Origin of the sequence: Streptomyces yatensis (assembly GCF_018069625.1) — a bacterium.
In the GTDB taxonomy this organism is placed as follows: Bacteria; Actinomycetota; Actinomycetes; order Streptomycetales; family Streptomycetaceae; genus Streptomyces; species Streptomyces yatensis.
Genome location: NZ_CP072941.1, coordinates 3211293 through 3268963, shown reverse-complemented (window position 1 = coordinate 3268963; position 57671 = coordinate 3211293). Strand labels below are relative to the sequence as shown.

The window sequence follows — 57671 nt, the reverse complement described above, 5'->3', positions numbered from 1 at the left end:
CGGTCGATCCCGCACTACTGCCGCGCGCTCGCCTCCGCCGGTACGCCCCTGGCCGCGTTCCCGCCCCGGGCCGCGTCCGCGCACGCGTACAGCGCGCTCGGCCGCACCCCGGACAGCGCGGCGGCGAGATGGCCGTCCGGCCGCACCAGCAGCACGGTGTGCGCCGGGGCCCCCGGATACGCCTCGGCGACCAGCAGCTCGGTGCGCAGGGGCAGCGCCGCGACGGCCGCCGCCAGCCGCGGCATCAGCCCCGCACGCATCCAGTGGCGGCGGTCCCACACCCCGGTGCCGGGCGCGACCAGCACCACCAGCAGCTCCCGGCCGAGCCGCTCCCGCAGCCGTACGACCGAGCCGTCCGGCGCGGTCACCGGCACATCGGCGACCGGCGCCCCGGGAGCCGTACCCACCGTGATCGAGCCATCCGGCGGCGCTGCCGGGGCCAGCGGCGAACGGTCGTAGACCGGCGGCGCGCCCAGCGGCCCCTGTCCGAGGTGGCCGTCGGTGAGCAGCGCGTCGTGCCCGCGCGCCCCGCCGGGCCGCACGGTGCGCCGCACCGCGTGCCAGCCGCCGGCCGCCCGCACCAGCGGCAGCGCCTGGTCCGCCGCGCGCAGCCGGGCCCCCACGGCTCCGCGCCGCTCCGCCTGATAGCTGTCCAGCAGCGCCTCCGAGGCCCCGTGGTGCCAGGCCAGGGACAGTTTCCAGGCGAGGTTGTCCACGTCCCGCAGCCCCTCTTCGAGCCCCTGGGTGCCGAGCGCACCCAGCAGATGGGCGGCGTCCCCGGCCAGGAAGGCGCGCCCCACTCGCCAGCGCAGCGCGAGCCGGTGGTGCACGGTGTGCACGCCGGTGTCCAGGAGCTCATAGGGGGGCTCGGAATCCCCGCACCACCCCGTGAGGGTGTCGCGCACCCGCACCAGCAGGGCATCGGGGGTGACGAGGTCGCGGCCGGGCGGCAGCAGCCAGTCGACCCGCCACAGGCTGTGCGGCAACGGCCGCGCGGTCACCTCGGCGTCGATGCTGCGCCAGGGCGGGGAGCGGTGCAGCACGGCCTCGCCGGGCCAGGGGAGTTCGGCCCGCAGCGCCGCGACGGCGTGCCGCTCCACCGCCGTACGGCCCGGGAAGCGCACGCCCAGGAGCTTGCGGACGGTGGACCGGGGCCCGTCGCAGCCCACCAGATAGCTGCCCCGCCACCAGGTGGCCTGGGCGCCCCGGGTGCGCACCCCGACCCCGTGGTCGTCCTGCTCCAGGCTGTCGATCCGGCTTCCGGAGACGATGCGGACGAGGTCCTCGTCGCCGATGGCGGCCAGCGAGCCCCGCAGCGCCCGGGTGAGCTCATGCTGGGGCAGATGCACTGGTGAGGCCGTCGGCGCCGGTGCCGCCTCGTCCTCCGGCCCGTCGTCGCCGGGGGAGTCCATGGCCTCCGTAAGGCCGCCGTCCCAGCCGCCGGCGCCGCGCTGTCCGCCGAAGAGACCGCCGGCGCCGCGCTCGCCCCCGAAGAGGCTGCCGGGCGTGAGGGGCACCTGCCGTACCAGCTGCCGACGCCGCATCGTGCGCCATCCGGTCCACGGCCGCGTCCGGGCGGTGACCCGGCAGCCCAGCCGCTCCAGCAGGGCGGCCGCGTCCGGGCGCAACACGACGGTGCGGGCCAGCCGGCTCTCCTCACCGCCCGTGGACTCGTCCAGCAGGATGACGGGCACCTCGAGGCGCGCCAGGGCCAGGGCCAGGGTGAGGCCGACCGGGCCCGCCCCGGCGACGATCACCGGGTCCACGGTGCGGTTCCTGTGGCCCTGCGGGTCGTACATGACGTACGGAAATTGGCAGTTGAAACCCGGTGAGCGATCACAGAAAGCATGCAACCCACTGCCGCTGCCCGCGTCAAGCGACGAAGGGCGGTGGCGCGTGCGCCACCGCCCTGGTAAGGGTTTCGCTCATCCGCCCGGCCCTCCGGTCGGACCTCCGGCCGGTCGCCCGGTCGGACCTCCGCCCGGTCGCCCGGTCGCTCGTCCTCCCGGTCGCCCGGACGGCTCCTCAGTTCGTCTTGCCGGTGGGCGCGTCGGGGGCGGAGACCGCGGAGTGGTCGACGACGTCGAGCGCGTCGGCGGCCGCCAGCGGCTGGCCCGCGTCCGCGACCCGGATGCCGGTCTTGGCGCGCCGGCCGCGCCGCTCGATCCAGGTGGCGAGGGCGGAGAGGGCCAGACACATCGCGATGTAGATGGCGCCGCCGACGATGATCACCGGAACGTAGGGGTTGTCGTCGTTGACGACGATGTTGCCGGCCAGCTGCTGAAGCTGGAACAGCAGCTCCTGGTAGGTGATGACATAGCCGAGGGAGGTGTCCTTCAGCGTCACCACCAGCTGGCTGATGATGGTCGGCAGCATCGCCCGTACGGCCTGCGGCACCAGGACCGTCATCATGACCTGGGTCTTGCGCATGCCCAGGGCGTAGGCGGCCTCGCTCTGGCCCCTGGGCACCGAGTTGATGCCCGCCCGCAACACCTCGGCCTGGACCGAGCCGTTGTAGACGGTCAGGCCGATGACCAGGGCCCAGAAGCCGGTGTTGTCACCGCTGAGGCCCAGGTCCGACCGGTAGGTCAGGAAGAGCACCCACAGCACGTAGATGGTGATGAGCAGCGGGACGGCCCGGAACAGCTCGATGAATCCGGTCGCGAACCAGCGGACGGCCTTGTGGTCCGAGAGCCGGCCGACGGCGAGCAGGACACCGAGGACCAGCGAGAGGACCGCGGCGACCGCGAACACCTTCAAGGTGGTGACCACGCCGTCGCGGATGCTGGTCCGCACGCCCGCGTAGTTGAAGATGTCCCACATCTCGGGCGCGAACTGGCCCTTGTCGTTCAGCCGCACCACGGCGAAGACGATCAGCCCGAGGACGGCCAGGCCGCCGACGACGGAGTAGATGCGGTTCCGGATGCGGGCCTTGGGGCCGGGGGCGTCGTACAGGACGCTCGAGCTCATCGGGCCACCTCCAGGCGGCTCTCCAGCAGTCGGAAGAGACCGCTGATGGCGAAGGTGATGACCAGGTAGCACAGCGCGATCCACAGGAAGATCCAGCCGATCGCGAAGCCCTTGTCGCTCAGCAGCTTCGAGACGTTGAACAGTTCGGTGTTGCTGAACGCCCCGGCGATGGCCGAGTTCTTGGTGAGCGCGATGAAGATGCTGCTCATGGGGGGAATCACGGACCGGGTGGCCTGGGGGAGCACGATCAGCCGGAGGGTCTGGAAGAAGGTCATCCCCAGGCTGCGGGCGGCCTCCGCCTGGCCGAGCGGCACGGTGTTGATACCGGACCGCACGGCCTCGCAGACGAAGGACGACGTGTAGCAGCCCAGCGCCCCCATGGCGAGAACGAACGGGCTCGTTCCGGGGAAGAAGATCTGCGGGATCACGAAGAACGCGATCAGGAACAGCAGGGTCAGCGGGGTGTTGCGCAGCAGGGTGACCCACGCCGTCCCGAAGGCCCGCAGCGGCGGTATGGGCGACACCCGGAAGCCGGCTATGACAATGCCCAGGACGAGAGCCAGCGCCGCACTGGCCGCCGTGATGGAAAGGGTTCCCAGGAACCCCTCACGGAACTGGGGCAAATGATCGAGGAGTACGTTCATCGATTCTCCGCGGTAGCGGTCAGGTCAGCGGCGTGCGGAGCGCACCGGCTTCCAGGCGAACGGGGAATCCTGCTCAGTAGCGGGGCAGGGGGGTCTTCGGGGCGACGTAGGAGGAGCCGGACTTGCCGAGCGTGCCTTCGTACGCCTTCTTGTAGTCGCCGTTCTTGATGTGCTTCTCGAGCGAGTCGCTGATCGCGTCGCGGAGCGCCTTGTCGTTCTTGTTCATGCCGATGCCGTACGGCTCCTCGGTGAACGGCTTGCCGACCACGTGCAGCTTGGTGGAGCGCTGGGCGGCGTAACCCTTGAGGATCGCGTCGTCGGTGGTGACCGCGTCGACCTGGCCGTCGAGCAGCTGCTTGACGCAGAGCGAGTACTTGCTCAGCTCGGTGGTCTTGGCTCCGTACTTCGGCTTCTTGATCTCCTGGAGCGGGGTGGAGCCGACGATCGAGCAGACCTTCTTGCCCTTGATGCTGTCCGGGCCGGTGATCTTGCCCTTGTCCTCCATGCGGACGAGGAGGTCGGCACCGGCCTGGTAGTACGGGCCCGCGAAGCCGACCTGCTTCTTGCGCTCGTCGTTGATGGTGTAGGTGCCGACGTAGTAGTCGACCTGGCCCTTGGAGATCGAGGTCTCGCGGACGTTGGAGTCCACCGTCTTGAAGGTGATCTTGTCCGCGGAGAAGCCGAGGTCGGCGGCGACCATCTTGGCGATCTCGATGTCGAAGCCGGAGCGCTTGCCCTCGGTGTCCTGGAACCCGAGGAAGGGCTGGTCGGCCTTGGCGCCGATGACGATCTTGCCGCGCTTCTGCGCCGCCTTCAGGGTCGGCGAGTCGATCTTCACGTCCTTCGCGACCGTGTAGTCGCCGCTGAAGACCTCGCCGCCCTTCGGCTTGTCGCCGGCGGTGCCCTTCTCGCCGCCACAGGCGGTCGCCGTCGCGGCCAGCGCGAGAACCACCGTGGCCGCCGCGGCCGTCTTACGAATCCTCATGGTGCCCATCCCTCTGTGTTCAGTACGTGGTCCAGTGGTCCAGATACGCAGTGGCGAACGTGCCGGCGGTCTGCCGGGCCGGCGTGGACTCAGTGGTGAAGGATCTTCGACAGGAAGTCCTTGGCCCGGTCGCTGCGCGGGTTGCTGAAGAACTGCTCCGGCTCGGCCTCTTCGACGATCCGGCCGTCGGCCATGAAGACCACCCGGTTCGCGGCGGAGCGGGCGAAGCCCATCTCGTGGGTGACGACGACCATGGTCATGCCGTCCCGGGCGAGCTGCTGCATGACCTCCAGCACCTCGTTGATCATCTCCGGGTCCAGCGCCGAGGTCGGCTCGTCGAAGAGCATCACCTTCGGGTCCATGGCCAGGGCGCGCGCGATCGCCACGCGCTGCTGCTGGCCACCGGAGAGCTGCGCGGGGTACTTGTCCGCCTGGGCGCCGACGCCCACCCGGTCGAGCAGCGTGCGGGCCTTCTCCTCGGCGGCCTTCTTGTCCGTCTTACGGACCTTGACCTGGCCCAGCATCACGTTCTCGAGCACCGTCTTGTGCGCGAAGAGGTTGAAGGACTGGAAGACCATGCCGACGTCGGCGCGCAGCCGGGCGAGCTCCTTGCCCTCCTGGGGCAGCGGCTTGCCGTCGATCGTGATGGAACCGGCGTCGATCGTCTCCAGCCGGTTGACCGTGCGGCACAGCGTCGACTTCCCGGACCCGGACGGCCCGATGACGACGACCACTTCGCCCCGGCTGATGGTCAGGTCGATGTCCTGGAGCACATGCAGCGCGCCGAAGTGCTTGTTGACTCCTGACAGCGCAACCAACGCGTTCGCCACTGGTGCGGCGTCCTTGGTCACCGATACTTCGCTCATCGGCGTCTCGCTCCGTCCTCCTCGGTTGGGAGGACAGTAATGACCTGCCGCGACCAGCGTCATTACATCTGAGCTGAAATTGAGGATAACGATCTGGCTGCGGCGTGACACGCTGTGTGAACGAAGGGACGCGCGCCGTACCGGCTGCATAACGGAAACCGGTGTGTGACCGAATGCGTCTTGACGGGTGCCCCTCGATCGGGGTGGATGCCCTGTGGCCATGTTCGTGGCCGCATTCGAAGCCATGGTGACGGGGGCGCGTACGGGACGCGTCTCCGCCGGTACGGGAAGGTGGCGGAGGGGCTGGTGAGACTGCTGCTCGTCGAGGACGACAACCACGTCGCCGCGGCCCTGTCCGCCATCCTCTCCAAGCATGGTTTCGAGGTCACCCACGCCCGCAGCGGCGAGGAGGCGCTCCAGGCGCTGCTGCCCGACACCGGCGCCCCCTTCGGCGTCGTACTCCTCGACCTCGGCCTGCCCGACCAGGACGGTTTCGAGGTGTGCGGCAAGATCCGCAAGCGCACCGCCACCCCCGTGATCATGGTGACCGCGCGTGCCGATGTGCGCTCACGCATACACGGGCTCAACCTCGGCGCCGACGACTATGTGGTCAAGCCGTACGACACCATGGAGCTGCTCGCCCGCATCCACGCCGTCAGCCGCCGCACCGCAGTCCAGGACACGGGCCATGGCGCCGACGAGGGCCCGCACGGCCCCCACCCGCCGCTGCGGCTGGGCCCGGTGACCATCGAGCTGCCCACCCGCCAGGTCTCCGTCAACGGCACGACCGTCTCGCTCACCCGCAAGGAGTTCGATCTGCTCGCCCTGCTCGCCCAGCGCCCCGGTGTCGTCTTCCGCCGGGAGCAGATCATCAGCGAGGTCTGGCGCACCAGTTGGGAGGGGACGGGGCGCACCCTGGAGGTCCATGTCGCCTCCCTGCGCTCCAAACTGCGGATGCCCGCCCTGATCGAGACGGTGCGCGGGGTGGGCTACCGCCTCGTCGCCCCGGCCCACTGAGCGACCGGAACGCCTCAGGTGCGCACCCGACTCCTCCCGCTTCTCATCGTCCTCATGGCGGGCGTGCTGCTCGCGCTCGGCTTCCCGCTCGCCGGGAGCGTGGCCGCCCGGGAGCAGCAGCGGGTGGTCGTCGACCGGATCGACGACACCGCACGCTTCGCCGCGCTCGCCCAGTTCGTCACCGCCGGGCCGACGGGTGAGGTCGGCGCCGAGGGGGACGAGCGGCTGGACACCCTGCGTGCGGAGCTCAAGCGCTACCACGATCTGTACGGCATCCGGGCCGGGGTCTTCTACCGGGACCAGGACGCGCCGCCCATGGCCGAGGCGCCCGGCAGCTGGCGGCTGCCGGACACGGGCGAGAGCGCCCGGGCGTTCGACGAGGCCCTCGCCGGGCGCCGCAGCCACGATCCGCCCCAGGTGTGGCCCTGGCAGCGGGGCAGGCTCACCGTCGCCTCCCCCGTAGTCCGCGACGGGGACGTGGTGGCCGTCGTCGTCACCGACTCGCCCACCGGCCAGATGCGGTCGCGGACCCTGCACGGCTGGCTGGTCATCGGCGCCGGCGAGGGCGCCGCGATGCTGCTGGCCGTGGGGGCCGCCTTCCGGCTGACCGGATGGGTGCTGCGGCCCGTGCGCGTCCTGGACACCGCGACCCACGACATCGCGACCGGGCGGATGCAGTCACGTGTCGCGGCCGCGTCGGGTCCCCCGGAACTGCGGCGGCTCGCCCGCTCGTTCAACGAGATGGCCGACAACGTCGAACAAGTCCTGGAGCAGCAGCGGGCGTTCGTCGCCGACGCCTCCCACCAGCTGCGCAATCCCCTCTCCGCGCTGTTGCTGCGCATCGAGCTGCTGGCGCTGGAGCTGCCGGACGGCCATGAGGAGATCGCCTCGGTGCGCGCGGAGGGCAAGCGCCTGGCCAGCGTCCTGGACGATCTGCTCGACCTCGCCCTGGCCGAGCACTCCGCCGCCGATCTGCGGCTCACCGATATCGCGGAGCTGGCGACCGACCGGGTGGATGCCTGGCTTCTGGTGGCCGAACGGGAGGAGGTCGGTCTCGCCTACACCGGCCCCGCCGCCATCACCGGCTGGGCCGACCCGGTGGCCCTGTCCAGCGCGCTGGACGCCGTCGTCGACAACGCCCTGAAGTTCACGCCCGAGGGGGCGCATGTGGAGGTCTCGGCGCGCACCGACGGCGACACCGTCGCGATCGTCGTCGCGGACGGCGGACCGGGCCTCACCGAGGACGAACTCGCCCGGGTCGGCGACCGCTTCTGGCGCAGCAGCCGCCACCAGAACATCTCGGGTTCGGGCCTGGGCCTGTCCATCACCCGCGCCCTGCTCGCGGCGGGAGGGGGCACGATCCACTACGCCCCCAACGAGCCCCGCGGGCTGCGCGTGACGATCACCGTCCCGCGCACCGGACCGGGTGAGCAGGTGAAGGGACCGGGCCCGATGAGAACGTGAAGACCGTAAGGACGTGCGGAAGACCTTAAGGACGGGCGGGGGAGCGGGCCACGAGCCGCTCAGGCCCGCGGCTTGCGCCAGACGATGCTGTAGCGCCACAGGAGATGGCGGCGGTACAGCGAGCCGGGCAGGATCTCGGCGGCCATCGCCCGCATCTCCGGGTACGTCACCGGCGGCGGCCACACGATGGGCGACGGGTGGTGCCACAGCCCTTTCCTTGCGCGGTGGACGGCACCGACGGCCACACCGGCGAGGACGTGCGGCAGGTCGGCGGTTTCGGCCGACCTCGGGCGTAGTACCGGCTACGGCTTGACCGAGCGGTAATAGCGCGCCGCGCCCTGGTGGAGGGCGAGCGGATCGGTGAAGACGGCGGTCCGCAGGTCCACCTTCTGTGCGGCGTGCACCTTCGCCCCGATGCGGTCCCGGTTCTCTATCACCGTGCGGGTGACGCCCTCCGCCAGATCGGGGTCCACCCGGTCCGTGGTGACCAGAAGGTTCGGTACGGCGATCGTCTTGACCGGCTCCGGCCTGCGTATCTCCTCGTAGGCGTCGGCGGGCACGGTGGCCGCCCGGTAGTAGCGCGTCACCCCGCCCTGCCGGTGCAGCGGGCCGGTGAGGTCGCCGAGCTGGACGAGCCGGATCGGGTAGGCGTGGGCCAGGGTGCGCACCGCGGTGGTCGGCAGTCCGCCCGACCAGAAGAAGGCGTCGAGCTTGCCCTGCCGCAGCAGCCTCGGCATGGCGTCGATGCCGACCCGCTCGGCCCGGATGTCCCGGTTGAAGTCGAGCCCGGCGGCCTTGATCAGCGCCCGGGTGATCAGCTGCACGCCCGAGCCGTCGTCGCCCACGCCCACCCGCAAATTCTTCAGGTCGCGGGCCGATCGCACGGAGGAGCCCCTCGGCACGACCAGCTGCATGTAGTCGTCGTACAGCCGGGCGCAGGCCCGCAGCCGCCCCGCGCCCTCGCCCTGGTAGGCGGCGACGGCGTCGGTGGCGGCGATGGCGAAGGTGGCCTTGCCCCGGGCCAGCCGTTGGACGTTGTCCGGGGATCCCCTGGTCTGTTCCAGCCGCACATCGACATCCGGGAGGTCCCGGGCGAGGTCCCGTTCGAGCATCCGGCCATAGGTGTCGTAAACCCCGGTGGAGACCCCGGTCGCGAAGGTCGCCCGGCCGCTGGGCGAGGGGCCGCCGCCCACGGTCAGCAGCCACCACAGCAGCAGCCCCAGGGCGACGAGGCCCGCGGCGGCGGACTGCAGGGCACGGCGCCGGTCCAGGCGCGGAAGGGTGACGGCCATGGCGAGGATCCTGCCAGCCCCGCTCCCGGGAGGGGAGGGGCGAGCCGCGGATCCCGCCGGGCACCCGGTCACGTGCCGGACCGCAGGGCCCTGGACAGCCCCAGGGCGGCGGTCCGGACGGCCGGGGCCAGCTGCGCGGGCCGGAAGCGGCCGCGGGGTACGGCCACCGACAGCGCCGCCACCGCCGTCGGTCCGTCGAAGACGGGAGCGGCGATGCAGCTGACCCCCGAAGCCGCCTCTTCCTCCTCATAGGCCAGACCCGCGACCTGAGCCTGCTCGATGGCCGTGCGCAGCCGGTCCGGGTCGACGATCGAATGGGGGGTGAGACGGGGCAGGGACGCGGCCAGGACCTCCTCGACCAGCTCGGAGCCCGAGAACGCCAGAAGCGCCTTACCGACGCCCGTGCAGGTCAGGGGCAGCCGACCGCCGATGCGGGACGGCAGCCGAAGGGCGTCGTGGCCGTGGATGCGCTCGACATAGACCACCTCGCGGCCCTCGCGCACCCCGAGGTGCACGGTCTCGTGAGTGGCCTCGAAGAGGTCCTGCAGAAACGGCAGCGCGGCCTCCCGCAGATCGCGTCGGCGCGGGACGAGCGAGCCCAGCTCGAACAGGGCGCCACCGAGCCGGTAGGTCTCGGCGTCCCGTTCGAGCAGGCCGAGACGGACCAGATCGGCGCAGAGCCGGAACACGGTGGTCTTGGCCAGCCCCGTACGTGCGGACAGTTCTGTGAGACGGAACGCGCCGCCGTCGGGCCGGAAGCAGTCGAGGACCGCCACTGCCTTGTCGAGCATATTGCCCTGGGAACTGTTCCGTGTCATGGAACGTAGTGTGCCGAGGGGCGCCCGGACCACCGCCAGGCAGGGGGGCTTCTATGAGCGCCTACCCTTGATGCGTGACCATCAGCAGCGACCGGAGCCCGGCAGTGGACGTTCAAGCACCCAAGAGCTACGAGATCCGCACCTACGGGTGCCAGATGAATGTCCACGACTCCGAGCGGCTCTCGGGCCTGCTGGAGGAGGCGGGCTTCGTCCGCGCTCCCGAGGGCACCGGCGAGGGCGAAGCCGACATCGTCGTCTTCAATACCTGCGCGGTGCGGGAGAACGCCGACAACCGCCTCTACGGCAACCTCGGCCGGCTCGCACCGATGAAGGCGCGGCGGCCGGGCATGCAGATCGCCGTCGGCGGCTGTCTGGCCCAGAAGGACCGCGACACCATCGTCAAGAAGGCCCCCTGGGTCGATGTGGTCTTCGGCACCCACAACATCGGCAGTCTGCCGGTGCTGCTGGAGCGCGCCCGCGTCCAGGAGGAGGCCCAGGTCGAGATCGCCGAGTCCCTGGAAGCCTTCCCCTCAACCCTTCCGACGCGGCGCGAGTCCGCGTACGCCGCATGGGTCTCGATCTCGGTGGGCTGCAACAACACCTGCACCTTCTGCATCGTCCCGGCGCTGCGCGGCAAGGAGAAGGACCGCCGCCCCGGCGACATCCTCGCCGAAGTGGAGACCCTGGTCGCCGAGGGCGTCACCGAGATCACCCTGCTCGGCCAGAACGTGAACGCGTACGGCTCCGACATCGGCGACCGCGAGGCGTTCAGCAAGCTGCTGCGCGCCTGCGGGAAGGTCGAGGGCCTGGAGCGGGTCCGGTTCACCTCGCCGCATCCGCGCGACTTCACCGACGACGTGATCTCCGCCATGGCGGAGACGGAGAACGTGATGCCGCAGCTGCACATGCCGCTGCAGTCCGGCTCGGACACCGTGCTCAAGGCGATGCGCCGCTCGTACCGGCAGGAGCGCTACCTCGGCATCATCGAGAAGGTGCGCGCCGCGATGCCGGACGCCGCCATCTCGACCGACATCATCGTCGGCTTCCCCGGTGAGACGGAGGAGGACTTCGAGCAGACGCTGCACGTGGTGCGCGAGGCGCGCTTCGCGCAGGCGTTCACCTTCCAGTACTCCAAGCGACCCGGGACGCCCGCCGCCGAGATGGACGGCCAGGTGCCCAAGGCGGTCGTCCAGGAGCGCTATGAGCGGCTGGTCGCCCTCCAGGAGGAGATCTCCTGGGAGGAGAACAAGAAGCAGGTCGGCCGCACGCTGGAGGTGCTGGTCGCCGAGGGCGAAGGCCGTAAGGACGACGCCACGCGGCGGCTGTCCGGCCGCGCCGCCGACAACCGCCTGGTGCACTTCGCGCGCCCCGAGGAGCCGGTGCGCCCCGGCGACGTCGTCACCGTCGACATCACCTACGCCGCCCCGCACCATCTGCTCGCCGAGGGCCCGGCCCGCGGCGTGCGGCGCACCCGCGCCGGAGACGCCTGGGAGCGGCGGAACGCACCCGGGGAGAAGAAGCCCGCGGGCGTGATGCTGGGCCTGCCGACGGTGGGCGCCCCGCCGTCGCTGCCGGCCGCGCCCGCCGCGGGCTGCGGCTGCGACTGAGCGCCCGGCTAGGCTGACGATCATGCTGATCGCCGCCGCCGTCTGCCCGTGTCCGCCACTGCTGGTGCCCGAGGTCGCCGCCGGAGCCGCTCCCGAGCTGGACGGGCTGCGCGCGGCATGCGCCGAGGCCGTCCGCGCCCTCGCGGCGGCGCGTCCGGAGCGCCTGATCGTGGTGGGACCCGCCGAGCGTGATGGGCGCGGACCGCATGCGCAGGGCGCGGCCGGATCGTTCCGCGGCTTCGGTGTCGAGGTGGATGTACGGCTGGCCGCGCCGGCGGGGGACGGGGCGGCCGGCGGCGACGATGCCGCGGGGCAGGACCCCTCGCCCTCGCTGCCGCCGTCGCTGCCACTGTCGCTGGCGGTCGCCGCCTGGTTGCTGGAGCACGCGGGGTGGGACCCGGCGGTGCCCGTCGAGGGGCTGGGTGTGGGGGAACCTCTCGCGGCCGAGCGGTGTATTGAAGTTGGAAGGGAGCTCGCCGGGCGGGCGGAGCGGATGGCGTTGCTGGTGATGGGCGACGGCACCGCATGCCGCACGCTGAAGGCGCCGGGCTATCTCGACGAACGGGCGGCCCCGTTCGACGCCGAGGTGGCGCGGGCGCTGGCGGCCGCCGACACCGGGGCGCTGGCCGCGCTCGACGAGGAGTTGGCGTACGAACTCAAGGCGGCGGGCCGCGCGCCGCTGCAGGTGCTCGCGGGGGCGGCCGAGGGGGCGCCCCTGAAGGGGGAGTTGCGGTATGACGAAGCGCCGTACGGCGTGGGGTATTTCGTGGCGAGCTGGTCGTCCTAGCCCGCTCGCGGCCGTGGAGCATCCGCTCCACGGCCGCGTACCGGCGGGGCCGGCCGGTCTGGGCCCGGCGTCGCCCGCCCCCGACTTGGGCGCCGTCCTGGCCTGGCCGGCCTTATTCGTCGCGCTTGCGCTTGGGCTTGTCCTCTTCCATGTGCGAAAGGCGGTTGAGAGCGCCCTTCGCCTTGCCCCTGCCAGTCTCGATCTTGGCGCTGTACTTGCCCTTGGTCCTGGTGTCGACCGTCTTGGCCGCCTTCTCCAGGCCGCGCTCGATCCTGGCCTCGTGCTGCTGCGCAAGGCTGCCGGCCTTGCCCTTCATCTGACCGGCCTTGGCCTTGAGATTGTCCATCAGGCCCATGTGCCACCTACCCTCGTCGGCTGCCTATGTGCGGGCGCTCTCACCGGTCTCGCCGACGGCCGCCTCGGCCGCGGACTGCTGACTGGGGATCCCGGCGCCTTCACCCGCCGGGCTCTCCTTCCCGCTCCGCGCGGTTTCAGCCCCGTCGCCGGTCCCGGACGCGGCCTCCGCCGTCATGGCGTCGGCCGTGACCTGGGGGTCCTGTGCGGACGGTGCCTTCTCGGACGAGCGGCTCGCCTCCTTCGGCACATGACGATCGCGACGAAACCTGGAAAATACGCCCATACCTACTCCATACCTTACTCGTGCGGGCGAAATCCCGTCCCGCTCGGAGCGTTCCCTCGCGCCGCGCGCGGAGGCCGATGAGCCGAACGGGCCCCTGGAACCACGGCAAGCGGGCAACGAACCCTTCGGTGTCCCGTCACGTCGCTCATTCGAGGAGGCCCCCGGCGTTTGCGAGACTGGCCCGGTGAATACTGCAGGCCATCCGCCGCGAGTCATCGCCGTCGTCGGCCCCACCGCGGCCGGAAAGTCCGATCTGGGCGTCGCGCTCGCCAGACATCTCGACGGCGAGATCGTCAACGCCGACTCCATGCAGCTGTACCGGGGCATGGACATCGGCACCGCCAAGCTGACGGAGGACGAGCGACAGGGGGTGCCACACCGGCTGCTGGACATCTGGGACGTCACCCAGACCGCGAGCGTCGCCGAGTACCAGCGGCTGGCCCGGGCCGAGATGGACCGCCTGCTCGACGAGGGCCGCACCCCCATCCTGGTCGGCGGATCCGGCCTCTACATCCGCGGGGCCATCGACGCGCTGGAGTTCCCGGGCACCGACCCCGCGGTCCGGGCCCGGCTCGAGGCCGAGCTGGAGGAGCGGGGCTCCGGGGTCCTGCACGCCCGGCTCGCCGCCGCCGACCCCGAGGCGGCGCGCGCCATCCTGCCCAGCAACGGCCGCAGGGTGGTCCGGGCGCTGGAGGTCATCGAGATCACCGGCCGCCCCTTCACCGCCAATCTGCCCGGACACGAGGCGGTCTACGACACGCTCCAGATCGGCGTCGACGTCGAGCGGCCCGAGCTGGACGAACGGATCGCCCTGCGGGTGGACCGGATGTGGGACGCCGGGCTGGTCGAGGAGGTCCGTCTGCTGGAGGCCGCCGGGCTGCGCTCCGGCCGCACCGCCTCCCGCGCCCTCGGCTATCAGCAAGTGCTCGCCGCGCTTGCGGAGGAGTGCACCGAGGAGGAGGCGAGGGCCGAAACCGTGCGCGCCACCAAGCGGTTCGCGCGCCGCCAGGATTCCTGGTTCCGCCGCGATCCCCGCGTCCACTGGCTCAGCGGAGCCGCCGACCGCAGAGGGGAACTCCTGGCGAGCGCGCTCGCGTTGGTTGAACGGGCGGTCACAGCCTGATCACGTCATGGCATCGGGACGCTCAGCTCGTCATTCGGGCCCCGGCGGGCATGCCATCATCAAGCTCCGATCGTGCCGTGGTGTCTGGAGTTGGGAGGGCGTGTGGCGATGGAGGCCGGCCCTCGCGACGCATCGCAGCAATCGCCAGACGGAGACGCGGGGTCGCTGACCCCCGACGGCCCCGATGAGGCCGGAGGAGCGCTCCACGACACCGGCGCACCGGTCCTCGAGGACGGCTCCGAGGACCCGGACGGCGCGGGAGCCGTCTCCGGGGAGTCCTTCCGGGAGCTGCGCCCACCGCGCCGGCTGCGGATCTGGCAGATCGCGCCGATCGTCGGCCTCGCCATCCTCGGCTCGCTGATGTTCGCCTTCCCGCTCGCCTTCGAGTTCGGCGACGGAGGGGCGGTCGTGGCCATGCTCGGCCTGCTGCTGAGCTGCTGCGCGGCGGGCTGGGGCCTGATGGCCGCCCGCCGGGTGGGCTACACCTGGCCGGGCCTTCCTCCCAGAGGCTCCGGACGCCGCCCGGACTGGCGCTTCGTCGTCCTCTACGTGGCGATCGTGGCCCTGCTGGCGGCCCTCACTTTCTGGCGGGTGGCCCGCCTCCGCTAGGCCCCCTCCGGCGCATCCTCGCGGCCTCACGGCGCCCACGGTGCCCGACACGGATCCTCGCGGCCCACGGCGCCCGTCTCGGCGCCTCGTGGTGGTGCGCTCGTCGCGGCTCTGCGGCCCGCCCGGCGCGGACGGGCCGGGCACGGCGGGACGGCGCACGCGGTCCCCCGTAGGATCGAGGGATGAGCACCGCACCACGGCTGTCCTTCCTCAAGGGTCACGGCACCGAGAACGACTTCGTCATCGTCCCCGACCTGGACGGCAGCCTGGAGCTGTCCGCGGCGGCCGTCGCCCGGATCTGCGACCGGCGCGCCGGTATCGGCGGTGACGGGCTGATCCGCGTCGTGCGGTCCTCGGCCCACCCCGAGGCGCGGGCCATGGCCGATCAGGCCGAGTGGTTCATGGACTACCGCAACAGCGACGGCAGCATCGCCGAGATGTGCGGCAACGGGGTCCGCGTCTTCGCCCGGTATCTGCAGCGGGCCGGTCTCGCCGAGGCGGGCGATCTCGCGGTCGCCACCCGGGCCGGGGTGCGCCGGGTCCACATCGCCAAGGACGCCGGTGACGCCGCGCGGCCGGGCGACGCCACGGCCGGGGCCGACGGCCCGATCACCGTGGTGATGGGCGAGGCCACGCTGCCCGGGCCCGGCCCCGAGGCGGAGATCACGGTCACGGTGGGTGAGCGCAGCTGGCCCGCGCGCAATGTGAACATGGGCAACCCGCACGCGGTCGCCTTCGTCGACGATCTCGCCCAGGCCGGTGATCTGCTCGCGGCCCCCGCCGTGCGCCCCGCCTCCGCGTACCCCCACGGCACCAATGTCGAGTTCGTCGTCGACCGCGGCCCGCGTCATGTCGCGATGCGCGTGCACGAGCGCGGCTCCGGTGAGACCCGCTCCTGCGGCACCGGCGCCTGCGCCGTGATGGTGGCCGCGGCGCGCCGTGACGGGGCCGACCCGGCGGTCACAGGCCACCCCGTCACCTACACCGTGGACGTCCCCGGAGGGCGCCTTGTGATCAGTGAACGGCCGGACGGTACGGTGGAGATGACCGGCCCTGCCGTGATCGTGGCCGAGGGGGAACTGGATCCCGTTTGGCTGGGCACGGACCTCGGCTGACAGTTCCCTCGAATGGGTGATCCGTTTCACTCTGGGCGAGAGCCGGTCGGCCGTGCGTGATGGGCTCGATAGCATCAAGCACCGGCCCCGGGGGAGTACCCACGCCGGTTGACGCTCGACGCCGCCGGAGGTTGCCCATGAGCGCAGAGGCCACCGACCAGGCCCCGTTCGGCCGCAGGCGCGGCCTCCCCCGCATCGACCTGCGCAATCTCCGCAGGTTCAGCCGGGCGGCCCTGCTGGGACCGGCCTCCCGCGGCCGGCTGCCGGACGCGATCGAGCATGTGGCCAAGGTCCATCGCGCACACCATCCCGGAGCCGATCTGGACGTACTCCGCAAGGCGTATGTCCTGGCCGAGTCCTCCCACCGCGGCCAGATGCGCAAGAGCGGTGAGCCGTACATCACCCATCCGCTGGCCGTCACGCTGATCCTCGCCGAACTGGGCGCCGAGACCACCACGTTGACCGCCTCGCTGCTCCACGACACCGTCGAGGACACCGAGGTGACCCTCGATCAGGTGGGGGAGGAGTTCGGCGAGGAGGTCCGCTATCTCGTCGACGGCGTCACCAAGTTGGAGAAGGTCGACTACGGCGCGGCGGCCGAGCCCGAGACCTTCCGCAAGATGCTCGTCGCCACGGGCAACGACGTCCGGGTGATGTCGATCAAACTGGCCGACCGGCTGCACAACATGCGCACCCTCGGCGTGATGCGCCCCGAGAAACAGGTGCGCATCGCCAAGGTCACCCGCGATGTGCTGATCCCGCTCGCCGAGCGGCTCGGGGTGCAGGCGCTCAAGACCGAGCTGGAGGACCTGGTCTTCGCCATCCTCCACCCCGAGGAGTACGCGCACACCCGCGAGCTCCTCCAGGCCCACGCCGGGCGCCCCGACCCGCTGGCCCGCGCCGCCGAGGACGTCCGGGGCGTGCTGCACGAGGCGGGCATCACCGCCGAAGTCCTGGTCCGGCCACGGCACTTCGTCTCCGTCCACCGGGTCGGGATCAAGCGCGGCGAGCTGACCGGCACCGATCTCGGCCGCCTCCTCGTCCTCGTCTCCGACGACGCGGACTGCTACGCGGTCCTGGGCGAACTGCACACCTGCTTCACCCCGGTGATCTCGGAGTTCAAGGACTTCATCGCGGTCCCCAAGTTCAACCTCTACCAGTCGCTGCACACGGCCGTGGCCGGGCACGACGGCGAGGTCACCGAGGTCCTCATCCGCACCCACCAGATGCACCGGGTCGCGGAGGCCGGAGTGATCGCCCTCGGCAATCCGTACACCCCGACGGAGGGCGCCGACGCTCCCGAGGGCGAGCGGGCCGACCCGACCCGACCCGGCTGGCTGTCCCGGCTGCTCGACTGGCAGAGCGCCACCCCGGACCCCGACCTCTTCTGGACCTCGCTCCGCGACGACCTCGCCCAGGACCGGGAGATCACGGTCTTCCGCTCCGACGGCGGAACGCTCGGCCTGCCCGCGGGCGCCAGCTGTGTGGACGCCGCGTACGCCCTGTACGGCGAGGACGCCCACTCCTGTATCGGCGCCCGGGTCAACGGCCGGATCGCGACCCTGAGCACGGTGCTGCGCGACGGCGACACCCTGCAGCTGCTGATGGCCGGCGACAGCCGGGACGCCGCCTCACACGGCCCCTCGCCGGAGTGGCTCGACCACGCCCGCACCCCGGCCGCCCGCATCGCCATCAACCGCTGGCTGGCCGCCCACCCGGCGCCGCAGCCCGCGCAGCACGAGTCCCCGGAGCCGGAGGCGGACTCCGCCTCCGCCCTCTCCGGCCAGGACGCGCAGGGCTCGCAGGGCGGCGAGACCGCCATCCCCGCGGCCGGGACGGTCCGCCCCGCGGCGGGCATCGTCGTCGACCGGCCCGGCGCGACCGTACGGCTCGCCCGCTGCTGCACCCCCGTGCCGCCCGACGCGGTCACCGGCTTCGCGGTCCGCGGCGGGGCCGTCACCGTGCACCGCGAGCGGTGCCCCGGGGTGGCGCGGATGATCGCGGCCGGGCGCACGGCCGTCGGGGTGCGCTGGGCGGACGAGGACGACGGGGACGGGGGCGGCGACTATCGCGTGACCCTCTTCGCGGAGGCGTTCAGCAGACCGCATCTGCTCGCGGATCTCACCGAGGCCATCGCCGCCGAGGGCGCGGAGGTGGTCGCGGCCGCCGTCGAACCACCCCGTGAGCAGCGGGTCCGGCACACCTACACGCTCCAGCTGCCCGACGCGGGCAGGCTGCCGACGCTGATGCGGGCCATGCGGAACGTCCCCGGGGTCTACGACGTGACACGCGAGGGCCGCAGCATGGCCGCGGCGCGCTCCTGAGCGCCGTCGGGCCGTCTGAACTCCTTCGGGTGGATCAAAGCCGGGAGCGACTGCGCCGGGGTCGGGGCGCTGGTAGCCGTAGGGCATGACGTTTTCTTCGGGGCGCCGCCCCTGGCCGCCGCGCACCGGACGCCGCAGGACCGCGCTGGTGGCCGCGGCCATGGCCGCCGTCTTCCTCGCGGTCGGGCCCTCCTCCGCCGCGGGGCCGGTATCGTCCACGCACCCCGGGCCGCTGGGCATCGGCGACCCCCTCTTCCCGGAGCTCGGCAACCCCGGGTACGACGTCACGGCGTACGACATCGCGTTCGACTACCGCCGCCAGGACCGGCCGCTCGACGCCGTCACCACCATCGACGCCCACACCACCGCCCCCCTGCGCACCGTCAACCTCGACTTCGCCCAGGGCGTCGTGGACTCGGTGCGGGTCGACGGAGCGCGGGCCCGGTTCGTGACGGCTGGTGAGGACCTGGTGGTCACGCCGTCCGCCCCGCTCCGTAAGGGCGCCGCCTTCCGGGTCACCGTCCACCACACCAGCGATCCGCGGGGCGACACCAGCGGCGGCTGGGTCCGCACCGGCGACGGGCTGGTCATGGCCAACCAGGCCAACGCCGCCCACCGGGTCTTCCCCTGCAACGACCACCCCGCCGACAAGGCCCGCTTCACCTTCCGGATCACCGCTCCGAAGAGCCTTACGGTCGTCGCGGGCGGTCTTCCCGGACTGCGCGTCCGCAAGGGATCGCGGACCATCTGGACGTACCACCTCGCCCATCCCATGGCCACCGAGCTGGCGCAGATCTCCATCGGCCGCTCCGCCGTGCCGCGCCGCACCGGGCCCCATGGGCTGCCGGTGCGCGACGTCGTACCCGCGGCGGACCGCGCACGGCTGGAGAAATGGCTCGCGCGCACTCCCGGACAGCTGGCCTGGATGGAGAAGAAGGCCGGGCGCTACCCCTTCGAGAACTACGGCGTCCTGATCGCCCACGCCACCACCGGCTTCGAGCTGGAGACCCAGACGCTCTCCCTCTTCGAGCGCGATCTGTTCACCAGCGAGGAGCTGCCGCGGTGGTACATCGAATCGATCATGGTGCACGAGCTGGCGCACCAGTGGTTCGGCGACAGCGTCAGCCCGCGCCGCTGGTCCGATCTCTGGCTCAACGAGGGCCACGCCACCTGGTACGAGGCGCTGTACGCCGATGAGCGCGGTAAGGCGAGCCTGGAGCGGCGGATGCGCAAGGCGTACGAGCAGTCCGACGCCTGGCGGGCCGAGGGCGGGCCGCCCGCGGCCCCCAAACCGGCCGACTCCGGTCAGCAGATCGGCATCTTCCGCCCGGTCGTCTACGACGGCAGCGCGCTGGTGCTGTACGCACTGCGGCAGCGGATCGGCCGGGCCGCCTTCGACCGGCTGGAGCGGGAATGGGTGCTCCGCCACCGCGACGGAGTGGCCTCGACCGCCGACTTCATCCGGCTGGCCTCCCAGGTGGCGGGGCGTGACCTGAGCGGATTCCTCCGTCCCTGGCTGTACGGCGAGAAGACGCCGCCGATGCCGGGACACGCCGACTGGCGGCCGACGGCGAAGGAGAGCACGAAGGGCGCTGCCCTGCCGGGCGCCCGGGCGGGGCGGCACGCGGTGCGTTACGCGGTGCCATGGGCCGTGAAACCAGGGTGACGGCCCGGCCGCCGCGTGCGACCATCAAGGGGTCGGCGTCGCGGCCGGCCCCGGCGGGGAATCCCGCGGGCCCGCCACGCGTTGTCGACAGTGACGGTATTCCACGACGTAAGGATTCCTTTGACCCACTCCTCTTCCCTTCCGCAGGACCGGCAGCGACCCGCCGAGAGCCTTCGGGCCGACGCCCTGATGGAAGAGGACGTCGCCTGGAGTCACGAGATCGACGAGGAGCGTGACGGCGACCAGTACGACCGCTCCGACCGTGCCGCGCTGCGGCGCGTGGTGGGCCTGTCCACCGAGCTCGAGGACATCACCGAGGTCGAGTACCGGCAGCTGCGCCTGGAGCGCGTGGTGCTGGTCGGCGTATGGACCTCCGGCACGGCGCAGGACGCGGAGAACTCCCTGGCGGAGCTGGCCGCGCTCGCCGAGACCGCCGGCGCCCTGGTGCTCGACGGCGTGATCCAGCGGCGCAACAAGCCGGACCCCGCCACCTACATCGGCTCCGGCAAGGCCGAGGAACTGCGCGACATCGTGGTCGAGTCCGGTGCCGACACCGTGGTCTGCGACGGTGAGCTGAGCCCCGGCCAGCTGATCCACCTCGAGGACGTCGTCAAGGTCAAGGTGGTCGACCGGACCGCCCTGATCCTCGACATCTTCGCCCAGCACGCCAAGTCCCGAGAGGGCAAGGCGCAGGTCTCCCTCGCCCAGATGCAGTACATGCTGCCGCGGCTGCGAGGCTGGGGTCAGTCGCTGTCCCGGCAGATGGGTGGCGGTGGCTCCGGATCCTCGGGCGGCGGTATGGCCACCCGTGGTCCCGGTGAGACCAAGATCGAGACGGACCGGCGCCGCATCCGCGAGAAGATGGCGAAGATGCGCCGCGAGATCGCCGAGATGAAGACCGGCCGCGACATCAAGCGGCAGGAGCGCCGGCGCCACAAGGTCCCCTCCGTCGCCATCGCCGGATACACCAACGCGGGCAAGTCCTCGCTGCTCAACCGGCTCACCGGCGCGGGCGTCCTGGTGGAGAACGCACTGTTCGCCACCCTCGACCCGACCGTGCGCCGGGCCGAGACCCCCAGCGGGCGGCTCTACACACTGGCGGACACCGTCGGGTTCGTCCGGCACCTGCCGCACCACCTGGTGGAGGCGTTCCGCTCCACGATGGAGGAGGTCGGCGACGCCGATCTGATCGTCCATGTGGTGGACGGCTCGCATCCGGCGCCGGAGGAGCAGCTGGCCGCCGTGCGCGAGGTGATCCGCGATGTGGGCGCGGTCGACGTGCCCGAGATCGTCGTGATCAACAAGGCGGATCTGGCCGATCCGCTGGTGGTGCAGCGGCTGCTGCGCCTGGAGCGGCGCGCCATGGCGGTGTCGGCCCGCAGCGGGCAGGGCATCGACGAGCTGCTCGCGGTGATCGACGAGGAGCTGCCCCGGCCCCAGGTCGAGATCGAGGTCCTGCTGCCGTACACCGACGGCAAGCTGGTCGCGCGCACCCATGCCGAGGGTGAGGTTCTCTCCGAGGAGCACACCCCCGAGGGCACGCTGCTCAAGGCGCGGGTGCACGAGGAGCTCGCGGCGGAGCTGCGGCGTTTCGTACCGGCCGCGGCCGCCGGACAGCACTAGCCACGACCGGCACACACGGCGAAGGCACGACAGGCATACGACGCAGGGCCCGCCCCCGGACTTCCGGGGGCGGGCCCTGCGTCGTGTGGTGCCGGACGGCTACCGGCTCAGCCGGTCACTGGCTCGCGAACTTCTTGCTGACCGCGTTGTAGACGCCCTTCGCCTCGGGGCCCAGGTGCGGGCCCGCCAGCCAGGTCGCGTTGGACGGGCCGATCGAGGTGTTGGACACCAGCGAGGGCTTGCCGTCCGAGCCCTCGGCGACCCAGCCACCGCCGGAGGAACCCGCGGTCATGGTGCAGCCGATGCGGTACATCGTGGGCTGCTTGGCGTCCAGGGAGAGCCGGCCCGGCTTGTCCGCGCACTGGTTCATCTTCTGGCCGTCGAACGGCGGGGCGGCCGGGTAGCCAGTGGCCGTGATCTCGTCGATGGACTTCACCGCCGGGGCGTTGAAGTCGACCGGCAGCGCGCCGCCCACCATCTCCTCGAGCGACTTGCCGCCGCTGACCTCCGGCTTCACATGCATCACCGCGAAGTCGTACGGAGCACCCTTGCCGCCCACCGCCGCGCCCCGGTCGATCCACTGCGAGGAGGTCTGCGCCCAGTCGGCCCACCAGACGCCCTTGGGAGCCAGCTCCTCCTTGGTGGCGTTCTCCAGCTCCGCCTGCGACTTGCCCGCGTCGTTGTAGGAGGGGACGAACATCAGGTTCTTGTACCAGCCGCCGCCCTTGCCCGCGTGGACGCAGTGGCCCGCGGTCCACACCAGGTTGGACTTGCCGGGGTGCGCCGGGTCCTCGACCACGGTCGCGGAGCAGACCATCGAACCCTCGGGGCCGTCGAAGAACACCTTGCCCGCGTAGGGGACCTTGGAGCTGTACGGGCTGGTGACCTCCTTGGCCGGGACAGGCTGCGGATCGGGGTCGGTCACACCCTGGTCGTCCGCGATGTCGCTGTCGTCGACCGGCTTGTCGGGCTCCTGCGCGTCGCGCATCCGGTCCGGCTTCCACAGCCCCTTGATGATCGGGTTGATGAAGTCACCGGCCTCGCGGAGCCAGTCGTCCCGGTCCCACTTGTTCCAGGCACCGTTCTTCCACTGGTCCAGATCGATGCCGAGGTTCTTCAACTTGTCGTTGAGGTTGTCGGGCAGCTTGATGTCGTCCACGCCCTGTTCCGACGCGGTCGGCCGGGCGTCGGTGTTGTCGTCCGAGGAATCGCACGCGGTGGCGGTGAGCGCCAGAACCGAGGCTATGGCGGCCACGGCCAGTGCGGGTCGGCGTGAGGATGGCATGGGCGGAACTCCCCCTGAGGTACTGATCTGCTCTACGGCCTATGTGGAATTGTCATGCACCGCCCCGGCAATGGGGTGGAATCCCACTATGCCGGTGCCGCCTACGACGGCTGCGAGCGGGTCCTTGGTTCCCGGCCGTAAGGATCTTCGCCCCCGGCCGCAAGGATCTTGGCCCCCCGGCCGCAAGGATCTTCGCCAAGCCCGTGATCCAGAGCCCCACGCGTCGTTGGTACGTACGGGGGACAGCCGGAGGGTGTTCAGCAGCAGGAGGACCGAGACTCGTGGCCGTGACCCAGCTCCCGCCGATGGCCCTGTCCGCCGTCTCCGACGACGGCGGCGCCACCCAGGGGATTCTGCGGCGCCAGGCGCTGCGTGAGTCGGCTGCCCGCACCTATGCCCGGGCGCTGCCCATCGTCCCCGTGCGCGCCCGGGGAATGACGATCGAAGGGGCCGACGGCCGCCGCTATCTCGACTGCCTCTCCGGGGCCGGGGCGCTGGCCCTGGGGCACAACCACCCGGTGGTGCTGGAAGCGATCCGGGCCGTTCTGGACTCGGAAGCGCCGCTGCAGGTCCTGGACTTGGCCACCCCGGTCAAGGACGCCTTCACGGACGAGCTGTTCGCCACCCTGCCGCCCGGACTCGCCGCCGGCGCGCGGGTGCAGTTCTGCGGACCGGCGGGCACGGACGCGGTCGAGGCCGCTCTCAAGCTGGTGCGGATCGCCACGGGGCGCGACGGCCTGCTCGCCTTCACCGGGGCCTATCACGGCATGACGGCCGGTGCGCTGGCCGCCTCCGGCGGCGCCCCCGCGGCTAGTGTGACCCGGCTGCCCTTTCCGTATGACTACCGCTGCCCGTTCGGGGCCGGCGGGGAGCGCGGTGCCGAACTCTCCGCGCGCTGGGCCGAGAACCTGCTCGACGACCCGAAGGGCGGGGTGCCCGACCCGGCCGGGATGATCCTCGAACCCGTGCAGGGCGAGGGCGGCGTGATCCCGGCACCGGACGGCTGGCTGCTCCGGATGCGCGAGATCACCGCGGCCCGCTCCATCCCGCTCATCGCGGACGAGGTACAGACCGGCGTCGGGCGCACCGGGGCCTTCTGGGCGGTCGACCACAGCGGAGTGGTGCCCGATGTGATGGTGCTGTCGAAGGCCATCGGCGGGGGCCTGCCGTTGGCCGTCGTCGTCTACCGGGAGGAGCTGGACGCCTGGCCCCCCGGCGCCCACGCGGGCACCTTCCGCGGCAACCAGCTGGCGATGGCCGCGGGCACGGCCACCCTCGCGTATGTCCGGGAGAACCACCTCGCCCAGCGGGCGGCGGTCGTCGGCCGGCGAATGCTGGAGCGGCTGCGCCGATTTGCCGCCGGACGCCCGCAGATCGGCGAGGTACGCGGCCGCGGCCTCATGATCGGCCTGGAACTGGTCGCCCCGGAGGCTGGACCCACCGCGAAGGCGGGAGGCATCGCCGAGACGGGGGCCGTGACGGAAGCCAGAACCATGGCGGAGGCCGGGACCATGGCGGAGGCCGGGCAGGCCGGATCTCCAGCTCGGGTCGGGCCCGCAGCGCGAGTTGGGCCCGTCGCCGACGCCGACTGGGAGGGGACCTCGGGCGGCACAACCCCGTACGGAGCATCCCGGAGGGCGGTGGCTCCGGGCGAAGTGCCCCCGTGTGAAGGGGCCTGGCTGACGGGCGCCGAGGGCGAGGGCACGCGCGGAGCCCTGAGCGGGGATGCGCGCCAAGTCCTGGGCGGGGGAGTGTCGTACGCCGGTGTCACGCGTACGACGGCTCCGTCGGCCGATCCCGCGCTCGCGGCGGCGGTACAGCAGGAGTGCCTACGGCGCGGGCTCATCGTCGAACTCGGCGGACGCCACGACGCGGTGATCCGCCTCCTCCCTCCGCTCACCATCACCGACGAGCAGACAGAGGCCGTTCTGGACCGGCTCGCCGACGCCCTGGACGCGGCGATCCGCACCTCCGGAACCCGCTCCCGCTCCGGTGAAGTCCCGCCCGCCGCCGACCCATTCGCCCCACCGTTCACCGGAAACCGCCACTGACGTGCCCCGCACCGTACGACCGCACCGCCATCGCACCACCGAAGGAGGCAGGCGCCGGGCCCAGGACGTGAACGCCGTGATGCCCGCGCCGCACCCATCATGCCGCACACCCCCGGGGGAGCCCCCGTGTCTCCCCGACCGCAGCCCGTGCCCGGCGCCCTGACCGACTCCAGCGACTCCGCCCACCCCGGCCCCCCGCCGCTGCCCCTCCCGCATCCGCCTCACACAGCGCCTCCCCCGGCCGGGACGACCAGACCACCCGCTCCGCCCGCCCCACCCGCGGCGGTCTCGACGGTCAGGGCACCGTCCACCGCCATGACGGCCGCCGGAGACCAGGCGGAGCCCCCAGCACCGCCGCCACCCCCAGCACCGTCACCACCGCTCGCTGCGGTACCGCTCCCCCTGGCGGCAGTACCAGCACCCTCGGCGGCAGCGCCACCCCCGGCGGCGGAGCCATCACCCCCGATGGCAGGGCCACTTCCCCCGGCGGCGGTGCCGCCATCACAGGCGCCGCAGCTGCCACCCCTCGCCCCGGTGCTGCCACCCCTCGCGGAGGAGCCGCCACCCCTCGCGGAGGAGCCACTGCCCCTGGCGGTGGCGCCCGCCAGGGCTCCGCTCGTCGGCGGGACGGAAGCGAGCGCGGGAGCGAGAGCACCCCAGCCCTCCGTCCCAGGGCCCGCGGAGGAGCTGCCCATGCCGCAACTGCCCGCCCAGGGGCCGCCCTTCCCCTCGACGGTCGTTCCCCGGCAGGACCGCGACAGCCATGACGCGCCCGCCGACCGTGCCCCTGTGCTCGGTGTGGATCCGCTCGACGACCCCGACCCGCAGATCGCGGCCGACGGCGCGGGAGTCGAGAACCTGCTGCGCTGCTGGGTACGCGAGAGCGGCCTCGCGCGCCCCGACGGGGACACCCTGCGCATCCCCCTCGCTGCCAGCGGAACCGTCCTCCTCGTCCCCGTGCGCTATTGGTCCCCCACCGGCTTGCACCGCTTCGGCCCGCCGCTGCTGGAACACGGCCCCCATGACGCGCCCGCCGTCGGGGCGGTCACCCTCGCGGCCCTGCTCACCCGCGAGGCGGCGTACAGCGCACGGCGGGACGACCCCGACGCGGACGCCACCGAACTCGTCGGCCGTGTCGCGGACTCCGTGCGACGCACCGCCCTCTTCCTCGCCCACCGCCGGGCGGCGCCCGGCGATCCCGGCACGAGCACCCCGTTTCTCAATGCGGAACAGTCCCTCCTCTTCGGTCACCCCCTGCATCCCACGCCGAAGAGCCGCGAGGGGCTCTCCGACAGCGAATCCACCGTCTGCTCACCGGAATCGCGTGGCTCCTTCCCTCTTCACTGGATCGCGGTCGCCCGGTCCGTGCTGGCCTGCGAGTCGGCCTGGACGGAGCGCGGCCGGACCGTGCCCGCCGAGCGGCTCGCCCTCTCCCTGGCGGGCAACGGCCTCCAACTGCCCGACGGGACCGTGCCCTTGCCGCTGCATCCCTGGCAGGCCCGCGAGATCCGGCACCGTCCGGACGCCGCCGCGCTTTTCGACTCCGGCCTGTTGCACGACCTCGGGCCGTCCGGCGGACACTGGCACCCCACCTCCTCGGTCCGCACCGTCTACCGGCCCGGCGCTCCTGCCATGCTGAAACTCTCCCTCGCTCTGCGGATCACCAACTCCCGTCGTGAGAACCTCCGTAAGGAACTCCGCCGCGGTGTCGAGGTGCACCGGCTGCTCCGCAGCGGACTGGCCGAGCAGTGGCGGGCGGCCTTCCCCGGATTCCCGGGCTTCGACATCGTCCGGGACCCGGCCTGGCTCGCCGTCGACGGACCGGATGGCGAACCCGTGACCGGCCTCGACGTCGTCATCCGGCACAACCCGTTCGGTCCCGGCGACGACGCCGTCTGCGTCGCCGGACTCCTCGCGCTGCGCCCCTGGCGCGGACAGCCGGTGATGCGTTCCCGGCTGGCCCACCTCGTCGCCCGGCTCGCCGCTCGCACCGGCCGTTCCACCGCGGCCGTCGGCGCGGAGTGGTTCCTGCGCTATCTGCACACGGTCGTACGCCCCGTGCTCTGGCTGGACGGAGAAGCCGGCATCGCGCTCGAGGCGCATCAGCAGAACACCCTGGTGCTGCTGGATCCCGACGGCTGGCCGATCGGCGGCCGCTACCGGGACAACCAGGGCTACTACTTCCGCGCGTCCCGGCACGCCGAACTCCAGCACCGGCTGCCCGGTATCGGCGGCCGCAGCGACACCTTCGTCCCCGATGAGGTCACCGACGAGCGGTTCGCCTACTACCTGGGTGTCAACAACGTCCTCGGAATGATCGGCGCCTTCGGGTCCCAGCGACTCGTCGACGAGCGCGTCCTGCTGGCCGCGTTCCGCCGCTTTCTCACCGAGGCCGCGTCCGGCCCCGGCAGAACCCGCTCACCGCTTCCCGCCCGGCTCCTGGAGACGCCCACCCTGCGCTGCAAGGCCAATCTGCTCACGCGGCTGCGCGGCCTGGACGAACTCGTGGGACCGGTGGACACCCAGTCCGTCTATGTGACCATCGCCAACCCCCTCATCACGTCCGTCTCTCCTTCCGGCATGCCAGCTGTCACCCCCATGGCCTGACTCCGCGACCCGCGATCACGCCCCTCACCCTCACGTCCCTCACGACGTGCCGAGACCCCCGAGAGGAGAGCGTCGCCGTGCCGCACACCGACTCCAGTACGAGCTCCAGCACCGACGACACCATCGACATGCGGCTGCGCCAGGAAGAGGACATCGCACGACTCATCGATCTGGACGCCACCGGACGGGAGGCCGACAGCCGGGCGGATCTGCTCGACCACATCGTCGAATGGCGACCGACCAGCACCCCGCTGGGCACCTTCCAGCTCGTCCCGGTCCGCATCGGGCGCGATCTGCGACTCATCGCCCAATGGATGAACGACCCCTCCGTCGCCGCCTTCTGGGAGCTCGACGGCCCCGACGAGACCACCGCGAGCCACCTCGGGGACCAGCTCGACGGCGACGGCCGCAGCGTGCCCTGTCTGGGCGTCCTGGACGGCGCCCCGATGAGCTATTGGGAGGTGTACCGCGCCGATCTGGACCCGCTCGCGCGGTACTACCCGGCCCGGCCGCACGACACGGGTATCCACCTGCTCATCGGCCGGGTCGGCGATCGTGGCCGTGGCCTGGGGACGATCCTGCTCCGCGCGGCCGCCGATCTGGTCCTCGAGCACCGTCCGTCCTGCACCCGGGTCGTGGCCGAACCGGATCTTCGCAACACCCCCTCCGTCGCCGCCTTCCTCGGCGCCGGATTCCGCTTCTCCGCCGAAGTCGAACTCCCCGGCAAACGCGCCGCGCTGATGCTGCGCGACCGTGCTCTGCGGCACGTCCTGTGAATCTCCGCGACCATCCGTGCCCCCCGGTGATGTGCCTGCTTCGATGCGAGCTTTCACTGTTGATACACCGCTCGCCCGGTCCCGGTTCCCATCAAGCGAGGACGGCCGTCCCACGAAGGCGGGGGCGTCCGTCCCAGGAAGCGGGGAATTGCCCGAGCCGCGCGCTTGCCGAAACCGTCCGTCACCGACCACACCGACGGGAGTGATGTCGGTGCCGCCCCGTAGGCTGGCAGCCCTATGACTGAATCGTCCTCGCCTCCACTCGCCGATCTGCTGCACGCCGCCGTCACCACCGTCGGCGGCACCGAGCGCCCTGGTCAGACCGCCATGGCCCAAGCCGTGGCGGAGGCGATCGACGACAGCTCCCACCTGCTGGTTCAGGCCGGCACCGGCACCGGGAAGTCCCTCGGCTATCTGGTGCCCGCCCTCGCGCACGGCGAGCGCGTCGTCGTCGCCACGGCGACCCTCGCCCTGCAGCGGCAGCTCGTCGAGCGAGACCTGCCCCGCACCGTGGAGGCCCTGCACCCGCTGCTGCGCCGCCGCCCCGAGTTCGCCATGCTCAAGGGCCGCTCCAACTATCTGTGTCTGCACCGGCTCCACGAGGGCGTTCCGCAGGAGGACGCCGATGAAGCCGGCCTCTTCGACCCGTTCGAGGCCGCCACGCCCACCAGCAAGCTCGGCAAGGACCTGCTGCGGTTGCGCGACTGGTCGGACGAGACCGAGACGGGCGATCGGGACAATCTGAGCCCCGGTGTCTCGGACCGCGCCTGGTCCCAGGTGTCGGTCACCTCCCGGGAGTGCCTCGGCGCGTCCAAATGCGCCTACGGCGCGGAGTGCTTCGCCGAGGCCGCCCGTGAGCGGGCCAAGCTCGCCGATGTCGTCGTCACCAATCACGCGCTGCTCGCCATCGACGCCATCGAGGGCGCCCCGGTGCTGCCCAGCCATGAGGTGCTGATCGTCGACGAGGCCCATGAGCTGGTCTCCCGGGTCACCGGCGTCGCCAGCGGGGAGCTCACCCCCGGCCAGGTCAACCGGGCCGTGCGGCGCGCCGCGAAGCTGGTCAACGAGCAGGCGGCGGACGCCCTCCAGACCGCCTCGGAGGGCTTCGAGCGGCTGATGGAGCTCGCCCTGCCCGGCCGTCTCGAGAAGATCCCCGAGGACCTCGGCTATGTGCTGATGGCGCTGCGCGACGCGGCCCGCACGGTGATCTCGGCGCTGGGCGCCACGCGGGACGCCTCGGTCAAGGACGAGGACGCGATCCGTAAGCAGGCGCTGGGCTCCGTGGAGAACATCCACCAGGTGGCCGAGCGGATCGTCGAGGGCTCCGAATACGACGTGGTCTGGTACGAGCGGCACGACCGCTTCGGCGCCTCGCTGCGGGTCGCCCCGCTCTCCGTGTCGGGGCTGCTGCGCGAGAAGCTGTTCGACGACCGGTCCGTCGTTCTCACCTCCGCCACGCTCAAGCTGGGCGGGGATTTCAACGGGGTGGCGGCCTCACTCGGTCTCGCCCCCGAGAGCCCGCAGGATCCGGAGGGCGGCGAGGAGACGGCGCCGCGCTGGCAGGGCCTCGATGTCGGCTCACCCTTCGACTACTCGAAGCAGGGGATCCTCTACGTCGCCAAGCATCTCGCCCAGCCCGGCCGTGAGGGCAGCCGCGCCGATATGCTCGATGAGCTCGCCGAGCTGGTCGAGGCCGCGGGCGGTCGCACGCTCGGGCTGTTCTCGTCCATGCGCGCCGCCCAGGCGGCCGCGGAGGAGCTGCGCGGGCGTCTCGACGCGCCCATCCTCCTCCAGGGCGAGGAGACGCTGGGCGAGCTGATCCGTGCCTTCGCCGCCGACGCCAGGACCTGCCTGTTCGGCACGCTGTCCCTCTGGCAGGGCGTCGATGTGCCGGGGCCCAGCTGTCAGTTGGTGGTGATGGACCGGGTGCCCTTCCCCCGCCCCGACGACCCGCTGATGAGTGCCCGCCAGAAGGCGGTGGAGGAGGCCGGGGGCAATGGCTTCATGGCCGTGGCCGCGACCCATGCCGCGCTGCTGATGGCCCAGGGCGCTGGCCGGCTCGTGCGTGCTTCGGACGACCGCGGCATTGTCGCCGTCCTGGATCCGCGGGTCGAGCGGGCCCGCTACGGCTCGTTCCTCCGCAAGTCCATGCCGGATTTCTGGTACACGACCGACCGCAACCAGGTGCGCCGCTCGCTGGCCGCCATCGATGCGGCGGCCAAGGCCCAGGGGGCCTAGCGGGCCAAGGATCGGGCGGCCTGGCGGGGCGTCGCGCCCCAAGGCCGCCATGGTCACCGCATACGACGGGGCCCCGATGCCGGCCACATACAGCAGGGCCCCGGAACCGGCGCAGTGGTCCCGGGGCCCGGTCGTGGGGCACGCTCAGGGCGCGCCTCGATCCGGTGCGCTCAGACGCGCCGCAGCACCGCGACCACCTTGCCCAGGATGGTGGCCTCGTCGCCGGGAATCGGCTGGTAGGCCGCGTTGTGCGGGAGCAGCCACACATGGCCGTCCTCACGCTTGAAGCGCTTCACCGTGGCCTCGCCGTCGAGCATCGCGGCGACGATGTCACCGTTCTCGGCGACGGGCTGACGGCGCACCGTCACCCAGTCCCCGTCGCAGATGGCGGCCTCGATCATGGAGTCGCCGACCACCTTCAGCACGAAGAGCTCACCGTCGCCGACCAGCTGCCGGGGGAGCGGGAAAACATCCTCGACCGACTCCTCGGCGAGGATCGGCCCACCGGCCGCGATCCGGCCGACCAGCGGCACATAGGAGGCGGCGGGCTTGCCGGCGGTGTCCGTGGGCTGGGCGCTGGGCTGGTCGGAGCCGCGGACCTCGTAGGCCCGGGGCCGGTGGGGGTCGCGTCGCAGAAAGCCCTTCCGCTCCAGAGCCATCAGCTGATGGGCGACGGACGAGGTGCTGGAGAGGCCCACCGCCTGGCCGATCTCCCGCATGGACGGCGGGTAGCCACGCCGCTGCACAGAGTCGCGAATGACCTCGATGACGCGCCGCTGCCGGTCGGTCAGCCCTGAGCTGTCCGCCCGGATGCCTGGAGGTCGCCCTGGTAGCGAGCGCGTGGGCTTCTGTCCTTCCGGGTTCGTGGCGTCGTCGTTCATCGGGTGGGTCTGGTTCATCGCGTGTGTCTGTTCGAGTCGGCTCTGGGAGCGCTCCTGGGCGGTAACGGTGGCGCTCTCTGCGGTGGTGGTCACGACGGCCCCTCTCGAGATGTTCTCCCTAGTTGGACAACGGTAGTTGCTTTCGAAAGGTTGCGCCAAACACACGTTCGAGTGAAATTTCGCAGATGGGCTGACGTGATCACAGGGTTAGGTGTATGGACCGTTTGATCCGGTCGCCGTGGGGGCGGCCCCAGTCTTGCATCCCGACCCCCGCGAATCCGGGACGCGTGGGACTCGCGTAGTCTCGTGCCTGCTCCCCAGCCGTGACACGCCATCCGGCTCGGTTGAGTGCCAGCCACCAGATCTAGTGGTTTGATGGATGCAAGCCACCCACAAGTTGTGGTCCCTGGTGGATTCGCTGCCAAGGTTTTCGCCTATGCTTGTGGCCGTTCCGGCGGGCCTCCCGGCCCGGTCGGGGCTAGTCAGGCATGTTCAGGCATGCGCCGTTCTTGAGGGTGAGGGAGGGTTCGGAGTCATGCACTGCCCCTTCTGCAGGCACCCCGACAGCCGTGTCGTCGACAGCCGCACCACCGACGACGGCTGCTCGATCCGCAGGCGCCGCCAGTGCCCCGACTGCTCGCGTCGCTTCACGACCGTGGAGACCGCGTCACTGATGGTGATCAAGCGCAGCGGGGTCACCGAGCCCTTCAGTCGCGACAAGGTCATCTCCGGGGTGCGCAAGGCGTGCCAGGGTCGTCCGGTCACCGAGGACGCCCTCGCCAAGCTCGGTCAGCAGGTGGAGGAGGCGGTCCGGGCCACCGGCAGCGCCGAGCTGTCCACCCATGACGTCGGGCTCGCCATACTCGGCCCGCTCCAGAAGCTCGACCTCGTCGCCTACCTCCGCTTCGCCTCCGTCTACCGCGCCTTCGACTCCCTCGAGGACTTCGAGGCGGCCGTGGCGGAGCTGCGTGACCAGCAACGGCCTCCCGCGCACGACCGCGGGTCCGGCGCCGAAGGGGCCGCGGAGGCCCCCGCGCCGGCCGTCGCCGCCGACTGACCGGCGACCCACACACCTACCCGGGGCGCTTGCCGCATCCGGGTGAAAGACAGATACGTGCCTGGGGAAGAAATAGGCACATCAGGGCGTTTTCGCCCGTACCAGGGAGGCGGAATGACAGAGACGACGAGCGGCCCGGCACGAGGCTCCCGCTCCAAGGGAAGCAAGGCGAACAAGGGTCTGCGCATCGAGCGCATCCACACCACCCCCGGCGTGCATCCGTACGACGAGGTGGTCTGGGAGCGTCGTGACGTCGTCATGACCAACTGGCGCGACGGTTCGGTCAACTTCGAGCAGCGCGGCGTGGAGTTCCCCGACTTCTGGTCGGTGAACGCGGTCAACATCGTCACGAGCAAGTACTTCCGTGGTGCGGTGGGTTCCCCGGAGCGGGAGGCGAGCCTCAAGCAGCTCATCGACCGCGTGGTGCGCACCTACCGCAAGTCCGGTGAGGACAACGGCTACTTCGCCTCGCCCGCGGACGCCGAGATCTTCGACCACGAGCTCACCTACGCGCTGCTGCACCAGGTCTTCAGCTTCAACTCGCCTGTCTGGTTCAACGTCGGCACCAAGCAGCCGCAGCAGGTCAGCGCCTGCTTCATCCTCTCCGTGGACGACTCCATGGAGTCGATTCTGGACTGGTACAAGGAAGAGGGGATGATCTTCAAGGGCGGCTCCGGAGCCGGCCTGAACCTCTCCCGCATCCGCTCCTCCAAGGAGCTCCTCTCCTCGGGCGGCAACGCCTCCGGCCCCGTCTCCTTCATGCGCGGAGCCGACGCCTCCGCCGGAACGATCAAGTCGGGCGGCGCCACCCGCCGGGCCGCCAAGATGGTCGTGCTCGACGTCGATCACCCGGATGTCGAGGCGTTCATCGAGACCAAGGTCAAGGAGGAGGAGAAGATCCGCGCCCTGCGCGACGCGGGCTTCGACATGGACCTGGGCGGGGACGACATCACGTCCGTCCAGTACCAGAACGCCAACAACTCCGTCCGCGTGAACGACACGTTCATGAAGGCGGTGGAGTCCGGCTCCTCGTTCGGGCTGCGCAGCCGGCTGACCGGTGAGCCCATCGAAGAGGTCGACGCCAAGTCCCTCTTCCGCAAGATGGCCGAGGCTGCCTGGGCCTGCGCCGACCCGGGCATCCAGTACGACGACACCATCAACCACTGGCACACCTCGCCGGAATCGGGCCGGATCACCGCCTCCAACCCGTGCAGCGAGTACATGCACCTGGACAACTCCTCGTGCAACCTTGCCTCGCTCAACCTGATGAAGTTCCTCCAGGACGACGACGCGGGCAACCAGCGCTTCGACGCCGAGCGCTTCGCCAAGGTCGTCGAGCTGGTCATCACCGCGATGGACATCTCCATCTGCTTCGCGGACTTCCCGACCGAGAAGATCGGCGAGACCACCCGCGCCTTCCGCCAGCTGGGCATCGGCTACGCCAACCTCGGCGCCCTGCTGATGGCCACCGGCCACGCCTACGACAGCGACGGCGGCCGGGCCCTGGCCGGAGCCATCACGTCCCTGATGACCGGCACCTCGTACAAGCGCTCCGCCGAGCTCGCCGCCGTGGTCGGCCCGTACGACGGCTACGCCCGTAACGCGGACGCCCACAAGCGCGTCATGAAGCAGCACTCGGACGCCAACGCCATCGCCCAGCGCATGGACGACCTGGACACCCCGGTCTGGGCCGCGGCCACCGAGGCATGGCAGGACGTGCTGCGCCTCGGCGAGAAGAGCGGCTTCCGCAACGCCCAGGCGTCGGTGCTCGCGCCGACCGGCACCATCGGCCTGATGATGGACTGCGACACCACGGGCGTCGAACCGGACCTGGCCCTGGTCAAGTTCAAGAAGCTGGTCGGCGGCGGCTCCATGCAGATCGTGAACAACACGGTCCCCAAGGCGCTCAAGCGGCTCGGCTACCAGGAGGAGCAGGTCGAGGCGATCGTCGCCCACATCGCCGACCACGGCAACGTCATCGACGCGCCGGGGCTCAAGCCCGAGCACTACGAGGTCTTCGACTGCGCGATGGGCGAGCGCTCCATCTCGCCGATGGGCCATGTGCGGATGATGGCGGCCGCCCAGCCGTTCCTGTCCGGCGCGATCTCCAAGACGGTCAACATGCCGGAGTCGGCCACCGTCGAGGAGATCGAGGAGATCTACTTCGAGGGCTGGAAGCTCGGCATCAAGGCCCTGGCGATCTACCGCGACAACTGCAAGGTCGGCCAGCCGCTCTCCGCCAAGAAGAAGGAGGAGAAGGCCCAGGTCGAGCCCGAGGTCGAGAAGGTCGTCGAGTACCGCCCGGTCCGCAAGCGGCTCCCCAAGGGCCGTCCCGGCATCACAACCTCCTTCACGGTGGGCGGCGCCGAGGGCTACATGACCGCCAATTCGTACCCGGACGACGGTCTCGGTGAGGTCTTCCTGAAGATGTCCAAGCAGGGCTCGACCCTGGCGGGCATGATGGACGCCTTCTCGATCGCCGTGTCGGTCGGTCTGCAGTATGGCGTGCCGCTGGAGACCTACGTCTCGAAGTTCACCAACATGCGCTTCGAGCCGGCCGGTATGACGGACGACCCGGACCTGCGGATGGCGCAGTCGATCGTCGACTACATCTTCCGTCGGCTGGCGCTGGACTTCCTGCCCTTCGAGACCCGCTCGGCGCTCGGCATCCACTCCGCCGAGGAGCGTCAGCGGCACCTGGAGACGGGGTCCTACGAGCCCAGCGACGACGAGATGGACGTCGAGGGCCTGGCCCAGTCGGCGCCACGCCATGTGGAGGCCCCGAAGAGCAGCACGTCCCAGCCGCGGACCACGTCCGAGCCGGCGAGGGAGGCCCACAGCTCGACCGAACTGGTCGAGATCCAGCTGGGGATGAACGCGGACGCGCCGCTCTGCTTCTCCTGCGGCACCAAGATGCGCCGCGCGGGCAGCTGCTACCTGTGCGAGGGCTGCGGTTCGACGAGCGGCTGCAGCTGATCGCAGCTCCTTACGGATGACATCCGCGGCGGGGCGCGGGCCTTCGGGCTCGCGCCCCGCCGCCGTCGTCTCCGGGCCTCGTATGGTGCGATGCCGAACCGGGGGCGGACTCTCCGGTATGTGATGGGGGCCACCGCACGGCCGTAGGATGGCGCGGTGCTGGTCAAGTGGATTCGCTGCACCGTGGTGGACCGCCCGGGTTTCGAGCGGGGGCAGCGGAAGTGGGCGGGGTTGCCCGGCGAACCGGGATTCCGGGGGCAGGGCGGTGGCTGGAGCCGGGGGCGTCCGGATGTGGCGCATGTCTTCGCGTTCTGGGAGAGCCGGGCGTTCTACGACTCCTTCATGGCGCGTTCGCACGACCGGCTGGCGGCCGCGCAGTCGGGCACGTACCGAGACATGCAAGTCCGGCTGTTCGAGCACCGATTCGATGTGAAGGTCGGCTTCGAGCCGCGGTTCTCCGACGCGGACGTGGTGCGCGTCGCGCACTGCCGGGTGCGCCCCGACCGGGTGGATCACTTCACGCTGGTGCAGGAGAAGGTGTGGAATCCGGCCATGGCCGGGTCGCCCGGGATGCTGCGCGGGGTCTTCGGCGAGGCGCCGGGGAACGAGTTCCTGGTGCTGTCGATGTGGGATTCGGCGGCGGAGCACGGGAAGTACCGGGTGGAGCGGGTCGAGCGGCTCGGCCTGCGCGCGCAGACGGAAGCGGATGTGGCGGCGATCGCCGGGGATGTCGTACGGGTGGAGTCAGCCTGGACGGTGGTGTGATGCCGCTCGAGGGAGGGTCCGTTAGGAGCAGCCCTGCGCTCATGGGGCCGTCCTGTGCTCAGGAGGCGGCCCTGATCACCGGCGGGCAGGGGAGTACGCCCCGGCTCTGACCGCGGCGGCGACGGCGGCCGCCGTCTGGTCGGCGAGTGGCGTGTCGATGGGCTCACGGGTGATGAGCGCCCGGAAGAACAGGGGCGCGGAGACGGCGCGGACGACCGCGGCGGCGTCGGTGCCGGACGGGGCCTCGCCGCGGTCGACGGCCCGCCGCACCACGGATTCGCAGCGGGCGAAGCGCTCGGTGTAGAAGTCGCGCAGCGCCTCGGCCGCGCGCTCGGACTGGAACGCGGCCGCGATGAAGGCGGTCGGCGCGGCGGCGGCCGGCGCGCTGCCGAAGGTCTCGGTCACCTCGCGGGCGAGGGCGCGCAGATCGCCCTCCAGGCTTCCGGTGTCGGGTGGTGTCCAGGCGTCCTCGCCCGCGAGGTCGAGCGCGTCCGCCACGAGCCCCTCGACGCTGCCCCAGCGCCGGTAGACGGTCGTCTTGTGGACACCGGAGCGCTCGGCCACGTACTCCACGGTCAGGCCGGGATAGCCGTGCTCGGCGAGGCCGGTGAGCACGGCGTCGCGTACCGCCGAGCGGGTGCGCGCGGTGCGTCCGCCGGGGCGGACGGTGCCCGGTGTCGGGTCGGCGCTCTCTGCGGACAAGTGCAACTCCAGTTGTGTTAGCGGGTTTCCTGTGTCATGGTGAGGGTAACGCAACTGTAGTTGTATTTGGAGCGTGCGGTCCGAAGGTCCACGTGCTCGCGTGCTTGGAGGTGCGCCCCTGTGTCCACGCAGATCTCACTCCGCGGCGTCGCGCTGTCCCGGGGTGACCGGCTGCTGCTCGACGATGTGTCCTTCGCGGTCCGGCCCGGGGAGCGGGTCGGCGTCGTGGGGGAGAACGGAGCGGGCAAGTCCACCCTCCTGCGGCTGCTGGCCGGGAGCGAGTCGCCGGACGACGGCGCGGTGGTGACGGTGGCCGACGGCGGCATCGGTCACCTCGGCCAGACGCCCGAGCTGCCCCCGGACCACACGGTGCGCGACGCGGTGGACGCCGCACTCGCCGAGGTGCGCGCCATGGAGCGCGGGCTGCGCGAGCTGGAGGCGGATCTCGGTGGCGGCGCCCCCGGCGCGCTCGCCGCATACGGGAATCTGCTGACCGCCTTCGAGGCCCGCGGCGGCTATGAGGCGGATGCCCGGGTGGAGAAGGCCCTGCATGGTCTGGGGCTCGGCGGCACCGGGTACGAGCGGCGGCTCGGCAGCCTGTCGGGCGGCGAGCAGGCCCGGCTGGGGCTCGCCTGCCTGATCGCCGCCGCTCCCGAGGTGATGTTGCTGGACGAGCCGACGAACCACCTCGACGGTGCCGCGCTCAGCTGGCTGGAGGAGGCGCTGCGGGGGCATTCGGGCACCGTTCTCGCGGTCTCCCACGACCGGGTCTTCCTGGAGCGGGTGGCGACCGCGATCGTCGAGGTGGACGCCGACCGGCGCACCCTGGTGCGGTACGGCGGGGGGTACGCCGGATTCGTCGCCGAGCAGACCGCGGCGCGCCGCCGCTGGGAGCAGGCGTACGAGGAGTGGTGCGCGGAGACGGCCGCGCTGACGGAGGCCGCCACGACCGTCGCACGGCGGGTCGCCCCGGGCCGCGGCATGAAGGACGGCAACAAGCTGGCCTACGACCGGGACCGGGGGCGTGTGCAGTCCTCGGTGTCCAGCAGGGTGCGCAACGCGAGGGAGAGACTGCGCAGGCTCCAGGAGGACCCGGTGCCGCGCCCGCCGGAGCCGCTGCGGTTCTCGGCGCTCCCCACCGCGGGTACGGCAGACGGTGTGCTCATCGACCTCCACGACGTCCGCGTGGGGGAGCGGCTGGCGGTCGACCGGCTCACTGTCGCGGCCGGGGAGAGACTGCTCGTCCACGGTGCCAACGGCGCGGGCAAATCCACACTGCTGCGGGTCATGGCGGGACGGGAGGAGCCGGATACGGGCCGGGCGGCCCGCCGGGGCAGGATCGGCTATCTCGCCCAGGAGATATCGGTCGCCAGGCCCCGGGAGCGGCTGCTGTCGGCCTTCGGCCGGGGGCTGCCGGGGACACCGGAGGAGCAGGGCGCCCTTCTCCTGTCGTACGGACTGTTCCGCACGGGCGATCTCCACGTCCCGGTGGGGTCGCTCTCCGCGGGCCAGCGCCGCCGGCTGGCGCTCGCCCGGCTGCTGGCCCGCCCCGCCGATCTGTTGCTGCTCGACGAGCCGACCAACCATCTCGCCCTCGGCCTGGTGGAGGAGCTGGAGGAGGCGCTGGCCCAGTGGACCGGGGGGCTGGTGGTGGTGTCGCACGACCGGCTGCTGCGCAGCCGCTTCACCGGGCGCCGGTGCGAAATACGTGGAGGCCGGCTCATGGCCCAGGAGGGGGATGCGGCACCGGCCGCGGCCTCGATCTAGGGTGGCGCCATGGCACGACCCCGGCGCATCGTCCTCCTGCGGCACGGAGAATCAGAGGGGAATGTTGATGACTCGGTGTACGAAAGGGTGCCCGACCACGCCCTGAAGCTGACCGAAACCGGGCGCCGGCAGGCGACGGAGGCGGGCGAGCGGCTGCGCGCCGCTTTCGGCGACGAGCGCGTGTCGATCTATGTGTCGCCGTACCGCCGCACCCACCAGACCCTGAGGCTGCTCGATCTCGACGCCTCGCTCACCCGGGTCAGGGAGGAGCCGCGGCTGCGGGAGCAGGACTGGGGAAACTGGCAGGACCGGGAGGACGTGCGGAAACAGATGGCGTACCGCGACGCCTACGGACACTTCTTCTACCGGTTCGCGCAGGGTGAGTCGGGCGCCGATGTCTATGACCGGGTGGACGCGTTCCTGGACAGCCTGTGGCGCAGCTTCGAGGACCCGGCACATCCGCCGAACGTCCTGCTGGTGACCCATGGACTGACGATGAGGCTGTTCTGCATGCGGTGGCTGCACTGGAACGTCGCCGAATTCGAGTCGCTGTCGAACCCCGGCAACGGCGAATCACGGACCCTGCTGCTCGGCTCCGACGGGCGCTACCACCTGGACCGGCCCTTCGAGCGCTGGTGCACCCCCAAGCCCTACGGCCGCACCGGTTAGAGTGCGCAGCGATGACCGCTGACCGTTTCCATCGGGCTCTTCGGAGTCTGCGCGGGCTGGCCGTGGGCGATGCCCTCGGTTCCCAGTTCTTCGTCCCCGCCAACTATCCGTTCCTCAAGCGCCGCGAGCTGCCGCCGGCCCCCTGGCAGTGGACCGACGACACCGAGATGGCCTGTTCGATCCTGGCCGTCCTGGTGACCCACGGCCGGATCGACCAGGACCATCTCGCCCGGTCCTTCGCCGACCACCATGATTTCGACCGGGGCTACGGCCCCGCTGTGAACCGGATGCTCCGCCTGATCAGGGAGGGCGGCGACTGGCGCGACCTGGCCGCCGGGCTGTTCCAGGGACAGGGGTCGTGGGGCAACGGCGCCGCCATGCGGATCGCCCCGCTCGGCGCCTGGTACGCGGGCGACGTGGAGCAGGCGACGCATCAGGCGGAGATCTCCGCGTACACCACACATCAGCACCGCGAGGCCGTGGCGGGAGCCATGGCGGTGGCCGCGGCCGCCGCGCTGGTGGCGGATCCGGCGGGCCACGGCGGGCCGGAGGAGCTGCTGGACCAGGTGGTCGAGGTGGTGCCGCGCAGCGCGGTCCAGGCGGGGTTGCGCCGCGCCCGCGACATGCTCGACTACGCGGACGCCGGGACCGTCGCCGCGGTGCTCGGCTGCGGCCGGCGCACCAGCGCCCATGACACCGTGCCGTTCGCCCTGTGGGCGGCCGCCCGCCACCTGGGCTCCTTCGAGGAGGCGTTCTGGCGGACGGCCTCGGCCGGCGGGGACGTGGACACCACCTGCGCCATCGTCGGAGGAGTGGTCGCGGCCGAGCCCGCCGGTGCGCCGCCCGCCGACTGGCAGGACCGCACCGAGGCGCTGCCGGAGTGGTGCCCGGCGCCGGCCGACTGACCCCTCCCGGCGCGGGCAGGATGCGGCGCGTCGCCCGGTTTGCCCCACGGGCGAACCGGCCCTGCGCCACGCTGTGTTGAGCGGAATCGGCCACCCGGTTCACCAGGGAAGGAGCAGCCCGGAGGAGCCGGGGACCGCTGCCGAGGATCCGGGTTCCGAACGCAGGTAAGAGCGGCGTAAGGTTGTCCTCGCCATGGCATATGAACCGCCCACCCACAGTGTCGAGCGCTCGCTTCGCGCCACGACGGGAGCCAAGATCGTCGTCGGCATCGACGAGGTCGGGCGCGGGGCATGGGCCGGTCCGGTGACGGTCTGCGCGGCGGTCACCGGTCTGCGCCGTCCGCCGACCGGGCTCACCGACTCCAAACTGCTGAGCCCCAAGAAGCGCACGACCCTGGCCCAGGAGCTGCACTCGTGGGTCACCGCACACGCCCTGGGCCACTCCTCTCCCGAGGAGATCGACGGCCTGGGGATGACGGCCGCCCTCCGGCTCGCCGCCACGCGTGCGCTGGACGCGCTGCCGGTCCGGCCGGACGCGGTGATCCTGGACGGGAAATTCGACTACCTCGGCGCTCCCTGGACGGTCCGTACGGTCATCAAGGGCGATCAGTCCTGTGTGTCCGTCGCCGCCGCCTCGGTGATCGCCAAGGTGCGCCGGGATGCGATGATGGCCGAACTGGGAGCCGAACACCTGGACTTCTGCTTCGAGGACAACGCCGGATATCCGTCCCCCGTGCACCGCGCAGCCCTGCGGGAACTGGGGCCCACGCCCCACCACCGGCTGTCCTGGGCCTATATGGACGGGCTGCCCCGCTGGCGGCACCTGAAGCGGGTCCGCAGCACCCCCGAACCGGTCGGGCTGGAGGACGAAGGCCAACTCGGCTTCGACTTCTGAGCAGACCAAGCGGTCAAAACCGCCACCCGCCGATGCGACTCGCACCGACGTTTGATAGACATCAGCCCATGCCTCTCATCCCCGAGGAGCCTCAGATTCACGAGAGTGTCCCGGGTCCCCGCGCGACACCGGCCGCAGGCCGCACCGCGCCGACCCCTCGTCCTGTCCCTGGTCCCGGCCCCCGGCCCGCGCCGCGGCGGCCCGGAAGCCCCGGTCCCAACCGTGGCTCCGCCGGGACCTCGTCGGCTCAGTCGCAGCGCACCACGAGTGATGCGACGAAGCCCGTGCCGACCGCCCCGGCGGCTTCGGCTGCCAAGGTCGCCCCTGCCGCCACGAAGGCCGGTCCCCAGCTCCAGCTGATCCCCGCCACGGTGGACGGCGCGCTGGACGCGGCGGACGAGGCGGTCGACCTGCTGCTGGATTCCGGCCGGGCCCCCGGCGACATCCTGGTGCTGACCACCGGGGAGCAGCATCCGTGGGCGGCGCATGAGTTGTCCTTCGGCGAGGCGTCGTACTGGGCGCAGCACGACGCCGGAGACGATGTCTTCTACGCCGGTGCGGATGCCGATCGCGCCAAGGGCCGCCCGGTCGTGGTCGTCGCCGTCAACGGCGGTGCGAACGACGCCGTGGCCCGCGCGCTGCCCGAGGCGATGGGCCGTGCCGGGACGCTGCTGATCGTCTGCGGCGACCCGAAGCGCATCAACGCCCTCATCGGTCCGGGCGCCTGAGGTCGCACGTCCCCGAACGCCCGGTGTCCGGCATGCTCTGTCCTCCGTGGCGGAGCTGTCCGGCGTCCGGACGGACGGCGACGGCCACGGGCGCTCCGTGACCGGTCGGGTGCGGGCGTCCGGCGACCGGTCGGACGCGCACCCCCGCGACCGGTCAGACGGCGGCGGAGTGGCTCAGCGCCGTGCGCGCTCCGAGGTGGGGTCGCGGCAGCGGCTTCGGGTCGCTGTCGCCCTCGACGGCCACGTCCAACTCGACGGGCAGCGAAGCGGAGTGCGGCCGACGGCCGCCCCGCCCTTCGCCGAGGACCCGCCATCCGTCGCGGGTCAGCGTGATGTACGCGCCGCAGCGCAGGCCGTGCAAGGTGCAGGCGTCGCGCAACCCCCACATCCAGGCGCCGTCCTCGTCCGTCCACCGGCTCTCGCCCTCGCGGCAGTAGAGCAGCACGGCGGTGCGGATCGGTGTGCGGCGCCGCAGATCGTGTGGGATCACCCGGCGCAACTGCGCCAGCAGCGCGTTCCGGAAGTCCCAGCCGTCGACGGCGGCGGCGCGGCGCACGAACGAGGCGCTCGCCGTGAGCCGTTCGTCCGGATCGAGGACCGCGACGACGGCGGTCGAGGGCGTCGGCAGATGGCGGCTGTGCAGTCCGGTGACCACCTCGCGTGGATTGCGCAGCAGCGGGATCCCCGCTGCCGCCCACTCGGCGGGCTGGAGCATCCGGCCGACCCGGGAAGCGGAATCGGCGGACGGTGGCGGAGCGAAGCCGAAGGTCACGGTCCTCCCTTCGTCTGCGCCCACGGTCCGTGCGAAGGGTCGGGCACGGGCGCGGGCCACGACACAGGCCCGTCGGACCACGGACGGACCGGGGGCGGGGGAGCTGCGAACAATTCTTGCGGTCGCGCCCGCGTGCGGCAATGAGCAGTTGGTCCCACTGACCGTTTTACCTGGATGTGCGTTCTATATTCCTGACCCGTTCACGCCCCGCCGCGGCACCGGCCGCCCCTACCCCTGCACGGCCAGGACCAGCGGAAACACTCCGGATGCTCCGGCCCGGCGGAGCAGCCGGGAGGCGACGGCCAAGGTCCAGCCGGTGTCCGCCATGTCGTCTACCAGGAGCACCGGCCCACTCGCCTCGGCAAGGGCCGCCGCCAGCTGCGGAGGCACGGTCAGCGCCCCGTGCAGCGCTCGCAGCCGCTGGGCGCTGTTGGTGCGCGGCACCCGGGTGTCGAATTCGCCGTCCTGGTAGGCGATGCTCCCGAGAAGGGGCAATCGGCCGACGGTGGCGATCCGCTCGCCGAGTGTCCCGATCAGCTGCGGACGGGTGCGCGAGGCGACCGTGACCACGCCCACCGGGCGGTCCGCGGCGTCCGGCGCGCCCGAGGCCCAGCCGCCGGGACCCTTGGCCCAGTCGGCGAGCACCGTCACCACCGCACCGGCCACATCGTCGGGCACCGGGGTGTCCGGGCTCTGCGGGGCCAGCAGCGGCCGCAGCCGGTTTCCCCAGCCGATGTCGGAGAGACGGCCCAGGGCCCGGCCCGGGGCGGCCTGCTCATCCGCCGGAATGCGGCCCTTGAGGTCGACACCCACCGCGGGCAGCCCGGTCGGCCACATACGGCGCGGCTCCACCTCGACACCGGGCCGCCCCAGCTCGCCGCGCGCCGCGTCCAGCGAGGCGTCGGACACCGCGGTGGTGAACCGGGCCCCCGCGCAGTTGTCACAGCGGCCACAGGGCGCCGCCTTCTCATCGTCCAGCTGCCGCCGCAGGAACTCCATCCGGCAGTCGGCCGTCGAGGCGTACTCCCGCATGGCCTGCTGCTCGGCCTCCCGCTGGCGCGCCACCCACGCGTACCGCTCCGCGTCATACGCCCACGGCTGCCCGGTCGCGGTCCAGCCGCCGCGCACCCGCCGCACCGCGCCGTCCACATCGAGCACCTTGAGCATGATCTCCAGACGCGACCGCCGCAGCTCGACCTGAGGCTCGAGCGCGGGCAGGGACACCGGCCGGTCCGACGCCGCCAGCACCTCGAGGGTGCGGCGCACCTGCTCCTCGGGCGGGAAGGCGAGGGAGGCGAAATACCGCCAGATCGCCTCGTCCTCGCGGCCGGGCAGGAGCAGTACCTCGGCGTGCTCCACACCGCGCCCGGCGCGCCCGACCTGCTGGTAGTAGGCGATGGGGGAGGACGGCGAACCGAGATGCACCACGAAGCCGAGGTCCGGCTTGTCGAAGCCCATGCCCAGCGCGGAGGTGGCGACCAGCGCCTTGACCCGGTTGGCCAGCAGGTCCTCCTCGGCCTGCTGACGATCCGCGTTCTCCGTCTTGCCGGTGTAGGAGGCGACGGTGTGGCCGCGCTGCCGCAGGAACGCGGTCACCTCCTCGGCCGCGGCGACGGTGAGGGTGTAGATGATTCCCGAGCCCGGCAGCTCATCGAGGTGCTCGGCGAGCCAGGCGAGCCGATGCGCGGCGTCCGGCAGCGGCAGCACGCCCAGCCGCAGGCTCTCCCGGTCCAGCGGCCCGCGCAGCACCAGCGCCCGCGTGGCCCCTTCGCCGGTGCCCAACTGCTCGGCCACATCGGCCGTGACCCGTGCGTTCGCCGTCGCGGTCGTGGCGAGCACGGGCACGCCCTGGGGCAGATCGGCGAGCATGGTGCGCAGCCTGCGGTAGTCGGGCCGGAAGTCATGGCCCCAGTCGGAGATGCAGTGTGCCTCGTCGACGACCAGCAGGCCGGCGGTGGCGGCCAGCTGTGGCAGCACCTGATCGCGGAAGTCGGGGTTGTTGAGCCGCTCGGGGCTCACCAGCAGCACATCCACCCCGCCCGCGGCCACCTCCGCCTGGATGGTGTCCCACTCCTCGGTGTTGGCGGAATTGATGGTGCGGGCGTGGATCCCGGCGCGCGCGGCGGCGTCGACCTGGTTGCGCATCAGCGCGAGCAGCGGGGAGACGATCACGGTCGGACCGCTGCCGCGCTCGCGCAGCAGCGCGGTGGCGACGAAATACACCGCCGACTTGCCCCAGCCGGTGCGCTGGACGACCAGCGCCCGGCGGCGCTCGGCGACCAGCGCCTCGATCGCCCGCCATTGATCCTCCCGGAGCCGGGCGGAGCCGGTGGTGTCCCCGACGAGACGGGCCAGGACGCGGTCGGCCGAGGTACGCAGATCTTCGTCGCTCATGCCCCCATGCAACCCGATCCCGCCGACATCGCGCCAATGGTCCCCGCAGCCTGTGGATAACGTTATCCACAGGGGTGGCGGGGTCGACGGGGCTGAGGGACCGTCGGGCCATGACTCGACACAACGAAGCGGCCGGCCTGCCCGGCGAAGAGCAGGTCACCCTCCGCAGCCCGGCCGAGCTCGCCGATGCCCTGCCCTATGTCCTGGGCTTTCAGCCGGACGACAGCATCGTGATGATCGCGCTGCACGGCTCCCGCGGCCGGTTCGGCGGCAGGCTGAGGCTCGGCATTCCCCGGATCCCGGAGGAGTGGCCCGAAGTCTGCGACCAGCTCGCCGAATGCCTGATCAGCGGCAGCGAGCGGCGTGGCGGGCGGCCGGACGGGGTCGTTCTGTTCCTGTGCCAGGAGCCGGCCGAGGGTGAGTCGGGGGAGGAGGCGATGGAGCGGCTGCGGCCCCTCGCCCAGCGGCTGCGCACCGCGTGCGGCGGGTTGGAGGTGCCCGTGTTCGAGGCGCTGTGCATCTCCGGCGGCCGGTTCTGGTCGTATGTCTGTCCCGACCGGCGCTGCTGCCCGCCGGAAGGCGTTCCGCTCGCCCTGCCCGGCACCTCGGTCATGGCCGCGGCGGCGACGTTCGCGGGGGTCCAGGTGCGCGGCTCGCTGCGCGAGATGGAGGCCAGGCTCGCCCCGCTCGGCGCACCCCGGGCCGACGGGCAGGAGCGGGCGCTGGACGCGGCCGGGGCCGAGCTCGTGCCGAGGATTCTGGACGGTGCCGGGTCCGCGACGGTGTGTGCGCAAACCCTCGGGCTGGTGGGCCGGATGCTGGACACGTTCCAGGCCGCGCCGTCGGCCGCCGACGCGTGTACGGCCGATCTCCACGATGACCGGCTGCTCGACGATCAGGAGGCGGCCGCGGTGATCATCGGGCTGCAGGACCGGCGGACCCGGGACCGGGCGGCCGGATGGATGGAGGAAGTGGACGCCGACGCGGCGCTGCGGCTGTGGCGCGCGCTGGCCCGTCGCTGCGTCGGCTCGTACGGGGAGCATGCGGCGGCGCCGCTCACTCTGGCGGGGTGGGTCGCCTGGTCGGCGGGTGATGAGCTCACGGCACGGGTGGCGCTCGGCCGTGCGCTGCGGGTCGATCCCGACTATCTCTTCGCCAGGCTGCTGCACCAGGCGTGCAATGAGGGAGTCCCTGCGAAGCTGCTGCGCCAATGCCTGCGCCGGGAGGACTCCGACGGGGCCGACCGTGCCGACCGTGCTGTGCACGCGGCGGTGCACGCGGAGTTGGAGAGGCTCGGCGACCTGGCGGACGGCGAGTCGTTGGAGACGGCCGGGCCTCCGGCCGCAATGGCCGAGACGGTCGGAACCGTGGAGACGGCCGGACCGGTCGAGTCGGCTGTGCTCGCCGAGCGAGCCACCCGCGCGGAAGCCGAGGAGCGGGCGGAGATGGAGGGGCCGGCAGAAGTGGAGGAGCCGTCAGAGGCGGAGGAAGTGGCGGACGCGGACGTCGAGGGAGGGCGACAGCCTGCAACGGAATGGCCGGGCGGGACGGTGGGCCCGAATGGGAGGAGTAGCCCGGCCGGGGCGGCTGCCCCGGGTGGCCGGCGCCGTCCGGAAGGGCGGCCGCGCGCTCGGCGCCGGACCGGTGGACGGGGGACGCGCAGCCGCCGCTGACCCGGACTGGTGGGGGAGCCATGGGGCGGGGCCAGGGGCGACAGGGGAGCCCTGGGAAGGAGGCCGGGAAGTGGACGGGGGACGGTCGGTGGGCGCTCCGGGGCTGCGGTGGTCCGGGGTATTGGAGCGGCCCGGAGACGTTCGGAAGGAGGTGCGGGATTCGTGCAGGCGAGCGCTTGAGAGAGCGATTTCCCGAACATTGGTGATCATGCTCAAGGTCCTGATTATCGTCAGGCAGACGACTATGATCGCGTCATGCCCTACGACCCGTCGGCCTTTCCGGCGTTCGCCGTCACCGTTGATCTGGTCGTGCTCACCGTGCGGCGGCATTCGCTCTGTGCGCTGGCCGTCCGACGCGGGGAGGCGCCCTTCAAGGGGCGGTGGGCGCTACCCGGTGGTTTCGTGCGGGCCGATGAGGATCTGGCCGCCGCCGCTGCCAGGGAGCTGGCCGAGGAGACCGGGCTGCTCGCCCATGACCCCACGCTTCCGGTCCCTCCGAACGCCGCCCACCTTGAGCAGCTCGCCACCTACGGCGATCCGAAGCGGGACCCCCGGATGCGCGTGGTCAGCGTGGCGCACCTCGCGCTGGCGCCCGATCTGCCCGCGCCACGGGCCGGAGGTGACGCGCACAGCGTGCGCTGGGCCCCGGTCGAATCGCTGCTCGACCAGGACGGGGCCTTCGGCCGCGACAGTGATCTCGCCGCCCCGCTCGCCTTCGACCATGCCCGCATCCTCGCTGACGGGGTCGAGCGGGCCCGCTCCAAGATCGAGTACTCCTCGCTGGCCACCGCCTTCTGCCCGCAGGAGTTCACGGTCGGCGAGCTGCGCCGGGTGTACGAGGCGGTGTGGGGCGTGGCCCTGGACCCGCGCAACTTCCACCGCAAGGTCACCGGCACCCCGGGATTCCTGGTGCCCACCGGCGGTACGACGACCCGTCAGGGCGGTCGTCCCGCCCAGCTGTTCCGGGCCGGAGGGGCGACACTGCTCAATCCGCCCATGCTCCGTCCCGAGGTGTGACGAGCCAGGACACGACGAATCCACGGGAGGGGTATGTACCGAAGAAATAGGACATAGCGGGTTAACGTGCTCCGGTACGCCACCAGTCCCCACGTGCCATCGAGCGGTTCCATGCCCCGCGGGAGAAGCCATGATCCAGGCCACCGGACTGACCAGCACCCCCCGCCGCAACCAGCCGCCCGTTGTCGACGACCTCACCTTCGAGGCCCCGGCGGGCCGGGTCACCGCACTGCTCGGCGGTCCCGGCGCGGGCAAGACCACCGCGCTGCGGCTTCTGCTGCAGCTCGACCGGGGTCATGGCTCCGCCTTCTTCCGGGGCCGCCCCCTGCACCGCATCCGGCGCCCGGCTCATGAGATCGGCGTTCTCCTCGAGGACGTCCCCGGACACCCAGGCCGCACCGTGCGGGGGCATCTGAGGATGCTCGGTGCCGCGGCCGGGGTGCCCGCCGCCCGCGCCGATGTGGTGCTCGACGTGGTCGGCCTCACCGATCTGGCGGACGAGCGTCTCGGTGATCTGTCGACCGGGGCGGAGCGTCGTCTCGGAATCGCCATCGCTCTTCTCGGGGATCCGCACACCCTGGTGCTCGACGAGCCCGCACGGGGCCTGTCGGCCCGGGAGACCGCCTGGCTCTACGGGCTGCTGCGCCAATTCGCCGCTCAGGGCGGCGCCGTCCTCATCGCCACCGAGGACGCCGAGGATGCCATTCGCGTCGCGGACCAGGTGCTCACCCTGGAGTCGGGCCGGCTGGTGGCCGATCAGCCGGTGGACGAGTTCGCCCAGACCCGGCTGCGCCCCCGTGTCGTGGTCCACTCCCCGCTCGTCGGCCGGCTCGCCGCCGTCCTGGAGGAGGAGGTCAACGCCGCCCGTCAGCTGGCCGAGGCCAAGGCGGAGGAGGAGGCCCGGGCCGCGGCCGAGCTCGCGGCCAAGGCCGAGGTGACAAAGGCCGACGCCGCCCCGTCCGACGTCGCCGAAGGGGGTGACGCCGCCAAGGGTGAGGGTGTCGCGCCCAAGGTCAGGAAGAGGGCGATCTGGCGCAAGGTCAGGAAGGCCCAGTCCACCGCGCGGGGCGCCGCTGTCGGGGCCGAGGCGAAAAAGACCACCGCGGAAGCCTCGGCCAAGGACAGGATGGCCCGGTCGGACGACAAGGCGGCCCGGTCGGACGACAAGGTGGCCAAGCCAGACGACAAGGCGGGCAAGTCGGATGGCAAGGCGGGCAAGTCGGACAAGGGGAAGAAGGCCGCCTCTGTCCCCGCCCCCGCTGCCGACGCCGATGCGGCCGCCGCACGGACCGCCGCACGGACCGGGGCCGTGACCGGGGTCGAGGCCCAGGAGGAGCCGGTCGCCGCCCTCGCCGACCCGTTCTCCGTAGTGCGCGACGACGACACCCACATCTCCGTCTACGGCCTGTCTCCCGCCTCTGTCGGGGAGACCGCCTACCGCCACGGCATCGTGGTCCACCGACTGGTCGAGGAGACCGCGGATCTGGGCCCGGGCACCTCCGCGGGCGCCCGCGCCCGCGACCCCGAGGCGCCCCCGCTGCGCCTGCTCCCCAAGCTCCGCTTCCCCGGCCCCGCCTGGCCGATGCGCTACGAGCTGCGCCGCACCACCGGCGTACGGACCGGCTGGCTGATCGGCGTCGCCGGCATCGTCGCCTCCCTCCTCGCCTCCGTGCTGCTCGCCCGCGCGGGTGGCGTCGGGGAACTGCACCGGCTCACCGGCTGGCCCGCGGACCTTCCGCTGCCTCCCGTCGCCATCGCGGCCGGTCTTCTGGGCGCCCTCGCCTTCGGAGACGAGTTCCGCTTTCCGGCACTCGCCGCGACCCGGGACGCCGTGCCCCGCCGGCTGGGGCTGCTGGCCGCCAAATTCGCGGTCTGCGCGGCCGGTGCCGTCCTGCTGTCGCTCGCCGTCATCGTGCTCGACAGCGCGGCGCTCCTGCTGCTCGTCGGCGGCAGCGCGGTACCGCTGCCGGGCGACTGGCCGGAGTTGGTGGTCGGTGTCTTCGGGCTGACCATCGGTTCCTCGTGGGCCGGGCTGCTGGCCGCCGGAGTCTTCCGGTCCACCGCCCTCGGGCTGGCCACCCTGCTCGCCGTGCCGATCCTCGCGGTGCCGGTCGTCCAGCGCGCGGCGGAGGATCCTTCGCTGCGAACGCTGGCCATGCTGCCGCACCGGCTGCGCGCGGCGACGCTGGACCGGCCGCCGTCCATGATCGACCGAGGGCTGGCGGTCGCGCTGCGCCTCGCCTCCCAACCGGTCGGACAGGCGCTGATGTTGTCGGTCGCCGTTCTGCTGTGCGCCTACGCCCTCACCGGTCTGCGCGGCAGGAGCACCCGCCAGTAGTGCCCACCCCGGGCCGGGCGGCCGAGCCCGGCCCCCGGTCGACCGGCCCGTGCGGAGCCAGTGGATCAGGCCCGATGTGGATTCGCACACCCATAGCGCGAACTGCTCGCAACTCCCCGCAGCATGCTTCTTTCTGTCCGATTGAGCGTCAATTATGAGGTAATGGGCGATCACCCTTTCGTGTGCTTTTCACCAAAGACCTCAAGGGCTTCCGAGGCGTCGCCGACAAAGGATGCGTGAGTACCCTTGCGCACACCACGATGACCGCGGCTCGCCCCGCCGACTCCGGCCTGGCCGGTTCGGGCGAGCTTGACCGCTACTCCTACGCCGACGCCCCCGGCGCCGGCCGCGGCAGCGCCCCCTCCTCCTGGGACGGTGCCGAGGCAGAGATCGGCCGGGTGGGCCGGCGCGCGGCCGGCAACCGGGGCCGCGGGCTGCACGGCCAACTCGTACAGCAGCTGGGCCAGATGATCGTCTCCGGCGACCTGGGTGCGGACCGCCCGCTCGTCCCCGAGGAGATCGGGCAGCGCTTCGAGGTCTCCCGCACCGTCGTACGGGAATCGCTGCGCGTCCTCGAGGCCAAGGGCCTGGTCAGCGCCCGCCCCAATGTGGGCACCCGGGTCCGCCCGGTCAGCGACTGGAATCTCCTCGATCCGGACATCATCGAGTGGCGCGCCTTCGGCCCACAGCGGGACGACCAGCGCCGCGAGCTGTGCGAGCTGCGCTGGACCATCGAGCCGCTGGCCGCCCGGCTCGCCGCCGGGCACGGCCGCGAGGAGGTGCAGCAGCGGCTCGCCGACATGGTCGAGATCATGGCCCATGCGCTGACACAGGGTGACACCCTCACCTTCTCCCGCGCCGACGCCGAGTTCCACGGGCTGCTGCTGCAGGTCGGGGGCAACCGGATGCTGGAGCACCTGGCGGGCATCGTCGCCGCCGCGCTCCACGTCTCCGGGGCGCCCGTCTCCGGGTGCGACCGCCTCACCGAGGCGGGGGTCGCCCACCACCGCCGGATCGTCGAGGCCATCGGCGAGGGCGACGCCGCGGAGTCCGAGGCGGCGATGCGCCAGCTGCTGACCGTCCACCCGGATCTCGATCACGCCGAGGTCGGGGTGCCCGCGCCGCGCGAGCACTGATCCGTCGGCGCGTCCGGTGCCCGGAACCCCGGGCGTCCGGTGCGTGCCGCGTACGACGTACGGCAAGGCGGTGTCAGTAGGCGGCGAGTGCCGGCCCGATGGATGCCGTACGGCGTACGAGAGGGCGTCGCCGGATCCCGCGCCGCGGGTTCGGCGGCGCGGCGCGACCGATCGATCGGCACCGTGCGACTCCCATCGGTGCACGACTGGGAGTTTTCTGTCCCGTTGGATGGGCATTAAGACCGTTATGGGGTGTGACTCGGGCCACGAGTATTGGGCGTAACGCTCTTTGGGGTAGCGCGATGATTAAAGAGGTGGCAGCCGCGGAGGGAATACGGATGTCGCTCGCAACGCTGTACTCCTCCGCACTCCGCCCGCGCCGTCGGTTCATCCCTGCCGGCGGTCGTCGGCTCCGGTCCCCACCGGACTGAGCCGGAAGCCGTTTCCAACGTTCCGAGAGGTTGTTCGTGTCGGCCAGCACATCCCGTACGCTCCCGCCGGAGATCGCCGAGTCGGAGTCTGTCATGGCGCTCATCGAGCGGGGAAAGGCTGAGGGGCAGATCGCAGGCGACGATGTGCGCCGGGCCTTCGAGGCTGACCAGATTCCGCCAACCCAGTGGAAGAACGTACTGCGCAGCCTCAACCAGATCCTCGACGAGGAGGGTGTGACGCTGATGGTCAGTGCCGCAGAAGCGCCCAAGCGCACCCGCAAGAGCGTCGCAGCGAAGAGCCCGGCAAAGCGCACCGCCACCAAGACTGTCGCGGCCAAGACGGTCACTGCCAAGAAGGCCCCCGCCGCCCCGGCGATTCCATCGGCGGACGCCGGCGACATCCCGGCCGATGAGGCCGCGATGGCCCCCGCGAAGAAGGCCGCCGCCAAGAAGGCCACGGCCAAGAAGACGGTCGCCAAGAAGACCACCGCCGCCGCCAAGAAGACGGTCGCGAAGAAGACCACCGCCAAGAAGGATGTCACCGACGAGCTTCTCGAGGCCGACGAGGTCATCGAAGAGGCAGCCGCGCCGGGCAAGCCCGGTCCCGAGGGCGCCGAGGCCGAGCCCGAGAACGCGGGCTTCGTGCTCTCCGACGAGGACGAGGACGACGCCCCCGCGCAGCAGGTCGCCGCGGCCGGTGCCACGGCCGACCCGGTCAAGGACTACCTCAAGCAGATCGGCAAGGTCCCGCTGCTCAACGCCGAGCAGGAGGTCGAGCTCGCCAAGCGCATCGAGGCCGGTCTGTTCGCCGAGGACAAGCTCGCCAACTCGGACAAGCTGGCCCCCAAGCTCAAGCGCGAGCTGGAGATCATCGCCGAGGACGGCCGCCGCGCCAAGAACCACCTCCTGGAGGCCAACCTCCGTCTGGTGGTCTCCCTGGCCAAGCGCTACACGGGCCGCGGCATGCTCTTCCTGGACCTCATCCAGGAGGGCAACCTCGGTCTGATCCGCGCCGTCGAGAAGTTCGACTACACCAAGGGCTACAAGTTCTCCACGTATGCCACCTGGTGGATCCGTCAGGCGATCACCCGCGCCATGGCCGACCAGGCCCGCACCATCCGTATCCCGGTGCACATGGTCGAGGTCATCAACAAGCTGGCGCGCGTCCAGCGCCAGATGCTCCAGGACCTGGGCCGTGAGCCCACCCCGGAGGAGCTGGCCAAGGAGCTCGACATGACCCCCGAGAAGGTCATCGAGGTCCAGAAGTACGGCCGTGAGCCGATCTCGCTGCACACCCCGCTGGGCGAGGACGGCGACAGCGAGTTCGGTGACCTCATCGAGGACTCCGAGGCGGTCGTCCCGGCCGACGCGGTCAGCTTCACCCTGCTGCAGGAGCAGCTGCACTCCGTGCTCGACACGCTCAGCGAGCGTGAGGCCGGCGTGGTCTCGATGCGCTTCGGCCTCACCGACGGCCAGCCGAAGACCCTCGACGAGATCGGCAAGGTCTACGGCGTGACGCGTGAGCGCATCCGTCAGATCGAGTCCAAGACGATGTCGAAGCTGCGCCACCCGTCCCGCTCCCAGGTCCTCCGCGACTACCTGGACTGATGCGGACCGCCGCCGCGTAACCGAAGCGGCACAGCGCGAAGGCCGGGCCCTCGAGGGCCCGGCCTTCGCGCTGTGCCGGCGCCATGTTCCCCGCTTGGCCCATCCGGGATGCGATGTGCGACGCAGGGGGTAACCCTGAGTGTGCGAGACGCTCCGTATGGTCAGGAGGCTGCATGCGTACGTCGCTCCGCTCGCTCCTCGTCGTCCTGGTGGTGCCGTTGGCCGCCGCGCTCGCGATGGTGCTCACCGCGCCCGCTCCGGCGACGGCCGACCGTGTCGTGATCGGCGGGCATCCGGCCCGTACGGTCGAGGCGCCCTGGACGGTGGCCCTGGCCAGCCGTGCGCTCTTCGGGGACAAGAGGTCGGGCCAGTTCTGTGGCGGGGCGGTGGTGGGGCCCACGACGGTCATCACGGCGGCCCACTGTCTGAGCCGTGGGGTGCTCGGCATGGACTGGCGGCAGGTCAAGGACCTCAGGGTGATCATCGGCCGCAATGACCTGCGGAAGAGCGACGGGGTGGAGTACCCGACGGCGCGCGTGTGGGTCAATCCGGCGTACGAGGGCGACAACAGGGCTGGAGACATCGCGGTGCTCACCCTGGGGGTCGCGGTGCCGGCGGCCTACACGATCCCCATGGCGGGCAGCGGCGACCAGGCGTACCGGCCGGGCGAAAAGGCCGCGGTGTACGGCTGGGGTGATACGGAGGGCGATGGCAGCTATGCGTCGGCGCTGCGCACGGCGTCGGTGCAGGTGCTGGCCGACACGGTCTGTGAGCGCGCCTATCCGGGCAACGCGGAGGGGGACTACGATCCGCGGTCCATGGTCTGCGCGGGGCTGCCGAACGGGGGCCGGGACGCCTGTCAGGGGGACAGCGGAGGGCCGCTGGTCGCCCGGGGGCGGCTGGTGGGCCTGGTGTCCTGGGGCAGCGGATGCGCTGTGGCGGGGCGGCCGGGCGTCTACACGAGGATCTCGGCGGTGGCCGATCTGGTGGCCGCCCATGACTGATGCGGAGTGCCGGGATGGCGGTGAATCCCGGAAGGAGCCCCGGAGGGCCCGTGGGGTGGTGTGGACGGGTCCACGAAACGAGCGTGGGCGGCCGCCCCACTCAGGGGGCAGACCGCCCGAATCCGGCCCTGGGCCGGCGTCGCTCGTCGTCGTGGGTGTGAGGCGTCAGCGTTCGTCGTCGGACGCGGACGCCGGAGCTGCGGTGAGCCGCTCGGTCTCGTCCTGTATTTCCGCGGCGATCTTCTTGAGTTCCGGCTCGAACTTGCGCCCGTGATGGGCACAGAAGAGCAGTTCACCACCGCTGATCAGCACCACGCGCAGGTACGCCTGGGCGCCGCAGCGGTCGCAGCGGTCAGCGGCCGTCAACGGGCTCGCGGGGGTCAGAACAGTAGTCACGTCGCCTCTTCTCTAGCTCGACGAGCTGTCGTACCAGGGTCAACATCCAACCAGCCTGAAATCGTTCCCGCTCGTGGCTTTTTCCCAAAAATTGCTTCTGAGTAGGCCGGATGGTGACGTTTGGCGGCGAATGAGCCGTATTGCCTAGCTTTGGTCTATTGCGTCGTTTGTCTGGTTCACCCTCCCGGCCGGGTTGCCGGTTGTGAATGATGACGTGCCCGGAGCCTAAATGGTTCATGCCTGAAAGGGAACGTGATGTGTGCGGCACCGCCACGAGATATCGAACGTACGAGCGAAACGGTGGCCGGTGCGACTAGCATGGACGTTTCAACGGGTGGCGGCACAAAGGCTCTATCAGGCCTCGGTACGCTCTGACGGGCGACCATGCCACCATCGTGCCCACAGCTGGGCCAACCAGAAATTCAGCGAGGAGCGAACCGCGTGACCGCCGACACGTCCGTGCCGTCCACTGCGCTGCTGACCGGAGCAGACCGGGGCGGCTCCAACTACACCGCGCGGCACCTTCTCGTCCTCGAGGGGCTCGAGGCAGTGCGCAAGCGCCCTGGCATGTACATCGGCTCTACCGACAGCCGTGGACTCAGCCACTGCCTCTGGGAGATCATCGACAACTCGGTCGACGAGGCCCTCGGCGGCTTCTGCGATCACATCGAGGTCATCCTCCACGACGACGGCTCCGTGGAGGTGCGCGACAACGGCCGGGGGATCCCGGTGGACGTCGAGCCCAAGACGGGGCTGTCCGGCGTCGAGGTCGTGATGACCAAGCTGCACGCCGGCGGAAAGTTCGGCGGCGGCTCGTACGCGGCCTCCGGCGGTCTGCACGGCGTCGGCGCCTCCGTGGTGAACGCGCTGTCCGCCCGTCTCGACGTGGAGGTGGACCGCGACGCCAAGACCCACGCGATCAGCTTCCGCCGCGGCGTCCCCGGGATCTTCACCGAATCCGGGCCGGACGCTCCGTTCGACCCGTCCAGCGGTCTCCTCAAGGGCAAGAGGGTCCCCAAGACCCGCACCGGCACCCGCATCCGCTACTGGGCGGATCGCCAGATCTTCCTCAAGGACGCCAAGCTCTCCCTGGAGGCGCTGCACGCCCGCGCCCGGCAGACCGCGTTCCTGGTGCCGGGGCTGACCCTGGTCGTCCGGGACGAGCGGGCCCTGGAGGGGCGGGAGGGGCCGGTCGAGGAGACCTTCCGCTACGACGGGGGGATCAGCGAGTTCTGCGAGTACCTCGCCCAGGACAAGGCCGTCTGCGATGTGCTGCGGCTGTCCGGGCAGGGCACCTTCAAGGAGACCGTGCCGGTCCTCGACGACCGCGGCCATATGACGCCGACCGAGGTCACCCGCGACCTGGGCGTCGACATCGCGCTGCGGTGGGGCACCGGATACGACACGACCGTGAAGTCGTTCGTCAACATCATCGCGACCCCCAAGGGCGGCACCCATGTCGCCGGCTTCGAGCGCGCGATCACCAGGACCGTCAACGAGGCCCTGCGCACCTCCAAGCTGCTGCGCGTCGCCGAGGACGACGTCGTCAAGGACGACGCCATGGAGGGCCTGACGGCGGTGGTGACCGTCCGGCTGGCCGAGCCGCAGTTCGAGGGCCAGACCAAGGAGGTGCTGGGCACCTCGGCGGCCTCCCGGATCGTGGCCAATGTGGTCTCCAAGGAGCTCAAGGAGTTCCTGACCTCCTCCAAGCGGGATGCCAAGCAGCAGGCCCGGGCCGTCCTGGAGAAGGTCGTGGCCGCGGCCCGTACGCGCATCGCGGCCCGCCAGCACAAGGAGGCGCAGCGCCGTAAGACCGCGCTGGAGTCCTCTTCGCTGCCCGCGAAGCTGGCCGACTGCCGCAGCGACGATGTGGGCCGCAGCGAGCTGTTCATCGTCGAGGGGGACTCGGCGCTGGGTACGGCCAAGCTGGCCCGGAACTCCGAGTTCCAGGCGCTGCTGCCGATCCGCGGCAAGATCCTGAATGTGCAGAAGTCATCGATCTCGGACATGCTCAAGAACGCCGAGTGCGGCGCGATCATCCAGGTGATAGGGGCCGGATCGGGCCGGACCTTCGACATCGACCAGGCGCGCTACGGCAAGGTGATCTTCCTCGCCGACGCCGATGTCGACGGCGCGCACATCCGCTGTCTGCTGCTGACCCTCTTCCAGCGCTACATGCGGCCGATGGTCGAGCAGGGACGGGTCTTCTCGGCGGTGCCGCCGCTGCACCGGGTGGAGCTGGTGAACCCCAAGCGGGGGCAGAGCAAGTACGTCTACACCTACTCCGACCAGGAGCTCCAGGAGACGCTGCTGGACCTCCAGCGCCGCGAGATCCGCTACAAGGACGGCATCCAGCGCTACAAGGGTCTCGGCGAGATGGACGCCGACCAGCTCGCGGAGACCACGATGGACCCGCGCCACCGCACCCTGCGGCGCATCAACATCAGCGACCTGGAGGCCGCCGAGCGCGCCTTCGACCTGCTCATGGGCAATGAGGTCGCGCCCCGTAAGGAGTTCATCACCAACTCGGCGGCGACCCTGGACCGGTCGCGCATCGACGTCTGACGCCCGGCCCGTCGCCACGGCCGGTTCGGCGGGGTCTCCCACCCGGGAGGCCCCGCCGGCGTTCCCCCGCCCCTTCCGGAGTGCCGATTCCGGGTCGTTCATCACCTGAGTCACCTGATGGGGTGAACGTCCGGTATTGAAGGGCCCCGGATCTTTCTGATCTGCCCATCCTTGGTCACGCGGCGAATGCGGCAGTGAACGAGGAGTGTTCGGGGTGGACATGCACAACGCTCGCGATACGGGAGCGGCGCGGGTGGAAGATCCGTGGTACGACGCGCTCGCGTCCGGCCGGGGCGAGCCGGACGACACGGACAGCGCGGCTCGGCCCGCGCGTCCGCCCGCCGCCCGGGAGGTCTACACGGAGGTGCACGGCAGCGCCGCGTTTCAGGAGGTGCGCCGGCGCTACCGCCGGTTCGTCTTCCCGGCGGCCGCCGCGTTCCTCCTCTGGTACCTCGCCTATGTCGTCGCGGCGACCGCCGCCCCCG

At 71.5% G+C, this 57671-nt stretch carries 45 protein-coding genes (1 of these 45 only partly in view); 30 read left to right on the top strand and 15 right to left on the bottom strand.

Going from position 1 to position 57671, the window contains the following annotated elements; all coding sequences use genetic code 11:
- Window positions 1–14: 14 nt before the first annotated feature.
- From J8403_RS13135 to J8403_RS13115, 5 genes are all read right to left on the bottom strand, one after another.
- Window positions 15–1799 carry an FAD-dependent monooxygenase gene (locus J8403_RS13135; protein ID WP_425519782.1) on the bottom strand — a complete coding sequence of 595 codons (1785 nt, stop codon included), beginning with the start codon at window positions 1797–1799 and terminating at the stop codon, window positions 15–17.
- A gap of 226 nt (window positions 1800–2025) precedes the next feature.
- Complete coding sequence (locus tag J8403_RS13130) at window positions 2026–2970, bottom strand: amino acid ABC transporter permease (RefSeq protein ID WP_211123360.1); 945 nt, start codon at window positions 2968–2970, stop codon at window positions 2026–2028.
- Window positions 2967–3614, bottom strand: coding sequence for an amino acid ABC transporter permease (locus J8403_RS13125; RefSeq protein WP_059146744.1), 648 nt, complete (start codon window positions 3612–3614; stop codon window positions 2967–2969). Before J8403_RS13125 ends, J8403_RS13130 begins: the two co-directional genes overlap by 4 nt.
- A gap of 73 nt (window positions 3615–3687) precedes the next feature.
- Window positions 3688–4599 (bottom strand): glutamate ABC transporter substrate-binding protein, encoded by a 912-nt coding sequence (locus J8403_RS13120; protein WP_211123359.1) that lies wholly within the window; start codon window positions 4597–4599, stop codon window positions 3688–3690.
- A gap of 89 nt (window positions 4600–4688) precedes the next feature.
- The gene (locus J8403_RS13115; protein WP_059146743.1) at window positions 4689–5465 is read right to left on the bottom strand and encodes an amino acid ABC transporter ATP-binding protein; all 777 of its coding nucleotides are present in this window, start codon (window positions 5463–5465) and stop codon (window positions 4689–4691) included.
- 306 nt (window positions 5466–5771) lie between these two features.
- Here J8403_RS13115 and J8403_RS13110 point away from each other — a divergent pair, with 306 nt between their 5' ends.
- Both J8403_RS13110 and J8403_RS13105 read left to right on the top strand, forming a co-directional pair.
- Window positions 5772–6482, top strand: a complete 711-nt coding sequence (locus J8403_RS13110) for a response regulator transcription factor (RefSeq protein ID WP_211123358.1) — start codon at window positions 5772–5774, stop codon at window positions 6480–6482.
- An 18-nt stretch (window positions 6483–6500) separates the two neighbouring features.
- Window positions 6501–7946 (top strand): sensor histidine kinase, encoded by a 1446-nt coding sequence (locus tag J8403_RS13105; RefSeq protein WP_211123357.1) that lies wholly within the window; start codon window positions 6501–6503, stop codon window positions 7944–7946.
- Window positions 7947–8248: 302 nt separating this feature from the next.
- On the opposite strand, the gene J8403_RS13095 is transcribed toward J8403_RS13105, so the two are convergent.
- Together J8403_RS13095 and J8403_RS13090 are read right to left on the bottom strand one after the other, a co-directional pair.
- Window positions 8249–9238 (bottom strand): TAXI family TRAP transporter solute-binding subunit, encoded by a 990-nt coding sequence (locus J8403_RS13095; RefSeq protein ID WP_211123356.1) that lies wholly within the window; start codon window positions 9236–9238, stop codon window positions 8249–8251.
- A 68-nt stretch (window positions 9239–9306) separates the two neighbouring features.
- On the bottom strand, window positions 9307–10029 hold the full coding sequence (locus J8403_RS13090) for an IclR family transcriptional regulator (protein ID WP_211128224.1): 723 nt from the start codon (window positions 10027–10029) through the stop codon (window positions 9307–9309).
- A 182-nt stretch (window positions 10030–10211) separates the two neighbouring features.
- On the opposite strand from J8403_RS13090, the gene miaB reads away from it, so the two are divergent.
- Both miaB and J8403_RS13080 read left to right on the top strand, forming a co-directional pair.
- A complete protein-coding gene (gene miaB / locus J8403_RS13085) occupies window positions 10212–11663 on the top strand; it encodes a tRNA (N6-isopentenyl adenosine(37)-C2)-methylthiotransferase MiaB (RefSeq protein WP_059146766.1) in 1452 nt (483 codons plus the stop codon).
- Between the two features lie 22 nt (window positions 11664–11685).
- The gene (locus tag J8403_RS13080; RefSeq protein ID WP_211123354.1) at window positions 11686–12450 is read left to right on the top strand and encodes a class III extradiol dioxygenase subunit B-like domain-containing protein; all 765 of its coding nucleotides are present in this window, start codon (window positions 11686–11688) and stop codon (window positions 12448–12450) included.
- A 112-nt stretch (window positions 12451–12562) separates the two neighbouring features.
- Here J8403_RS13080 and J8403_RS13075 read toward each other — a convergent pair whose 3' ends face one another.
- Entirely contained in the window at window positions 12563–12805 is a 243-nt protein-coding gene (locus tag J8403_RS13075) for an antitoxin (RefSeq protein WP_093465147.1), read from the bottom strand.
- Window positions 12806–12829: 24 nt separating this feature from the next.
- Window positions 12830–13054, bottom strand: coding sequence for a hypothetical protein (locus J8403_RS13070; protein WP_211123353.1), 225 nt, complete (start codon window positions 13052–13054; stop codon window positions 12830–12832).
- A gap of 220 nt (window positions 13055–13274) precedes the next feature.
- On the opposite strand from J8403_RS13070, the gene miaA reads away from it, so the two are divergent.
- The 6 genes from miaA to hflX all read left to right on the top strand — a co-directional run bounded on the left by miaA (window position 13275) and on the right by hflX (window position 21550).
- Entirely contained in the window at window positions 13275–14213 is a 939-nt protein-coding gene (gene miaA / locus J8403_RS13065; RefSeq protein ID WP_211123352.1) for a tRNA (adenosine(37)-N6)-dimethylallyltransferase MiaA, read from the top strand.
- Window positions 14214–14321: 108 nt separating this feature from the next.
- On the top strand, window positions 14322–14822 hold the full coding sequence (locus J8403_RS13060) for a hypothetical protein (RefSeq protein ID WP_211123351.1): 501 nt from the start codon (window positions 14322–14324) through the stop codon (window positions 14820–14822).
- Between the two features lie 182 nt (window positions 14823–15004).
- Window positions 15005–15937, top strand: a complete 933-nt coding sequence (gene dapF / locus J8403_RS13055) for a diaminopimelate epimerase (protein ID WP_211123350.1) — start codon at window positions 15005–15007, stop codon at window positions 15935–15937.
- Between the two features lie 137 nt (window positions 15938–16074).
- A complete protein-coding gene (locus J8403_RS13050) occupies window positions 16075–18261 on the top strand; it encodes a RelA/SpoT family protein (RefSeq protein WP_211123349.1) in 2187 nt (728 codons plus the stop codon).
- 85 nt (window positions 18262–18346) lie between these two features.
- A complete protein-coding gene (locus J8403_RS13045) occupies window positions 18347–19927 on the top strand; it encodes a M1 family metallopeptidase (protein WP_246585827.1) in 1581 nt (526 codons plus the stop codon).
- Between the two features lie 120 nt (window positions 19928–20047).
- Complete coding sequence (hflX, locus tag J8403_RS13040) at window positions 20048–21550, top strand: GTPase HflX (protein ID WP_211123348.1); 1503 nt, start codon at window positions 20048–20050, stop codon at window positions 21548–21550.
- A gap of 115 nt (window positions 21551–21665) precedes the next feature.
- Here the strand turns inward: hflX and J8403_RS13035 are convergent, their stop codons facing one another.
- Window positions 21666–22835, bottom strand: a complete 1170-nt coding sequence (locus tag J8403_RS13035; protein WP_211123347.1) for a trypsin-like serine peptidase — start codon at window positions 22833–22835, stop codon at window positions 21666–21668.
- A 305-nt stretch (window positions 22836–23140) separates the two neighbouring features.
- Between J8403_RS13035 and J8403_RS13030 the strand changes: the two genes are divergently transcribed.
- The 4 genes from J8403_RS13030 (at window position 23141) to J8403_RS13015 (ending at window position 30507) form a co-directional block, all read left to right on the top strand.
- Entirely contained in the window at window positions 23141–24886 is a 1746-nt protein-coding gene (locus J8403_RS13030) for a diaminobutyrate--2-oxoglutarate transaminase family protein (RefSeq protein ID WP_211128222.1), read from the top strand.
- 693 nt (window positions 24887–25579) lie between these two features.
- Window positions 25580–27493, top strand: a complete 1914-nt coding sequence (locus J8403_RS13025; RefSeq protein WP_211123346.1) for an IucA/IucC family protein — start codon at window positions 25580–25582, stop codon at window positions 27491–27493.
- Between the two features lie 77 nt (window positions 27494–27570).
- Entirely contained in the window at window positions 27571–28269 is a 699-nt protein-coding gene (locus J8403_RS13020) for a GNAT family N-acetyltransferase (protein ID WP_211123345.1), read from the top strand.
- 237 nt (window positions 28270–28506) lie between these two features.
- Window positions 28507–30507 (top strand): ATP-dependent DNA helicase, encoded by a 2001-nt coding sequence (locus J8403_RS13015; protein ID WP_211123344.1) that lies wholly within the window; start codon window positions 28507–28509, stop codon window positions 30505–30507.
- A 170-nt stretch (window positions 30508–30677) separates the two neighbouring features.
- Here the strand turns inward: J8403_RS13015 and lexA are convergent, their stop codons facing one another.
- On the bottom strand, window positions 30678–31481 hold the full coding sequence (gene lexA / locus J8403_RS13010) for a transcriptional repressor LexA (RefSeq protein ID WP_093465161.1): 804 nt from the start codon (window positions 31479–31481) through the stop codon (window positions 30678–30680).
- Between the two features lie 442 nt (window positions 31482–31923).
- Between lexA and nrdR the strand changes: the two genes are divergently transcribed.
- From nrdR to J8403_RS12995, 3 genes are all read left to right on the top strand, one after another.
- The gene (gene nrdR, locus J8403_RS13005) at window positions 31924–32445 is read left to right on the top strand and encodes a transcriptional regulator NrdR (protein ID WP_059141612.1); all 522 of its coding nucleotides are present in this window, start codon (window positions 31924–31926) and stop codon (window positions 32443–32445) included.
- A gap of 114 nt (window positions 32446–32559) precedes the next feature.
- Window positions 32560–35421: a vitamin B12-dependent ribonucleotide reductase gene (locus tag J8403_RS13000; protein ID WP_211123343.1), complete on the top strand. Its 2862-nt coding sequence runs from the start codon at window positions 32560–32562 to the stop codon at window positions 35419–35421.
- Between the two features lie 156 nt (window positions 35422–35577).
- Window positions 35578–36186, top strand: a complete 609-nt coding sequence (locus J8403_RS12995) for a YdbC family protein (RefSeq protein WP_078644192.1) — start codon at window positions 35578–35580, stop codon at window positions 36184–36186.
- A 75-nt stretch (window positions 36187–36261) separates the two neighbouring features.
- Here J8403_RS12995 and J8403_RS12990 read toward each other — a convergent pair whose 3' ends face one another.
- Complete coding sequence (locus tag J8403_RS12990; RefSeq protein WP_246585826.1) at window positions 36262–36888, bottom strand: TetR/AcrR family transcriptional regulator; 627 nt, start codon at window positions 36886–36888, stop codon at window positions 36262–36264.
- Window positions 36889–37008: 120 nt separating this feature from the next.
- Here J8403_RS12990 and abc-f point away from each other — a divergent pair, with 120 nt between their 5' ends.
- The 5 genes from abc-f (at window position 37009) to J8403_RS12965 (ending at window position 41852) form a co-directional block, all read left to right on the top strand.
- Complete coding sequence (gene abc-f, locus J8403_RS12985) at window positions 37009–38655, top strand: ribosomal protection-like ABC-F family protein (RefSeq protein WP_211123341.1); 1647 nt, start codon at window positions 37009–37011, stop codon at window positions 38653–38655.
- A 9-nt stretch (window positions 38656–38664) separates the two neighbouring features.
- Entirely contained in the window at window positions 38665–39324 is a 660-nt protein-coding gene (locus J8403_RS12980; protein ID WP_211123340.1) for a histidine phosphatase family protein, read from the top strand.
- Between the two features lie 11 nt (window positions 39325–39335).
- Window positions 39336–40229, top strand: a complete 894-nt coding sequence (locus tag J8403_RS12975) for an ADP-ribosylglycohydrolase family protein (protein WP_211123339.1) — start codon at window positions 39336–39338, stop codon at window positions 40227–40229.
- Between the two features lie 193 nt (window positions 40230–40422).
- Complete coding sequence (locus J8403_RS12970; protein WP_211123338.1) at window positions 40423–41124, top strand: ribonuclease HII; 702 nt, start codon at window positions 40423–40425, stop codon at window positions 41122–41124.
- 68 nt (window positions 41125–41192) lie between these two features.
- Complete coding sequence (locus J8403_RS12965) at window positions 41193–41852, top strand: hypothetical protein (protein ID WP_211123337.1); 660 nt, start codon at window positions 41193–41195, stop codon at window positions 41850–41852.
- A gap of 154 nt (window positions 41853–42006) precedes the next feature.
- Here J8403_RS12965 and J8403_RS12960 read toward each other — a convergent pair whose 3' ends face one another.
- Both J8403_RS12960 and J8403_RS12955 read right to left on the bottom strand, forming a co-directional pair.
- On the bottom strand, window positions 42007–42624 hold the full coding sequence (locus J8403_RS12960; protein ID WP_211123336.1) for a hypothetical protein: 618 nt from the start codon (window positions 42622–42624) through the stop codon (window positions 42007–42009).
- 228 nt (window positions 42625–42852) lie between these two features.
- Complete coding sequence (locus tag J8403_RS12955) at window positions 42853–45018, bottom strand: RecQ family ATP-dependent DNA helicase (RefSeq protein ID WP_211123335.1); 2166 nt, start codon at window positions 45016–45018, stop codon at window positions 42853–42855.
- 110 nt (window positions 45019–45128) lie between these two features.
- Here J8403_RS12955 and J8403_RS12950 point away from each other — a divergent pair, with 110 nt between their 5' ends.
- From J8403_RS12950 to J8403_RS12925, 6 genes are all read left to right on the top strand, one after another.
- Window positions 45129–46691, top strand: a complete 1563-nt coding sequence (locus J8403_RS12950) for a DUF4192 domain-containing protein (RefSeq protein ID WP_211123334.1) — start codon at window positions 45129–45131, stop codon at window positions 46689–46691.
- 255 nt (window positions 46692–46946) lie between these two features.
- Window positions 46947–47708, top strand: a complete 762-nt coding sequence (locus J8403_RS12945) for an NUDIX hydrolase (protein WP_059141623.1) — start codon at window positions 46947–46949, stop codon at window positions 47706–47708.
- Window positions 47709–47838: 130 nt separating this feature from the next.
- Complete coding sequence (locus J8403_RS12940; protein ID WP_211123333.1) at window positions 47839–50046, top strand: ATP-binding cassette domain-containing protein; 2208 nt, start codon at window positions 47839–47841, stop codon at window positions 50044–50046.
- Between the two features lie 182 nt (window positions 50047–50228).
- Window positions 50229–51182, top strand: coding sequence for a FadR/GntR family transcriptional regulator (locus J8403_RS12935; protein WP_281427920.1), 954 nt, complete (start codon window positions 50229–50231; stop codon window positions 51180–51182).
- Window positions 51183–51643: 461 nt separating this feature from the next.
- Window positions 51644–53221 carry an RNA polymerase sigma factor gene (locus J8403_RS12930; RefSeq protein WP_281427919.1) on the top strand — a complete coding sequence of 526 codons (1578 nt, stop codon included), beginning with the start codon at window positions 51644–51646 and terminating at the stop codon, window positions 53219–53221.
- Between the two features lie 173 nt (window positions 53222–53394).
- Window positions 53395–54225, top strand: a complete 831-nt coding sequence (locus J8403_RS12925) for a S1 family peptidase (RefSeq protein WP_211123330.1) — start codon at window positions 53395–53397, stop codon at window positions 54223–54225.
- Window positions 54226–54390: 165 nt separating this feature from the next.
- Here the strand turns inward: J8403_RS12925 and J8403_RS12920 are convergent, their stop codons facing one another.
- Window positions 54391–54621: a DUF7455 domain-containing protein gene (locus tag J8403_RS12920; RefSeq protein WP_030842698.1), complete on the bottom strand. Its 231-nt coding sequence runs from the start codon at window positions 54619–54621 to the stop codon at window positions 54391–54393.
- A 441-nt stretch (window positions 54622–55062) separates the two neighbouring features.
- Here J8403_RS12920 and J8403_RS12915 point away from each other — a divergent pair, with 441 nt between their 5' ends.
- Window positions 55063–57186, top strand: a complete 2124-nt coding sequence (locus J8403_RS12915) for a DNA gyrase/topoisomerase IV subunit B (protein ID WP_211123329.1) — start codon at window positions 55063–55065, stop codon at window positions 57184–57186.
- Window positions 57187–57406: 220 nt separating this feature from the next.
- Window positions 57407–57671: the 5' portion of a DUF485 domain-containing protein gene (locus J8403_RS12910; RefSeq protein ID WP_211128221.1), read on the top strand. The gene runs 182 nt beyond the window's last position; the window shows 265 of its 447 coding nt (coding positions 1–265); its start codon is at window positions 57407–57409; its stop codon lies off the right edge, out of view.

Coding starts and splice junctions, on each gene's coding strand:
- nrdR (WP_059141612.1), top strand. CDS start 31,924: ATGCACTGCCCCTTCTGCAGGCACCCCGACAGCCGTGTCGTCGACAGC.
- J8403_RS13090 (WP_211128224.1), bottom strand. CDS start 10,029: ATGCTCGACAAGGCAGTGGCGGTCCTCGACTGCTTCCGGCCCGACGGC.
- J8403_RS12950 (WP_211123334.1), top strand. CDS start 45,129: ATGACTCGACACAACGAAGCGGCCGGCCTGCCCGGCGAAGAGCAGGTC.
- dapF (WP_211123350.1), top strand. CDS start 15,005: ATGAGCACCGCACCACGGCTGTCCTTCCTCAAGGGTCACGGCACCGAG.
- J8403_RS13135 (WP_425519782.1), bottom strand. CDS start 1,799: ATGTACGACCCGCAGGGCCACAGGAACCGCACCGTGGACCCGGTGATC.
- J8403_RS12925 (WP_211123330.1), top strand. CDS start 53,395: ATGCGTACGTCGCTCCGCTCGCTCCTCGTCGTCCTGGTGGTGCCGTTG.
- J8403_RS13120 (WP_211123359.1), bottom strand. CDS start 4,599: ATGAGGATTCGTAAGACGGCCGCGGCGGCCACGGTGGTTCTCGCGCTG.
- miaB (WP_059146766.1), top strand. CDS start 10,212: ATGAATGTCCACGACTCCGAGCGGCTCTCGGGCCTGCTGGAGGAGGCG.
- J8403_RS13130 (WP_211123360.1), bottom strand. CDS start 2,970: ATGAGCTCGAGCGTCCTGTACGACGCCCCCGGCCCCAAGGCCCGCATC.
- J8403_RS13125 (WP_059146744.1), bottom strand. CDS start 3,614: ATGAACGTACTCCTCGATCATTTGCCCCAGTTCCGTGAGGGGTTCCTG.
- J8403_RS13050 (WP_211123349.1), top strand. CDS start 16,075: ATGAGCGCAGAGGCCACCGACCAGGCCCCGTTCGGCCGCAGGCGCGGC.
- J8403_RS13115 (WP_059146743.1), bottom strand. CDS start 5,465: ATGAGCGAAGTATCGGTGACCAAGGACGCCGCACCAGTGGCGAACGCG.
- J8403_RS13075 (WP_093465147.1), bottom strand. CDS start 12,805: ATGGGCCTGATGGACAATCTCAAGGCCAAGGCCGGTCAGATGAAGGGC.
- J8403_RS12980 (WP_211123340.1), top strand. CDS start 38,665: ATGGCACGACCCCGGCGCATCGTCCTCCTGCGGCACGGAGAATCAGAG.
- J8403_RS13080 (WP_211123354.1), top strand. CDS start 11,686: ATGCTGATCGCCGCCGCCGTCTGCCCGTGTCCGCCACTGCTGGTGCCC.
- J8403_RS13035 (WP_211123347.1), bottom strand. CDS start 22,835: ATGCCATCCTCACGCCGACCCGCACTGGCCGTGGCCGCCATAGCCTCG.
- J8403_RS12975 (WP_211123339.1), top strand. CDS start 39,336: ATGACCGCTGACCGTTTCCATCGGGCTCTTCGGAGTCTGCGCGGGCTG.
- J8403_RS13060 (WP_211123351.1), top strand. CDS start 14,322: ATGGAGGCCGGCCCTCGCGACGCATCGCAGCAATCGCCAGACGGAGAC.
- J8403_RS13025 (WP_211123346.1), top strand. CDS start 25,580: ATGCCGCAACTGCCCGCCCAGGGGCCGCCCTTCCCCTCGACGGTCGTT.
- J8403_RS12965 (WP_211123337.1), top strand. CDS start 41,193: ATGCCTCTCATCCCCGAGGAGCCTCAGATTCACGAGAGTGTCCCGGGT.
- J8403_RS13030 (WP_211128222.1), top strand. CDS start 23,141: ATGGCCCTGTCCGCCGTCTCCGACGACGGCGGCGCCACCCAGGGGATT.
- J8403_RS13095 (WP_211123356.1), bottom strand. CDS start 9,238: ATGGCCGTCACCCTTCCGCGCCTGGACCGGCGCCGTGCCCTGCAGTCC.
- J8403_RS12940 (WP_211123333.1), top strand. CDS start 47,839: ATGATCCAGGCCACCGGACTGACCAGCACCCCCCGCCGCAACCAGCCG.
- J8403_RS13000 (WP_211123343.1), top strand. CDS start 32,560: ATGACAGAGACGACGAGCGGCCCGGCACGAGGCTCCCGCTCCAAGGGA.
- J8403_RS12970 (WP_211123338.1), top strand. CDS start 40,423: ATGGCATATGAACCGCCCACCCACAGTGTCGAGCGCTCGCTTCGCGCC.
- J8403_RS13045 (WP_246585827.1), top strand. CDS start 18,347: ATGACGTTTTCTTCGGGGCGCCGCCCCTGGCCGCCGCGCACCGGACGC.
- J8403_RS12955 (WP_211123335.1), bottom strand. CDS start 45,018: ATGAGCGACGAAGATCTGCGTACCTCGGCCGACCGCGTCCTGGCCCGT.
- J8403_RS12945 (WP_059141623.1), top strand. CDS start 46,947: ATGCCCTACGACCCGTCGGCCTTTCCGGCGTTCGCCGTCACCGTTGAT.
- J8403_RS13015 (WP_211123344.1), top strand. CDS start 28,507: ATGACTGAATCGTCCTCGCCTCCACTCGCCGATCTGCTGCACGCCGCC.